General features: G+C 65.5%; 39 protein-coding genes, 1 tRNA gene and 2 pseudogenes. 23 read left to right on the top strand and 19 right to left on the bottom strand.

The window, feature by feature from the left end; genetic code table 11:
- Positions 1-156 (top strand): annotated as a pseudogene (locus tag DY467_RS26895) (IS110 family transposase); the annotation flags it as partial.
- 108 nt (positions 157-264) lie between these two features.
- Positions 265-2022 (top strand): alkaline phosphatase, encoded by a 1758-nt coding sequence (locus DY467_RS22380; RefSeq protein WP_164639049.1) that lies wholly within the window; start codon positions 265-267, stop codon positions 2020-2022.
- Positions 2023-2037: 15 nt separating this feature from the next.
- Here DY467_RS22380 and DY467_RS22385 read toward each other — a convergent pair whose 3' ends face one another.
- Positions 2038-4158, bottom strand: coding sequence for a putative bifunctional diguanylate cyclase/phosphodiesterase (locus DY467_RS22385; protein WP_246701614.1), 2121 nt, complete (start codon positions 4156-4158; stop codon positions 2038-2040).
- A 494-nt stretch (positions 4159-4652) separates the two neighbouring features.
- On the opposite strand from DY467_RS22385, the gene mepA reads away from it, so the two are divergent.
- Entirely contained in the window at positions 4653-5615 is a 963-nt protein-coding gene (gene mepA, locus DY467_RS22390) for a penicillin-insensitive murein endopeptidase (protein WP_164639053.1), read from the top strand.
- Positions 5616-5636: 21 nt separating this feature from the next.
- Here mepA and DY467_RS22395 read toward each other — a convergent pair whose 3' ends face one another.
- Positions 5637-7430 carry a potassium/proton antiporter gene (locus DY467_RS22395; RefSeq protein ID WP_164639054.1) on the bottom strand — a complete coding sequence of 598 codons (1794 nt, stop codon included), beginning with the start codon at positions 7428-7430 and terminating at the stop codon, positions 5637-5639.
- A 203-nt stretch (positions 7431-7633) separates the two neighbouring features.
- Here DY467_RS22395 and map point away from each other — a divergent pair, with 203 nt between their 5' ends.
- A complete protein-coding gene (gene map, locus DY467_RS22400; RefSeq protein WP_164639056.1) occupies positions 7634-8458 on the top strand; it encodes a type I methionyl aminopeptidase in 825 nt (274 codons plus the stop codon).
- A gap of 325 nt (positions 8459-8783) precedes the next feature.
- On the opposite strand, the gene ku is transcribed toward map, so the two are convergent.
- The gene (gene ku / locus DY467_RS22405; RefSeq protein ID WP_164639058.1) at positions 8784-9779 is read right to left on the bottom strand and encodes a non-homologous end joining protein Ku; all 996 of its coding nucleotides are present in this window, start codon (positions 9777-9779) and stop codon (positions 8784-8786) included.
- Between the two features lie 104 nt (positions 9780-9883).
- Between ku and DY467_RS22410 the strand changes: the two genes are divergently transcribed.
- Both DY467_RS22410 and radC read left to right on the top strand, forming a co-directional pair.
- Entirely contained in the window at positions 9884-10126 is a 243-nt protein-coding gene (locus tag DY467_RS22410; protein ID WP_107342612.1) for a hypothetical protein, read from the top strand.
- A 103-nt stretch (positions 10127-10229) separates the two neighbouring features.
- Entirely contained in the window at positions 10230-10949 is a 720-nt protein-coding gene (gene radC, locus DY467_RS22415) for a RadC family protein (protein WP_164639060.1), read from the top strand.
- A gap of 237 nt (positions 10950-11186) precedes the next feature.
- Here radC and DY467_RS22420 read toward each other — a convergent pair whose 3' ends face one another.
- From DY467_RS22420 to DY467_RS22445, 6 genes are all read right to left on the bottom strand, one after another.
- The gene (locus tag DY467_RS22420; protein ID WP_349627675.1) at positions 11187-11711 is read right to left on the bottom strand and encodes an Lcl C-terminal domain-containing protein; all 525 of its coding nucleotides are present in this window, start codon (positions 11709-11711) and stop codon (positions 11187-11189) included.
- 44 nt (positions 11712-11755) lie between these two features.
- On the bottom strand, positions 11756-12556 hold the full coding sequence (locus DY467_RS22425) for a crotonase/enoyl-CoA hydratase family protein (RefSeq protein ID WP_164639064.1): 801 nt from the start codon (positions 12554-12556) through the stop codon (positions 11756-11758).
- 141 nt (positions 12557-12697) lie between these two features.
- On the bottom strand, positions 12698-14149 hold the full coding sequence (glgA, locus tag DY467_RS22430; RefSeq protein ID WP_164639066.1) for a glycogen synthase GlgA: 1452 nt from the start codon (positions 14147-14149) through the stop codon (positions 12698-12700).
- Positions 14146-15408, bottom strand: a complete 1263-nt coding sequence (gene glgC, locus DY467_RS22435) for a glucose-1-phosphate adenylyltransferase (protein ID WP_107342608.1) — start codon at positions 15406-15408, stop codon at positions 14146-14148. The genes glgA and glgC overlap by 4 nt, the downstream gene beginning before the upstream one ends.
- Before the next feature lie 271 nt (positions 15409-15679).
- Entirely contained in the window at positions 15680-17995 is a 2316-nt protein-coding gene (locus DY467_RS22440) for an FdhF/YdeP family oxidoreductase (protein ID WP_164639068.1), read from the bottom strand.
- A gap of 105 nt (positions 17996-18100) precedes the next feature.
- The gene (locus DY467_RS22445; RefSeq protein WP_164639069.1) at positions 18101-19039 is read right to left on the bottom strand and encodes a 1-phosphofructokinase; all 939 of its coding nucleotides are present in this window, start codon (positions 19037-19039) and stop codon (positions 18101-18103) included.
- Positions 19040-19263: 224 nt separating this feature from the next.
- On the opposite strand from DY467_RS22445, the gene DY467_RS22450 reads away from it, so the two are divergent.
- Positions 19264-20544: an alpha-glucosidase/alpha-galactosidase gene (locus DY467_RS22450; protein ID WP_164639071.1), complete on the top strand. Its 1281-nt coding sequence runs from the start codon at positions 19264-19266 to the stop codon at positions 20542-20544.
- 205 nt (positions 20545-20749) lie between these two features.
- Here the strand turns inward: DY467_RS22450 and DY467_RS22455 are convergent, their stop codons facing one another.
- Positions 20750-21574, bottom strand: a complete 825-nt coding sequence (locus DY467_RS22455) for a universal stress protein (protein WP_164639073.1) — start codon at positions 21572-21574, stop codon at positions 20750-20752.
- Between the two features lie 162 nt (positions 21575-21736).
- Positions 21737-22459: a protein-L-isoaspartate(D-aspartate) O-methyltransferase gene (locus DY467_RS22460; protein ID WP_164639076.1), complete on the bottom strand. Its 723-nt coding sequence runs from the start codon at positions 22457-22459 to the stop codon at positions 21737-21739.
- Positions 22460-22691: 232 nt separating this feature from the next.
- On the opposite strand from DY467_RS22460, the gene DY467_RS22465 reads away from it, so the two are divergent.
- The 4 genes from DY467_RS22465 (at position 22692) to DY467_RS22480 (ending at position 25402) form a co-directional block, all read left to right on the top strand.
- Entirely contained in the window at positions 22692-22913 is a 222-nt protein-coding gene (locus DY467_RS22465) for a ChaB family protein (RefSeq protein ID WP_107342603.1), read from the top strand.
- 76 nt (positions 22914-22989) lie between these two features.
- Positions 22990-23973 (top strand): zinc-dependent alcohol dehydrogenase family protein, encoded by a 984-nt coding sequence (locus tag DY467_RS22470; RefSeq protein ID WP_164639078.1) that lies wholly within the window; start codon positions 22990-22992, stop codon positions 23971-23973.
- A gap of 134 nt (positions 23974-24107) precedes the next feature.
- Complete coding sequence (trxC, locus tag DY467_RS22475; RefSeq protein WP_164573494.1) at positions 24108-24545, top strand: thioredoxin TrxC; 438 nt, start codon at positions 24108-24110, stop codon at positions 24543-24545.
- Positions 24546-24652: 107 nt separating this feature from the next.
- Positions 24653-25402, top strand: a complete 750-nt coding sequence (locus DY467_RS22480) for a 50S ribosomal protein L11 methyltransferase (RefSeq protein ID WP_164639080.1) — start codon at positions 24653-24655, stop codon at positions 25400-25402.
- A 3-nt stretch (positions 25403-25405) separates the two neighbouring features.
- On the opposite strand, the gene DY467_RS22485 is transcribed toward DY467_RS22480, so the two are convergent.
- Entirely contained in the window at positions 25406-25900 is a 495-nt protein-coding gene (locus DY467_RS22485) for an Lrp/AsnC family transcriptional regulator (RefSeq protein WP_164639081.1), read from the bottom strand.
- Positions 25901-26010: 110 nt separating this feature from the next.
- Between DY467_RS22485 and megL the strand changes: the two genes are divergently transcribed.
- The 3 genes from megL (at position 26011) to DY467_RS22500 (ending at position 32036) form a co-directional block, all read left to right on the top strand.
- Entirely contained in the window at positions 26011-27195 is a 1185-nt protein-coding gene (megL, locus tag DY467_RS22490; RefSeq protein WP_164639083.1) for a methionine gamma-lyase, read from the top strand.
- A gap of 189 nt (positions 27196-27384) precedes the next feature.
- On the top strand, positions 27385-29928 hold the full coding sequence (locus tag DY467_RS22495; RefSeq protein ID WP_164639085.1) for a bifunctional diguanylate cyclase/phosphodiesterase: 2544 nt from the start codon (positions 27385-27387) through the stop codon (positions 29926-29928).
- Between the two features lie 182 nt (positions 29929-30110).
- Positions 30111-32036, top strand: coding sequence for a UvrD-helicase domain-containing protein (locus DY467_RS22500; protein ID WP_164639087.1), 1926 nt, complete (start codon positions 30111-30113; stop codon positions 32034-32036).
- A 16-nt stretch (positions 32037-32052) separates the two neighbouring features.
- On the opposite strand, the gene DY467_RS22505 is transcribed toward DY467_RS22500, so the two are convergent.
- Positions 32053-32127 (bottom strand) — tRNA-Glu (locus tag DY467_RS22505).
- 221 nt (positions 32128-32348) lie between these two features.
- Entirely contained in the window at positions 32349-32684 is a 336-nt protein-coding gene (locus DY467_RS22510) for a hypothetical protein (protein WP_012494099.1), read from the bottom strand.
- 72 nt (positions 32685-32756) lie between these two features.
- On the opposite strand from DY467_RS22510, the gene DY467_RS22515 reads away from it, so the two are divergent.
- From DY467_RS22515 to DY467_RS22525, 3 genes are all read left to right on the top strand, one after another.
- Positions 32757-33731 carry an RluA family pseudouridine synthase gene (locus DY467_RS22515; protein ID WP_164639089.1) on the top strand — a complete coding sequence of 325 codons (975 nt, stop codon included), beginning with the start codon at positions 32757-32759 and terminating at the stop codon, positions 33729-33731.
- A 221-nt stretch (positions 33732-33952) separates the two neighbouring features.
- On the top strand, positions 33953-34852 hold the full coding sequence (rpoH, locus tag DY467_RS22520) for an RNA polymerase sigma factor RpoH (protein WP_107342595.1): 900 nt from the start codon (positions 33953-33955) through the stop codon (positions 34850-34852).
- A 362-nt stretch (positions 34853-35214) separates the two neighbouring features.
- Positions 35215-35577: a hypothetical protein gene (locus DY467_RS22525; protein WP_107342593.1), complete on the top strand. Its 363-nt coding sequence runs from the start codon at positions 35215-35217 to the stop codon at positions 35575-35577.
- Positions 35578-35673: 96 nt separating this feature from the next.
- On the opposite strand, the gene bla is transcribed toward DY467_RS22525, so the two are convergent.
- Both bla and DY467_RS26275 read right to left on the bottom strand, forming a co-directional pair.
- A complete protein-coding gene (bla, locus tag DY467_RS22530; RefSeq protein WP_164639091.1) occupies positions 35674-36549 on the bottom strand; it encodes a class A beta-lactamase in 876 nt (291 codons plus the stop codon).
- A 10-nt stretch (positions 36550-36559) separates the two neighbouring features.
- Entirely contained in the window at positions 36560-36712 is a 153-nt protein-coding gene (locus DY467_RS26275) for a hypothetical protein (RefSeq protein ID WP_205502666.1), read from the bottom strand.
- 128 nt (positions 36713-36840) lie between these two features.
- On the opposite strand from DY467_RS26275, the gene DY467_RS22535 reads away from it, so the two are divergent.
- Entirely contained in the window at positions 36841-37716 is an 876-nt protein-coding gene (locus DY467_RS22535; protein WP_164572006.1) for a hypothetical protein, read from the top strand.
- Between the two features lie 86 nt (positions 37717-37802).
- On the opposite strand, the gene DY467_RS22540 is transcribed toward DY467_RS22535, so the two are convergent.
- Both DY467_RS22540 and DY467_RS22545 read right to left on the bottom strand, forming a co-directional pair.
- The gene (locus tag DY467_RS22540) at positions 37803-39416 is read right to left on the bottom strand and encodes a phosphoenolpyruvate carboxykinase (RefSeq protein WP_107342590.1); all 1614 of its coding nucleotides are present in this window, start codon (positions 39414-39416) and stop codon (positions 37803-37805) included.
- A 188-nt stretch (positions 39417-39604) separates the two neighbouring features.
- Positions 39605-40339, bottom strand: a complete 735-nt coding sequence (locus DY467_RS22545) for a HugZ family pyridoxamine 5'-phosphate oxidase (protein ID WP_164639093.1) — start codon at positions 40337-40339, stop codon at positions 39605-39607.
- Positions 40340-40573: 234 nt separating this feature from the next.
- Between DY467_RS22545 and DY467_RS22550 the strand changes: the two genes are divergently transcribed.
- The 5 genes from DY467_RS22550 (at position 40574) to DY467_RS22570 (ending at position 44565) form a co-directional block, all read left to right on the top strand.
- Positions 40574-41275, top strand: coding sequence for a response regulator transcription factor (locus DY467_RS22550; RefSeq protein WP_011155926.1), 702 nt, complete (start codon positions 40574-40576; stop codon positions 41273-41275).
- Between the two features lie 105 nt (positions 41276-41380).
- Positions 41381-43183 (top strand): sensor histidine kinase, encoded by a 1803-nt coding sequence (locus tag DY467_RS22555; RefSeq protein WP_164639094.1) that lies wholly within the window; start codon positions 41381-41383, stop codon positions 43181-43183.
- Positions 43180-43647, top strand: a complete 468-nt coding sequence (locus DY467_RS22560) for an HPr kinase/phosphorylase (protein WP_164639096.1) — start codon at positions 43180-43182, stop codon at positions 43645-43647. The genes DY467_RS22555 and DY467_RS22560 overlap by 4 nt, the downstream gene beginning before the upstream one ends.
- A gap of 187 nt (positions 43648-43834) precedes the next feature.
- Entirely contained in the window at positions 43835-44236 is a 402-nt protein-coding gene (locus tag DY467_RS22565; protein WP_011155923.1) for a PTS sugar transporter subunit IIA, read from the top strand.
- Positions 44233-44565, top strand: a complete 333-nt coding sequence (locus DY467_RS22570) for an HPr family phosphocarrier protein (protein ID WP_012494088.1) — start codon at positions 44233-44235, stop codon at positions 44563-44565. The genes DY467_RS22565 and DY467_RS22570 overlap by 4 nt, the downstream gene beginning before the upstream one ends.
- 51 nt (positions 44566-44616) lie before the next feature.
- On the opposite strand, the pseudogene DY467_RS22575 reads toward DY467_RS22570, so the two are convergent.
- A pseudogene (locus DY467_RS22575) lies at positions 44617-45576 on the bottom strand (glycosyltransferase family 39 protein); the annotation flags it as partial.

The following is a 45576-nucleotide window of genomic DNA, read 5'->3' on the forward strand; positions in this document are numbered from 1 at the left end:
CACCACCCCAAGCTCCGCGACGACTACAACGCCCTTCGCCTGCAAGGAAAACCCGGAAAGGTCGCGCTCATCGCAATCGCCCGAAAACTGCTCGTCACAGCCAACGCACTCGTCAAAGCCGACACGCCATATCAAGGTAACACCCTTGACACATGAGACAGTCGCCGGGTTCGCGCTGCGCGCGCCCCGGAATGACGGCGCGGCGCGGCGTCATCCAGCCGTCATTTGCCGCTCATACGGTCCTGCGCATCAATCAGAACCGTGATGATGACCAGGCATGTTGTGGCGACGGCGTTTGCGTCGCTGTTGTTCGTTTCGGCCGCTTCGGCTCAAACCATTTACCCAATCGACCGCGCCGAGATTCTGGCCGGCGCCAAGTTCGACCTCAAGGTCGAGTTCGGCGGCGAAGTCGCCGCGGACAAAGCCAGCCTCACCATCAATGGCGCCGACGCCGCGACCGTGTTCGGCAAAGCCCCGGAACTGATCGCGCAAGAGGCGGGACAACCCCGGTCCGCACTGCTGCTCCGCGACGTCACGCTGAACAAACCCGGCCGCTACAGCATCGAGGCCGGCGACGGCGCTACGCGCCGCAGCGTCAGCTGGACCGTGTACGACAGCGGGCCGCGGCGGGCCAAGAACGTGATCCTGTTTGTCGGCGACGGTCTGTCGCCGGCGCATCGGGTGGCGGCGCGACTGCTGTCGAAAGGCATTCAGGAAGGCCGCGCGGGCGGCAAGCTGGCGATCGACGACATGCCGCAGATGGCGCTGGTGTCGACCGCGGGAAGCGACTCGATCATCACCGACTCAGCCAATGCGGCCAGCGCCTATGCGACCGGCCACAAGGCCGCCGTCAACGCGATGGGGGTCTATGCGGACCGCACCCCCGACCCGCTCGACGATCCCAAGGTCGAAACGCTGGCCTCGCTTGCCAAGCGCAGGCTCGGACTGTCGATCGGCATCGTCACCAACACCGAAGTGGAAGACGCGACGCCCGCGGCGGTGATCGCTCACACCCGCCGCCGCGCGGCCTATGGCGACATTGTCGCGCAGTTCTACGCCGCGCAGCCCGACGTGCTGATGGGCGGCGGCGCCGCTTACTTCCTGCCGAAAGCCGCGAACGGCAAGCGTAAGGACGATATCGATTATCTGGCGAAATTCCGCGACGCCGGCTACGCGGTCGCCACCAACGCGACCGACCTCGACGCGGCGAGCAAGACGGGCCCGCGGAAACTGCTCGGCCTGTTCGCGCCCGGCAACATGGACGGCGTGCTCGACCGCCGCTTCCTCAAAGGTGGCGGGGGCGCCAAGAACCCGGACCAGCCCGATCTGACCCAGCAGGTCGCGGTCGCCCTCGACGTGCTGTCGAAGAACGACGCGGGCTTCTTCCTGATGGTCGAATCCGGCCTGATCGACAAATACGCCCATGCACTCGACATGGAGCGCGCCGTCTATGACACCATCATGCTCGACAACGCGGTGCGCCAGACCCGCGACTGGGCCAAGGCCCGCGGCGACGACACGCTGATCCTGGTAGTGGCCGATCACAACCATCCCAACGCGCTGGTCGGCACCGTGCGCGACGATCTGGCCGAGGGCGACGACGTGCCACTGCGCGAGCGGATCGGCGTGTACGAGCGCGCCGGCTTTCCGAACTATCCGGCGCCCGATCCGGACGGCTATCCGGAGCGCGTCGATGTCAGCCGTCGCATCGCAATCTTCTCCGCCAGCCTGCCGGATCACTACGAGACGCTGCGGCCGAAGCTCGACGGCCCCAACCAGCCGACCGAGGCGGGCGACAAGCCCGGCACCTTCAAGGCCAACGACAAGTACAAGGGCGTGCCCGGCGCGGTGCTGCGCATCGGCAATCTGCCGGCGATGATGAATGCCAGCGTTCACTCCGGCGAGGACGTGATCCTGACCGCCGCCGGCCCCGGCAGCGACCGCGTTCGCGGCTCGCTGGAAAACACCGATGTGTTCCGGGTGATGGCCGACGCGTTGGGCCTCGGCGCCGAGGCCAAGTAGCAGGCGGCGCGAGCTTTAAGCCACCCGCGCGTCCCCCATCGCAAACTCTGCACCGGCGGAAGCACCGCTCTGCTGCAGGTCGAGCAGCCCGGTGATTTCGGAGTTGGGACGGGCCTGGCTGAACAGGAAGCCCTGCGCTTCCTGGCAACCTTCGGCGCGCAGCCAGCTCAGCTCCGCCTCGCTTTCGACGCCCTCGGCCGTGATGGTGACGCCGAGGCCGTTGCCGAGGCTGATGATCGAACGCACGATCGCCTGGGATTCGCGATTGTCGCACAGCCCGCGAACGAACGACTGATCGATCTTGATCTTGTCGAACGGGAAGCTGCGCAAATAACTCAGCGACGAATAGCCGGTGCCGAAATCGTCCATCGAGATCCGCACTCCGAGTGCGCGCAGCGCATGCAGCGTTGCCAGCACCTGGCTGCTCTTTTCCAGCAGCAGCGTTTCGGTGATCTCGAGCTCCAGCCGGCGCGGCGGCAGGCCGGACTGCTTCAGCGCATCCATCACCACCGAGAGCAGATTGCCGACCCGGAATTGCAGCGGCGACAGGTTGACGGCGACGCGGACGTCGTCCGGCCAGCGCGCGGCGTCCATGCAGGCCGAGCGCAGGATCTGCGCGCCGATGGCGTTGATCAGTCCGGTGTCTTCGGCGACCGGAATGAACTCGGCCGGCGAGATCATGCCGCGCTCCGGATGCGGCCAGCGCACCAGCGCTTCGCTGCCAGTGATGCGACCGTCGGCGAGACGGACCAGCGGCTGATAGTAAGGGCGCAGCACTTCGTGCTGCAGCGCTGCGCGCAGATCGGTCTCGATCTTGCGCCTCGCCTGGGCACGCGCGTCCATCCCGACTTCGAAGAAGCTGAAGGTGCCGCGAGTGTCCTTCTTGGCGCGCGACAGCGCCATGTCGGCGTTCATCAGCAGTTTTTCGGAATCGTCGCCGTCGCCGGGCGCCACCGCGATGCCGATGCTGGCGCCGACCACCACTGAATGGCCCTGCAACAGATAGGGCTCGGCGATCGCGTGCAGCAACCGCTTGGCGAGCAGCACGATGTCCTCGGGCCGCTTGATGCCGGTCTGGATCACGGCGAATTCGTCGGAGTTGAGCCGCGCCAGCGGGTCTTCCTCGCGCAACGTCGAGCGCAGCCGGCGGGCGACGCCGCGCAGCAGCTTGTCGCCGACCGCGTGGCCGAGCGTGTCGTTGACAGCCTTGAAATTGTCGATGCCGACGAACAGCACCGCGATCTTCTCGCCGGTGCGTCGGGTCTGGATCAGCAGCTCGTCGAGCCGCTTGCGCAGCGAATTGCGGTTCGGCAGCCCGGTGAGCCCGTCATGATGCGCCATGAAGGCGAGCCGCATCTCGGCGCGCTTGCGCTCGGTGATGTCCATCAGCGCCAGCAGCACCGCGGGCTCGCCATTATAGGTGAGTTGGCGTGAGTAGATCGCCAGATCGATCAGCGAGCCGTCGGCTTTGACGTGCTTCCAGGTCCGCGCGGTGCGTTCTTCGTGAGTGTGATTGCCGGCCCAGGGCAGCTCGGTCTCGAATGCCTGCAGGCGGCGGATCGTCAGCGAGGCGAATTCGGACGGCGAGTACCCGTAGTGCTCGACCGCGGCATCGTTGACGGCGAGGATGCGCTCGTCATTGAGCTGGCAGACGATCATCGGCACCGGATTGCTTTCGAACATCAGCCGGAACGAAGCTTCGCGCTGCTTCAGCTCGGTGATGTCGACCCGCAGGCCGATGATGCCGCCGTCGGAGGTGGTCCGCTCTTCGATCTGGATACAGCGGCCGTCGGCCAGCACCTGCTCGTGGCTGGAGCCTGGATTGAACATCCGCTGCAGCCGCTCGGCGATCCATTCCTCCTCGCGGCCCTCGGCCTCCGGATAGTCGCCGCGCGCGATGCCGATGCGCATGGTGTCCTGGATCCGCGCGCCGGGCTCGAACTGATCGGCGCTGGCCTTGTAGATCTCGGCGTAGCGCTTGTTCCAAAGGATGTAGCGGCCATCGGGATCGAGAAACACGATGCCCTGGGGCAGGATGTCGATCGCCTCACGCAGCCGGGCGTGCGAGCGCCGCGCTTCCTCGAGCGCGGCTGCGACCGCGCGCTCGCCTTCGGCAACGTCCGCCGGCCGCGCCATCCGGCGCGGTTTCGACGACAGCTTGGGGGCGGGCAGCGTGCTGCGGCGCGGCTTAGCGCTGCCGGCAGACGGACGGATTCGAGCCGTCTTCTTTTTCTTCAGCCGGACTTGCGGACTCACCACGCATCACCACCACGCAAATGACGCCCTGATTGTGCAATAAGTGTCTGAAAAAATTGTATAACGGCAGGGATGTCGCAGGCTGGAAAGGTTAAGGCCGGGCCGGGGCATGCTCGCCGGGCAGGCAATTTGCTGGCTGCAAGAGGTGTCGAATAACCTCCAGCAGAGGGATTCGACCGTCTTTCTGCGGATTCCGGCCCGGCGTTGCCCACGTGGTGAGCGATTGCCCACTCAGCGCTGCAAATTGCGCCAGACTCCTGCAGGGTTAGCGCGGGCTTAAGGAAAGGCGAATTTAGCGCGAAATCATCTCCGCCAAGCCACAGCGCCGATCCCAACCCAGTCGAGATCAGGCGCGCGTGCGGTATAGTGAGCGTATGCGCCGCGCGATTCTTGCTGCTCCGGTCCGGCTCGCCAGTCTGCTGGCTGCGATGATGTCGCTCGTCCCGGCCGCGATGGCCCAGGACAAAGGCACCCTCGACCCCAAGCCGCTGCCGCCGCTGGCGCATCCCGACGATCCAAATCTCGCCGCGCGCGAACTATTCGCCCGCAAGCTCCGCCCAACCGCGCAACAGCCCCGCCCGATCGGCTTCTACGCCAAGGGCTGCATGGCCGGCGGCACTTCAATACCCATCAACGGTCCGACGTGGCAGGTGATGCGCCTGTCGCGCAACCGGGCGTGGGCGCTTCCCGCCACCGTGGGGCTGATCGAACGCGTTGCCAACAAGGCGCGCGAACAGGCCGGCTGGAACGGTATCCTGATCGGCGACATGTCGCAGCCGCGCGGCGGGCCGATGCTGACCGGCCACGCCAGCCACCAGGTCGGGCTCGATGCCGACATCTGGCTGACGCCGATGCCGAACCGGCTGCTGTCGCGCAACGAACGCGAAGAGATGTCGGCGGTGATGATGGTCCGCAGCGATCGGCTCGACATCGAGCCGTCGGCCTGGACGCCGACGCATTGGAAGGTGATCCGGGCCGCGGCGCTGGAGCCGGAGGTGGACCGCATCTTCGTCAACGCCGCGATCAAGAAGGCGCTGTGCCGCGAGGCCAAGGGCGACCGCAGCTGGCTGCACAAGGTGCGGCCGATGTACGGCCACGATTACCACTTCCACATCCGGCTGCGCTGCCCGGCCGGGATCGACGGCTGCGAGTCGCAGGCCGAACCGCCGCCGGGCGAAGGCTGTGGCGCCTCCGATTTCGCCTACTGGTTCAGCGACGCGGTGCTGCATCCGAAACCGCCACTGAAGCCGCCCCCGCCGCGGCACCAATTGACGTTGTCCGAGCTGCCGGCCGAATGCCGGGCGGTGCTGAACGCCCCCGACAAGAAGCCGGACTGATCAGCGCGGGGAGACCGCGAGCTACACGCCCGCGATCGCCGACCAGACGTCCGACAGTTTGGACTTCAGTTTGGTGAGACGGGTCGGCGGCGGCGCCTCGTCTTCTTCCTCGGGCAGCCGCAGACCGACCACGTTGACGCGGCCGCCGCCAAGGCTGCGCGCCACCAGCACGATCGAGTCCAGCGGCAGCGTCGCGCCGACCATCGGGGCCTGGTCGAGATAGATGTCGAAGTAATCCGCCAGCGTCAGCGCCTCCTGGCCGGCCGGCACGCTGACGCCGTAAGCGGCCGCAAGATCGCCGAGCGAGGTCTCGCCCGGCACGATGAAATCGCCGAGCAGATGCGGATCGGGCGCGGTCGACGGCGGCATGTCGACGAAGAAGCGGTCGAGCGCGGCGGCCTTTTCGGGCGGCGCCAGCAGGTAAACGTAGTCGCCGGGCGCGACCGGATCGGCTTCCTCCGGCGTCAGGATGCGCTCGTCGCGGATCACCAGCGTTGGCTTCGACCATGACGGGATCAGGCCGCGCTTCAGATACAGGCTTTTCGGCCGCACCGCATAACCGACGAGCTGTTGTTCGAGCTGGCCGGGCAGATCGAGTTCAATGCGCCGCGGCCCGCGATCGGTGCGCGGCAGCGCGACGTGCAGCTTGCGGGCCGCCGGCGCCAGCGTCCAGCCCTGCAGCATCAGCGAAATCAGCACCACCACGAAGGCGACGTCGAAATAGATGTACGCCTTCGACAGCCCGACCAGCATCGGGATCGACGCCAGGAAGATCGCGACCGCGCCGCGCAGGCCGACCCAGGCGATGAACAGCCGCTCCCGCCAGTTGAAGCGGAACGGCGCCAAACAGATGAACACCGCGAGCGGCCGCGCCACCAGCATCAGGGCCAGCGCAATCACCACCGCCGGGCCGATGCTGTCCATCAGCCGCTGCGGCGACACCAACAGGCCGAGCAGCACGAACATCACGATCTGCGCCAGCCAGGTCGCGGCGTCGAGAAACGCCACCACCGAATTATGCGCGCGGGTCGGCTGATTGCCGATGATCATGCCGGCGAGATAGACCGCGAGAAATCCCGAGGCGTGCGACATCTGCGCGGCGCCGAATACCACCAGCGCCGCGGTGGTCACGAACGGCGCGTGCAGGCCCTGCGGCAGCGCCACGCGATTGAGCGCCATCACCACGACGCGGCCGCCGACCACGCCGATCACCGCGCCGAGCGCCGCCTCGCGGACGAACTCGATCAGCACGTGCAGGATCGAGCTCTCGCCGCGGGTGATCAGCTCCACCAGCATCAGGGTGAGGAACACCGCGAACGGATCGTTGGTGCCGGATTCGACCTCCAGGGTCGCGCCGACGCGGGGGCGAAGCCGCAGCCCCTGGGCATGCACCAGCAGGAACACCGCCGCCGCGTCGGTCGAGGCGACCACCGCGCCGGCCAGCAGCGCTTCGACCCAGCTCAGATCGAGCGCGTAGCGGGCCACCGGCGCCGTCACCAGCGCGGTCAGCAGCACGCCGACCGTCGCCAGCCCCATCGACGGCGCCAGCACCGCCTTGATGCTGGAGAAACGTGTTTTCAGGCCGCCGTCGAACAGGATCAGCGCCAGCGCCACGGAGCCGACGAGGTAAGTGGTGCCGAGATCGTTGAAGCTGAGGCCGCCGGGGCCGGACTCGCCGGCCAGAATGCCGATGACCAGGAACACCAGCAGCAGCGGCGCGCCGAACCGCAGCGCCAGCAGGCTCGACAGGATCCCCGCCATCACCAGGACGGAGCCGAGCAGAATGGCGATGCTGACCGAGTCGAGGGACTCCATTGCCTCTCTGCGATTGGATGACGGAACGCTGCCGCATCCTTAACGTCGCCGGATTGCGTCGCCAAGAGAGCATTGCGGCCGATAGCCTTTTGCGGCGGCCATGTCCGGCCGGCGACCCAGACGGCCGGCGCGCGCGCTTGCTGCGGCGGGCCGCTATCACTAGATTGGGCTCAAATCACCGCATCTTCAAAAGACTGGTCCGCATGAGCTACGTCGACGCCACCGAAACCGCCCAGCGCAAGACCGGGCAGATCAAGCTGCACGGCCCGGCCGGCTTCGCCGGCATGCGCAAGGCCGGCCAATTGGTGGCGCGCTGCCTCGACGAGCTGGTCGACATCGTCAAGCCGGGCGTTCCGACCTCGAAGATCGACGACTTCGTTCGCGAATTCGCCTTCAGCCATGGCGCCTATCCGGCGACGCTGATGTACCGCGGCTACCGCTACTCGACCTGCACCTCGCTGAACCACGTGGTCTGCCACGGCATGCCGGGCGACCGGCCGCTGAAGGAAGGCGACATCGTCAATGTCGACGTCACCATGATCGTCGACGGCTGGTACGGCGATTCCAGCCGGATGTATCCGGTGGGTCCGATCGCCCGCAAAGCCGAGCGGCTGATCGACGTCACCTATGAGTCGCTGATGCGCGGCATCGCGGCGGTCAAGCCGGGCGCCACCACCGGCGACATCGGCCACGCCATCCAGAGCTTCGTCGAACCGCAGCAGATGAGCGTGGTGCGCGACTTCTGCGGCCATGGCCTCGGCCGGCTGTTCCACGACGAGCCGAACATCATCCACGTCGGCAGCCCCGGGCAGGGCGCGGTGCTGAAGCCCGGCATGTTCTTCACCATCGAGCCGATGATCAATCTCGGCAAGCCGTACGTGAAGATCCTGTCCGACGGCTGGACCGCGGTCACCCGCGACCGCTCGCTGTCGGCGCAGTTCGAACACTCGATCGGCGTCACCGAAGACGGCTGCGAGATCTTCACCGCTTCGCCCAAGGGCCTCGACAAGCCGCCGTTCCAGAGCTGAGCGCGCCCATCGCCCAGCTGCCGCAGCGTCGACAAAAGCTCCCTACGCCCGGCCCCCGCTCAAGAGTCAGCTCCGTGCTCGCGTCGCCCTCACCCCGACCCTCTCCCGCAAGCGGGAGAGGGAGCAGGCTGCCTGGGGGGTTAAGTAATACACTTCGAGCGGACGAAGAGTGGTCGTCCGCTGTCCTTTTCCAAGCCAAGTCCGCTCCACAATCTACGGCTCTCTCACCAAGCCACAGTCCGGGCCCCCGCGCACGGCGCGCTCCCTCTCCCGCTTGCGGGAGAGGGTTGGGGTGAGGGGACGCGAGCATTGAGGTCGTGTTGAACTAACCGGCCTTCCGGGCTTTAGGCCCCGCCGCGCTCCGCGCTGGCTTCTTTGCCTTTGCCGGTTCTTCCTTCGCCTTGCCGGTGCGGCTACCTGCGATCGGCAGCAGCATCTCCTTTTGCCCAGGCGCGGTCTTGCGCTTCTTGGCGCGGGCGGGCTTGGCGGGGGCAGACTTCTCCGCGGTTTCGGATGAGGCAGACTTCTTGGCCGCCGGAGCCGACTTCGCGTCGCCGAGGCTCCTGCGCAACGCGTCCATCAGGTCGACAACGTTGTCGCCGCGCGGGCGGGCCTGCGGCTTGATCGGCTGTCCGGCCATCTTGCTGTTGATCAGTTCGGTAAGGGCGCTCTCGTAGTGATCTTTGAACAGATCGGGCTGGAAGTGGCCGGACTTCTGCTCGACGATATGCTTGGCGAGATCGAGCATATCTTTGGTGATCTTCACGTCCTGGATGTCGTCGAAGTAATCGCCGGCCTCGCGCACCTCGTAGGGATAGCGCAGCAGCATTCCGACCAGGCCCTTGTCGCGCGCTTCCAATGCGATGACGTGCTCGCGATTGGTCAGCACCACGCGCGCCAGTGCCACCTTGTCCATGCTGCGGATGGTTTCGCGGATCACCGCATAGGCGTCGTGGCCGACCTTGCCGTCCGGCACCAGATAGTAGGGGCGCACCAGATACAGATCGTCGATTTCGGACCGCGGCACGAACTGATCGATTTCGATGGTGCGGGTCGACTCCAGCGCGATGTTGTCGAGCTCGTCCTTGGTGACCTCGATGTAGCTGTCAGTATCGACCTTGTAGCCCTTCATGATCTCGTCGGACGGCACCTCGTCGCCGGTCTCGGCATCGACCTTCAGGTATTTGATCCGATGCCCGGTGGCCCGGTTGATCTGGTTGAAGCTGATTTTTTCGGAATCCGATGTGGCCGGGTAGAGCGCTACCGGGCAGGTCACCAGAGACAACCTGAGAAAGCCCTTCCAGTTGGCGCGGGGGGCCATGACGCATACTCCACTGCTACTCGAACCGGACTCAAAGCCGGAAGGACTCGGATTCGTTCCCGCGACCGACTATCTTGCTGTCGAGGAGCAGCGGAGCCGCCGCCATGATCGATCGTCCCCGGGATTTGCCGCGCGATCTTGCGACGCGGATGGCGCGGCGCAGCAAGCCGGCCGACGGCTTTCTGCGCGAGACCTTCGTGCTGCCCCGCCCGGCCGCCCGGGCCAAGGCGAAGGCGTTTCTCGAGGCGTGGCCGAAGGCCGCCTATATGAGCAGCGTCGAGAGCTGGCGGGAATTGCCGGACGACACCATCGAATTCACGATGCGGCGGCTGCCCAGCGCCGACTAGCGCCAGGAACTCTGTCAGCGCCGAGAACCAGAGCGGAATTCGGGTTGCAAAAGCCGCGCGGCACGGCATGGTTGTGCGGAACCAGACCTGCGCGGCCGTGGACATGCCGACAGACAACGCCGAGCGATTGCAGCCAGCCGGATTTGACGAAGCGCCGCATTATCATGGCCATCGGGAGCGGCTGCGCGAGCGGTTTCGCGACGCCGGCGCCGACGCGCTGTCCGACTACGAGCTGCTCGAGCTGGTGCTGTTCCGGGCCCTGCCGCGCCGCGACGTCAAACCGATCGCGAAGGAGCTGATCGCGCGGTTTGGTTCGTTCGCCGAGGCGGTGCATGCGCCGGCCGAACGGCTGCGCGAAGTCAGCGGGGTCGGCGACGCCGCCATCATCGAGATCGGACTGATCGCGGCTGCGGCGGCGCGGGTGACCAAGGGGCAGGTGAAGCAGCGCACCGTGCTGTCGTCCTGGTCGGCGGTGATCGACTATTGCCGCACCACCATGGCGTTCGCCGACAAGGAGCAGTTCCGGATCCTGTTTCTCGACAAGCGCAACCAGCTGATCGCCGACGAACTGCAACAGGTCGGCACCGTCGACCACACGCCGGTGTACCCGCGCGAGATCGTCAAACGCGGACTCGAATTGTCGGCCACCGCGGTGATCATGGTGCACAATCACCCGTCGGGCGATCCGACGCCGTCACAGGCCGATATCCAGATGACCAAGTCGATCATGACGATCGCCGAGCCGCTCGGCATCGCGGTGCACGACCACATCATCGTCGGCAAGAACGGTCACGCCAGCCTCAAGGGGCTGAGGCTGATTTGAGGCTGACCGCGGGGCTTAGAGCTCTTCATCGATTGATTGAAGCGGATTTGGCCTTTGCCAAGCGTCCGAAGTCCTCATCCTGAGGAGCCCGGCAAAGCCGGGCGTCTCGAAGGATGAGGAGCCACATCGCCTGCGGCGCATGGTTCGAGACGGCGCTTCGCGCCTCCTCACCATGAGGCTCTACAAGCTGCGGCCGCTAGGAAGTTCGGTCCTGATTCTGTCAAAACCAGAGATGCTCTAGTCCGCGTTCGGCTTGGTGTCGGGACCGGCCGAGCGCACCAGCCGCACGGCGAGGCGGATGCCCCGGCTGTTGCTGTCCGGATGGCCGTCGACGAAGTCGAAATTCCAGTACAGGTCGAGCATGCCGTACGGCGTGACGGTCCAGTATTTGGCCAAGCCTTCCTCGGTCGGCACGATGTCGGGAAACACCGTGGTATCGACCACCGGGCTGCCGCAGTCGCTATCGACGAGACTCTCAAGCTCCGCGCCCGACGGCACGCGCCAGCCATCGCCAGCACTGCCCGCCGCCGCGATCGCCTGATCGAGGCCGAGATAGCTGACCACTCCTTTGCAGCCGGCGTTGCCGCTCCAGCTATTGCCCACCGAGCAGCGCTGCCAGATCAGCCCGGTGCGCTGGTCGATCGCCTCCGCGGCCGCCAGACGAAAACGCGTCTGATGGCCGCTGCGGTCGCGGTCGTAGCAATCGGCGCGGACGGAGGAGGCGGCGAACGACAGCGCAACGCAGATCAACGCGGCCGCCACACCGCGATGCGATCTGCCAGCCCCAGCCTGCTCGCCGCGCCTGATCATGGAGCCGGCTTGCCGAACGCTCCGTGGCGACCTTCGCCCTGCGCGAACCGGGTGGCGCCGGACAGGGTTTCGCCGGATTGGATCACTTTCAGCCCGCCGCGCATCTCGTTCATGATCGCGTCTTCTTCCGGCAGATCCCATTGCTGCAGGGCCGACAGCCGGTCGGCGCGCAGGCAGGTCTGCGGGAATTGCGAGATCTGTTTGGCGAGCTCGATCGCGCGCGGCAGCGCCTCGCCGCGCGGCACCAGACGGTTGGCAAGTCCGATGCGGTGCGCTTCGTCGGCCGCCACCGGACGGCCGGTGAGAATCAGATCCATCGCCTGGGAGTGACCGATCAGCCGCGGCAGCCGGATGGTGCCGAGGTCGATCAGCGGCACGCCGAAGCGGCGGCAGTACACCCCGAAGGTCGCGTCTTCGGCGACCACGCGCATATCGGCCCACAGCGCCAGCTCAAGGCCACCGGCAACCGCAAAGCCTTCGACCGCGGCGATCACCGGTTTGGACAGCCGCAGCCGGCTCGGGCCCATCGGCGCCAGTGTGTTGTGGCCGGCGATCTCGCGCTTCTTTTCGGCATCGCCCGCCGCCACCGCTTTCAGATCGGCCCCGGCGCAAAACGTGCCACCGGCACCGGTGAACACCGCGACCGACGCGGTCTCGTCGGCATCGAATGCCAGGAAGGCGTCGTACAGCTTTTTGGCGGTGGCGCCGTCGACGGCGTTGCGGCGTTCGGGGCGGTTGATCGTGACGATGGTCACCGGACCATCGCGTTCGATCCGGACGGTGTCCTGGCTGGGCATGGGTTTCTCCCTTTTGGTCGCCTTGCGTCCCTTGGCGGGATCGTCATGACAGCATCGCTGTCACGAGCCGTGACGGCGATCAAGACCATCGGCGACAAGGCCGGGATGCGGGTTCATCGTTGGAGCCCGCCGACGGCCGGCTCAGCGCTCGGCCACCAGATCGCGATACAGCTTCGCGTAGTGCTGCGCCGGGTTCTTCCACGACACGTCGGTGGTCATGCCGTTGATCTGCAGATTGCGCCAGGCAACGACGTCGGCGAACAGCGCGCGGGTTTTGCCGAACGCCTTGATCAGCGCGTCGGTGGTCACCGGCGCGAACTGGACGCCGGTCGCGACGCCGGTGGCGGTCGCCATCTCGTTGGCGTCGACCACCGTATCGGCCAGACCGCCGACCCGCGCCACCACCGGCACCGCGCCATAGCGCAAGGCGCAGAGCTGCGTCAGGCCGCAGGGTTCGAACCGCGACGGCACCAGCAGCGCGTCGGCGCCGGCCTGGATCTGATGCGCCAGCGCTTCGTCGTAGCCGATCACCGCGCCGACCTGGCCGGGATATTTGCGGGCCGCAGCCGCGTAGGCCTGTTCGAGTTCTGAATCGCCGGAGCCGAGCAGGGCGAGCTGTGCGCCGCCCGCGATCAACTGCGGCAGGGCTTCGAGCAACAGGTCGAGCCCCTTCTGCCACGACAGCCGGCTGATCACGCCGTACAGCAGCGCGCCCGGCTCGGGCTTGAGACCGAACCGTGCCTGCAGCACCTTCTTGTTACGGGTGCGGGCCGCGATGCTCTCGACGTCGTAGGTGGCCGAGATCAGCGCGTCGTTGGCCGGATTCCAGACGTCGGTGTCGATGCCGTTGAGGATGCCGGACAGCCGATCGGCGCGCAGCCGCAGCAGGCCGTCGAGGCCCATGCCGGCTTCCGACCCCTGGATCTCGGCTGCATAAGTCGGCGACACGGTGGTGATGCGGTCGGCAAGCTGCAGGCCGGCCTTGAGATAGCCGATGCCGCCGTAATACTCGATGCCATCGAGGCCGAAGGCGCGCTCCGGCAGGCCCAGCCTGGCGAGCAGCTCGTAGGGAAACCGCCCCTGGAACGCCAGATTGTGGATGGTGAAGACGGTCTTCGGTCCGGGCCGGCCGCTGTATTTCAGATAGGCCGGCAACAGACCGGTCTGCCAATCATGGGCATGCAGCACATCCGGCTTGTAGTGCGGCAGCAGGCCCTGGCCGATCGCGGCGCCGACCTGGGCCAGCGCCGCAAAGCGCAGGCCGTTGTCGGGCCAATCCTTGCCGTCCGCGCCGACATAGGGATTGCCGGGCCGGACATAGAGATGCGGCGCGTCGAGCACGAACAGATCGAGATCGCCGCAGCGCGCCGCCAGCAGCCGCGCGGTGCCGCCGAACAGCTCGTTGAAGCTATGGACCTGCTGCGGATCCTCGATACCGCCGAGCACCGCCGGATAGCCCGGCAGCAGCGAGGTGACGGCGATGTCGTTGGCCCGCAGGGCGGCCGGCAACGCGCCCGCCACATCGGCGAGCCCGCCGGTCTTGATCAGCGGAAACAGTTCCGACGCAACAGAGAGAACCGCCAGTGTGGTCATGCGTCGAGCTTCTCGATCATCGCGCGGGTAATCAGACAGATGCCGTTTTCGGTGCGCCTGAACCGCTTGGCATCGAGCTCCGGATCTTCACCGACCACCAGACCGGCCGGCAGCTTGACCTCGGCATCGATCACCACATTCTTCAGCCGGCACGAGCGGCCGATGTCGGCGTAAGGCAGCACCACGGTGTTCTCGACATGCGAGAACGAGTGCACGCGAACGCCGGTGAACAGCAGCGAATGCCGCAGCGATGCACCCGAGATGATGCAGCCGCCGGACACCAGCGACGACACCGCTTCGCCGCGGCGGCCTTCCTTGTCGTGGACGAATTTCGCCGGCGGCGTGATCTCGCCATAGGTCCAGATCGGCCATTCGCGGTCGTAGAGGTCGAGCTCCGGCACGATGTCGGTGAGATCGATGTTGGCGGCCCAATAAGCATCGACCGTGCCGACGTCGCGCCAGTAGCTGATCGCTTCGGAGCTCGACCGGCGGCACGATTTGTCGAAGTGATGCGCCACCGCTTTGCCGTGCTTGACGATGTAGGGGATGATGTCCTTGCCGAAATCGTGCGTCGAATTCGGATCGGCGGCGTCGCGGCGCAGTTCGTCGAGCAGAAATTTGGTCTCGAAGACGTAGATGCCCATGCTGACCAGCGACTTGTCGGCCTTGCCGGGCATCGCCGGCGGATCGGCCGGCTTTTCCAGGAACGACATGATGCGGTCGCTCTCGTCGATATGCATCACGCCGAATGCGGTGGCTTCAGCCCGCGGCACTTCGAGGCAGCCGACCGTGACGTCGGCACCCTGCTCGACGTGCTGCTGCAACATCTTCTCGTAGTCCATCTTGTAGACGTGGTCGCCCGCGAGCAGGACGATGAACTTCGGATCGTAGCTCTCGATGATGTCGATGTTCTGATAGACCGCGTCCGCCGTGCCCCGGTACCACATCTCTTCAGAGACGCGCTGACTCGCGGGCAGAATGTCGAAGCTCTCGTTGCGCTCCGGCCGGAAGAAGTTCCAGCCGCGCTGCAGATGCCGAATCAGGCTGTGGGCTTTGTACTGCGTCGCCACCGCGATGCGGCGGATGCCGGAGTTGAGCGCATTCGACAGTGCGAAATCGATGATGCGGGATTTGCCGCCGAAATACACCGCAGGTTTGGCGCGCCAGTCGGTCAGCTCCATCAGGCGGCTGCCGCGTCCTCCCGCCAGCACGTAAGCCATCGCATGACGGGCGAACGGAGCGGTGACACCTTGACTCATGCGGCCTCTCATTCCAGCGGCCGGAAGCCGGCCATTCCCACTGTGCGCGACGGTGTCTTGCGCATGACGACGGCGATGTCGCAGCGCCACATAGTGGCCGACGCGTGCATAGCTTGCAATGCCACCCCGCCGTGCGCAGACGCAACCCGATCATTCGATGGCAGCAATCCGCAAGCCGGCAGGATGACGCGCGTGCGACACGACGCATCCTGCCGCGGCTTAATCGACCGGCGTGAACAGGCGATGACGTGGATCAAGCAGACATGCCGCCTCAGGTCCGGATCCGCACCGGCACCGATTTGGCCGCCGGCGTCTTGGATGGCCCGTCATGGTGCCACACCGGCATCAGCGAATTCATCTCCGGGTAATAGGCCCCCAAGCAGCCGTCGGGCAGCTTGAACGGCGTGACAACAAGCGGCCCGGCCTCGCGATGCACGCCATCGCCGGCGTCGCCTTCGAGCCACACTTGCTGGCCTTCGGTGAGGCCCGCCTTGGCCATCTCGTCCGGATTGATCAGCAGCACGTCGCGGCGACCCTCGATGCCGCGCAGCCGGTCGCTCATGCCATAGACCGTGGTGTTGAACTGGTCGTTGGAGCGCATCGTGATCAGCCGGTAGCGGCCAGGCGCTTCATCGAAGCCGATCGAATTCAAGCGGCCCGGCGTCGTAAACTCCGCCTTGCCGCTCTCGGTCTTCCAGATCCGCTCACGCGCCGCGTTGCCCTTGTAGAAACCACCGGGCGTGAACATCCGCGCGTTGAAGTCGCCGAACATCTCCGGGTAGCTCTGCTCGATCAGGTCGCGGACCAGCCCATAGTCGCCGACCCAGTCGTCCCATCTCAGCTTCGGGTTGCCGCCCGGCAGCGTCGCCTTGGCGATGCCGGCGACGATTGCGAGCTCCGACTTCAGATGCTCGCTCGCCGGCTTGCGCAGCCCGATCGAGCCCTGGATGCAGCTGAAGGTATCTTCCATCGTCACCGCCTGCGGACCGCTGGCCTGGATGTCCTGTTCGGTGCGGCCGAGGCAGGGCAGCAAGTAGGCGGACTTGCCGTTGATGAGATGGCTGCGGTTCAGCTTGGTGGCGATCTGCACGGTGAGCTGCATCCGCGTCCAGGCGGCTTCCATCGCGTCGCGCTCCGGGATGGCGCGGACGAAATTGCCGCCGAGGCCGATGAAGGCGCCGACCTTGCCCGCCAGAATGCCGTGGCAGGCTTCCACCGTGTTTATGCCCTTGTCGCGCGGCGGGGTGAAACCGAACTGCTCGGCCATCTTGTCCAGCGGCACCAGCTCGGGCTTTTCGGAAATGCCGACGGTGCGCTGCCCCTGCACGTTGGAATGGCCGCGCACCGGCGAGATGCCGGTGCCGTCGCGGCCGATATTGCCCTTCAGCAGCAGTAGATTGACGAACATCGCAACGTTGAGGAAGCCGTGGGCGTGCTGGGTCAGCCCCATGCCGTAGATGCCGATCACCCGGTCGGCCTTCACATAGACGTCGCCCGCCGCCTTGATCGCGGCGCGGCTGAGACCGGACTCGCGCTCGATCTCGTCCCACGAGGTGGCGCGCACCTTGGCCTCGAACTCGTCGAGCCCATGGGTGTGCGCTTCGTTGAAATCGACGTCGAGCACGCGGCGGCCCTCGCGCTTGGCTTCATCGTCGCGCGCGAATACGTGCTTGCACAGGCCGATCAGCACTGCGACATCGCCGCCGGCTTTGACCTGGTGATACTGGCTGCTGATCTTGGTCTCCCGGCCGGTCAGCATCTCGGCCGGGTTCTGCGGATTGACGAAGCTTTCGAGACCCTTCTCGCGCACCGGATTGAAGGTGATGATCTCGACGCCGCGCTTGGCCGCCTCCTGCAGCGGATGGAGAAAACGCGGGCTGTTCGAGCCGGTGTTCTGGCCGAAGAAGAACATCGCGTCGCAGTTCGACAGATCGTCGAACACCACCGTGCCCACGCCGACGCCGAGCAGCTTCTTCAGCGCCACCGAAGTGGTCTCGTGGCACATGTTGGAGCTGTCGGGCAGGTTGTTGGTGCCGTACAGCCGCGCGAACAGCGCGTAGAGATACGACGTCTCCAGGCTGGCGCGGCCGGACGCATAGAACACCACCGACTTCGGATCGAGCGAGCCTAGATGCTCGCCGATCGCCTGAAACGCCTCGTCCCACGAACACGGCACGTAGTGATCGGTCGCGGCGTCGTATCGCATCGGGTGGGTGAGCCGGCCCTGCATTTCGAGGTCGTAGTCGGACCAGCCGCGCAGCTCGGTGACGCTGTGTTCGGCGAAGAACTCCGGCGTGCAACGCGCGCTGGTCAGCTCCCACAGCGTCGCCTTGGCGCCGTTCTCGCAGAATTCGAAGGTGTGATAGTCGGCGGGCTTGGCCCAGGAGCACGACACGCACATGAAGCCTTTCGGCTTGTTCTGGCGCATCAGCGTTTCGATCGCGGCGGGCGAACTCCACTCCTTGCCGAAGATCCGGCTGATCCCCTGCAGCGAGCCCCAGCCGCCGGCCGGGCCGTCATACGCCACCGTGCCGTCGGCGGGATCGGGGATGTCGGTGTCGTGAAGTCGGGACTCGTCTTGGGACATGCGAACTCCTGGCAACGCGCCGCCAGCCTTTGCGCACGTCAACCAAGGGTTCCGCGAACAGTTCCTGGGCCGCGCGGCAAAACCCGCGCGGGGCCTCCTATGTCGTCAGATCGGCTCGATGATCACCTGGGCGTAAAGCCGCTCGACCTCGTCCGGGCCGCACAATTGCGTACCATGCACCGTCAGGGTCGCCGAGCCCGCCGCGAGACCGAGCCGGAAAGCCTCCGCGATCGAGCCGCCTTGGGCCAGCCGATGCGCGATTGCGCCGAGGAAGCTGTCGCCGGCCCCGACCGTCGACACCGGGGTCACCGGCAGTGCCGGCGAACGCAGCGCCTGGTCCTTGGTGACCAGCAGGGCGCCGAGATGGCCGAGCGACAGCGCCACGATCTCGACCTGGCCGGCCGCAATATGCGCGCGCGCGGCGTCGACCCACTCCTTCTCGCAGCCGAGCGGGCGGCCGGCGAGCTCCTGCATCTCGCGCAGGTTCGGCTTGATCAGCGTGACGCCCTGCGCCAGCGCCGCGGTCAGCGGCTTGCCGGAGGTATCGAGGAAGAACTTGGCGCCGAGCTGCTTGGCTACTGCGGCAGCCTGCGCGTAGAAATCGACCGGCACGCCGGGCGGCAGGCTGCCGCTGCCGATCACGATCTTGGGCGCCGGCGAGGTCCCCGCCAAGGCATCGAGCATGCCGCGCCATTCATGCTCGGCGAGCGGCAGACCGGGCAGCACGAAGCGGTATTGTTCGCCGGTGGCATTCTCGCTGACCGAAAAGTCCTCGCGGGTCTCGGCAACCGCTTCGACGATCCGGCTCGGCACGTTCTCTTCGTCGAGCAGCAGCTTGAGCAGCTTGCCGGTGAAGCCGCCGGCCGGAAAGATCGCCTCGACGTCACCGCCGAACCGCTTCACCACCCGCGCCACGTTGATACCACCACCGCCGGGATCGCGCTTCTGCGCCGCGCAGCGCAGCTTGCGGCTCGGCACCAAACGCTCGACCGACGTCGACAGGTCGATCGCAGGATTGGGCGTAAGGGTGACGATGTCGACCATCGCGAGGCGCACTCCGGTTTGATGCTTTTGAGGAAATTTCGACAGGCGGGCGGGCAGTCAGTGTGGCGTGGCGATGTGCCGGTGCCGTTGATCGGCGTCAAGACCGCGCCCGCACGGCTGCGGTTCACTTCAGATCCGTTCGCAGCGGAGTAGCAGGCGAAAGCCGGTGCGCGGATCTGCCCGCTCCACGCGGCTAACCGGCCTGCCGGCGGAGGCGACTTGAGATGACCAACACCACCAAGATCGTGTTCCTCGGCGCTTCCAGTGCGTCGTTCGGTCTCAGCATGTTTCGTGACCTGTTCGCGTCGCCAGTGCTGGCCGGTTCGACGCTGACGCTGGTCGGACGCAATCCGGCAACGCTCGGCCGAATGACCGAGCTGGCGAAGCTGATGAACGCAAGGTCCGGTGCCGGACTGATCATCGAGCAGACCACCGACCGCCGCGCCGCACTGGATGGCGCCGGGTTCGTCATTAACGCCACCGCGATCGATCGCAACCGGCTCTGGAAGCAGGACTTCGAGGTGCCGAAGAAGCACGGCATCCGTCACACTCTCGGCGAGAACGGCGGCCCGGGTGGACTGTTCTTCACGCTGCGCACGCTGCCCTTGGTGTTCGACTTCATCCGCGACATCGAGGAGCTGTGTCCGAACGCGCTGTTCCTCAACTACTCCAATCCGGAGAGCCGGATCATTCTGGCGCTCGGCCGCTACACCAAGGTGCGCCACCTCGGGCTGTGTCACGGCATCTTCATGGGCCGCGACGCGGTCGCCTACATCATGCAGATGCCGCGCGACGAGATCGAAGTCTGGGGCGCCGGGCTCAATCACTTCCAGTGTCTGACAGAAATCCGCCACCGCGACACCGGTGAGGATCTGTATCCGCGATTTCGCGCCGCCGAGCAGAGCTTCGATCCGGATGCCTGGCGGTTCACGCGGCGGCTCTATCGCGCATTCGGCTACTGGCTGACCTGCAGCGACGATCATCTCGGCGAGTATCTGCCGTATGGCTGGGAAGCCGGCGAGAAGGGCTACGATTTCGACCAGGACGAACGCTGGCGCGGCGAATTCCTCACCCAGCTGAACGGCGTGCTCGGCGGCACGATGCCGATTCCGCAGTGGTGGACCGAGCCCTCGGGCGAGCGCGGCGCCGCGGTGATCGCCGCGATGCTGCACAACCAGAAGCGCTTCATCGAGTCCGGCATCGTGCTCAATCGCGGCGTGATCCCCAACCTGCCGGCGGAGCTCGCCATCGAAGTCCCGGTGACGGTGGATGCGGCCGGCGTGCATCCGGTGTCGCTCGGCCCGCTGCCCGACCCGATCGCCAAGCTGATGCTGATGCAGGCCAGCGTGCAGCAGCTCGCGGTCGAAGCCGCCGTCCACGCCACGAAAGAACTGGCCCTGCAGGCGCTGCTGATCGATCCGGTGGTCAATTCGGCGGTCGCGGCCGAGAAGATCCTCGACGAGCTATGGGAGATCAACCGGCCCTATATTCGGCCATGCGTGTAGGATTACTTCGCCACGCATAGTGCGTCATTGCGATTGGAGCGATGCAATCCAGCAGTCATTCCGGGGCGCTTGCGTCAGCAAGCGAACCCGGAATCCCGACGTCGTGGAAACCGCCTGATGCGCAACAATCTCGGGATTCCGGGTTCGCGCTACGCGCGCCCCGGAATGACGGTGAGGAGTTCGGAGTGAGCGCCGAACGACGGCGTCAATGCGACATCAGCACCGGTACGGTCATCGACGCCAGCATTTCGCGGGTGACGCCGCCGAGCACGAATTCGCGCAGGCGGGAGTGGCCGTAGCCACCCATCACCAACAGGTCGGCCGAGGTGTCGGCGACGTGCGACAGGATGGTGCCGGAGACGCCGATATCGGGCGCCGTGATGGTCTTGATGTCCACCTTGACGTCGTAGCGCGCCAAGTGATTGGCCATCTCGATGCCGCGCAGTTCGTTGGGATCGCGCACCTTGTGGTCGCGCACGATCACCAGTTCGACCTGGCCGGCGCGGCGCAGGAACGGCTTGGCGTCGTTGATGGCGCGGGTCGCGGCGCGGCTGCCGTCCCAGCAGCAGATCACGTGATCGAGCTTGACCGGCGTCTTCTGGATGTATGGCACGATCAGCAGCGGCCGGCCGGAGTCGAACAGCACCTGCTCGATCAGAATGTCGTTGTCGCCGTTCTCGGCGTCGGACTGCATGATCACCGACAGATCGAACCGGCGCGCCAGCTTGGGGAAACGTCCCGAAGTGCCATAGGCGGTCTCGAGCAGATGATGCTCGGCCGAGACACCCTCGCGTTTGCAAGCGGCTTCGAACTGGGCGACCGCAGCGCGCGCCGCTTCTTCGCTCGCCGCCAGCATCTTGCTCAGCACGTCGGACGGAAAGTCCGGCATCGTGAAGCTCGGCAGCGAATCATAGGCGAAGCAGCAGCCGGCCACATGAGCGCCGAACAGCTCGGCGACGCCGAGCGCGATGTCGGTGATCTGCTGGCGATCCGTGCTACGTTCGAGATTGACGATGAGATCCTTGATCATGTCGCGCTCCCCGGCTGCGTCTTGTTGGATTTGATTCGAAGTGGTCATGAGGGGAGGCCGTGACGGACGCCGACGGCCAATCCTCGAACTTTAGCACCGCCTTTGTTCCAGACCGATGAAGATCGGGCAATGCTGATCTTCCGCAAGGTTGATCATCCCTGATCATCCCTTGTCCCGTGCCGTCCTGCCGGCCGGCTCCGGCTGCTGCCAGCCTTCGGCGCCGAGCAGCGGCACGAAACGCACGTCGCCGAGATGCTCGCGCTTGAAATCGGCCTCGCCGAGCCGCGTCAGCCGCACCAGCTGCTGGGCGTGCTGATCGGCACCGACCGGCATCACCAGCCGCCCGCCGATCTTGAGCTGGGCCTTCAGCGACTCCGGCACCTGCGGCCCGCCGGCGGCAACCACGATCGCGTCGTAAGGTGCAGCCGCGGGCCAACCGCGGGTGCCATCGCCGCGATGCACGTCGACATCGCCGTAGCCGAGCGCGGCGAGCTTCGCAGCCGCAGCGTCCGCCAACGCGGCGATCCGCTCGACCGTGGTGACATGACCGGCGATCTCACCGAGCACGGCGGCGGCGTAGCCGGAGCCGGCGCCGATTTCGAGCACGTTGTCGCCGCCCTGCAGCAGCAGCGCCTGGGCCATCAGCGCCACGATGTAGGGCTGCGACATCGTCTGCTCGGCGGCGATCGGCACCGGCGCGTCTTCGTACGCCAGATCACGCATCGGTTCGGGCAGGAAGGCTTCGCGCGGCACCTTGCGCATCGCGGCAAGCACGCGCGGATCATGCACGCCGCGCGCTGCAATCTGGCGCTCGACCATCAACTCGCGCAGCACCGCGAACGACCGCCCGCTGAGTGGCGGCAAGTCCGAAGCCGGAGACGTCATCGCCATCTCCCCCGTGCTTGTTATTTTGTTGGCCGGGGCTCGATCGGCCGGGCTGGTGTCAGTCTAGGAGCCTGGGCCGGCCGGCCGATTGACCGGCGTCAACGCCCCCACCGCGACGCGAGCTTGCCGCAATCGGGTGCGAGCGTCGCCACAGGTAGCGCCGCACGACCCAGGAACGGGCGATCACCGTCGCCAGTTCCTCGGCGGAGCGGCGCGATAAGGGAGGGCCTGCGTGCCTTATGCTTCCACCGACGATCTACCGCCGGGGCTGCAAGTCCGGCTGCCGCTGCACGCGCAGGAGATCTACATCGCGGCCTTCAACAACGCCTTCGCCGAGTACCAGGATCGCGGCGCGGAGGAGCAGGAAGCGACCGCGCATCGCGTCGCCTGGGCAGCGGTGAAGAAACAGTACCGCAAGCTGGGCGAAAACTGGGTGGCGCGCGAGCGGAGCTGATCGGCTCGGCTTTGATCGATAAGCCTGCGCGCGTTATATTCATACTATCCGATCTTTCCGACCCTGGAGCCCCGCGATGGATGCGATGGTGCTGACGGCGCCGGGCACGCCGCTGCAATGGCAATCGCGCAACACGCCACAGCCGGGCGACGGCGAGGTGCTGGTCACGGTGAGTGCCTGCGGCGTCTGCCGCACCGACCTCCACGTCGTCGACGGCGAATTGCCGAACATCCGCTATCCGATCATTCCCGGCCATGAGATCGTCGGCCGCGTCGCGGCCGTCGGCGCCGGTGTCACCAGCCACCAGGTCGGCGACCGGGTCGGGATTCCTTGGCTCGGCCACACCTGCGGGGTGTGCCGCTACTGTCGAAGCGGCATGGAGAATCTGTGCGACGCGCCGCTGTTCACCGGCTACACCCGCGACGGCGGCTTTGCGTCTCACGCCATCGCCGACGCGCGCTACGCGTTTCCGCTCGGCGAGGCCGGCGATGACGTTGCCGTCGCGCCGCTGCTATGCGCCGGACTGATCGGCTGGCGTTCCCTGGTGATCGCCGGAGACGCCGAGCGGCTCGGCATCTACGGCTTCGGTGCCGCCGGGCACATCGTGGCGCAGGTCGCGCGCTGGCAGGGGCGGCAGGTCTATGCCTTCACCCGCGGCGGCGATGGCGCCGCTCAGGACTTCGCCCGCAGCCTCGGCGCCGTGTGGGCCGGCGCCTCTGAGGAGCTGCCGCCGCAGCCGCTCGACGCCGCGATCATCTATGCGCCGGTCGGCAGCCTGGTGCCGGCGGCGCTGAAGGCGGTGCGCAAAGGCGGCCGCGTGGTGTGCGCCGGCATCCACATGAGCGACATCCCGAGCTTTCCGTATGACCTGCTGTGGGAGGAACGCCAGCTCGTCTCGGTCGCCAACCTCACCCGGCAGGACGGTGTCGATTTCCTGAAGGTGGCGCAGCAGGCCGGCATCCGAACCGAGACCCACGCCTTCCCGCTGCGCGAGGCCGGCGCCGTGCTCGGCAAGCTCCGCGCCGGCGAACTGCTCGGCGCCGCCGTGCTGGTGCCGTAGCTCTTACCGTCATTGCGAGCGCAGCGAAGCAATCCACGGGCCTCGTGCACGGAGCCGCTGGATTGCTTCGTCGGCTTTCGCCTCCTCGTAATGACGAAGGGAACGCTTAGATAATCGATCGAGGAGATCCGACCATGTCCGACCATCTCGTGGTGTGCACGCATTGCGGCGGGGTCAATCGGTTGCCGGAGCAGCGGCCGGCGCTGGATGGCAAATGCGGCAAGTGCGGTCATAAGTTATTCGAGGGCCATCCGGCCGACGTCAGCGGTGAGCTGTTCGACAAGCAGGTGTCGCGTAGCAGCGTGCCGGTGCTGGTCGATGTCTGGGCGCCGTGGTGCGGGCCGTGCCGGGCGATGGCGCCGGCTTATGAGCAGGCGGCGCATGAGCTGGAGCCGAACGTCCGCCTGATCAAGCTGAACTCCGACAACGAGCAGCAGATCGCCGGCCGGCTCGGCATCCAGGGCATCCCGACCATGATCCTGTTCGAGAACGGCCGCGAGCGCGCCCGAACCTCGGGCGCGATGCCGGCGGGAGAGATCGTACGCTGGGTGAGGCAGCAGCTCGCGCACTAAGCGCCCGCTGCATCTCCCATCGCTTCGTCATCGTCTCCGGCGCACATAGGAACGGTAGCGCCGGACCGTCGTTGTCGCCCGACCAGGCTCGAAGCTGGGGGGAAACATTGACGGATTCAGCGCTGCGTGGCCCAGCCACGGCCGACCGCTACTCGCTGCCTCGCACCCTGTTCCGCAAATTCGTCCACTGGGCGTCTCACACCTTCATCCTCTCCAGCAAACGTACGCGGCGGACCCGCGTCGGCGACGTCGTGCTCGAGGTGCCGCCGTCGGTTTTTCATCCCGGCGTATTCGTCACCAGCGGCATGTTCGCGGCGCATCTGCGGCGGCTCGATCTGCGGGGCAAGCGCGCCGTCGAGATCGGCACCGGGTCCGGCATTCTGGCGCTGTCGGCCGCGCTCGCCGGCGCCGACAAGGTGGTGGCGCTCGACATCAATCCCAACGCGGTGCACGCCGCCCGGATCAACGCCGCGACGAACGGCGTCGCCGATCGCGTCGAGGCGCGGCTGTCGAACCTGTTCTCGGCCGTCACTCCGGATGAGAGATTCGACCTGATTATTTCCAGCCCGCCGTCGTTCGCAGGAGAGCCGGTCGATATCGCCGACCACGCCTGGGTCGCCGGCCCGGGTTACTGCCATCTCCGCGACCTGTTCGGCTCCGCGCGCCGGCACCTCGCGACAGGCGGCGAGATGCTGTTGCTACTGTCCTCCGACACCAACATCCCGCTGCTGAGAGCCTGGGCGCAGGAAGCAGGGTTCTCGTGGCAGCAGATCGAGGAGAAATCGATCCTGATCGAGAAATTCGTGATCTTCCGATTGCACGCCGGTGAGGCCGCCGCGGTCACCGCGCGACGCTGAGCCTCAACCGGCCGGCGCTGCCGGCAGCGGCAGCGGGCCGTCGACCTTGTAGCTGCGCATCGCGAACGAGGTGCGGATATCGCGCACCGTCGGCAACGCCAGCAGGCCGCGCAGCACGGTGGCCTCGTAGCTGGCGATATCGGGCACCACCACTTCGAGCAGGAAGTCGCTGTCGCCCGACACCAGATGGCAGGCGATCACCTCCGGCATGGTCTGCACTGCCGCAATGAAGCTGTCGGCATTGTCGCGGGAATGTCGCTCGACCCGGATGAACGCAAATGCCGTGACCGCCAGCCCGACCGAGGTGCGGTCGACCAGCGCCCGGTAGCTCGCCAGGACCCCGGCCTGCTCCAGCAGCTTGACCCGCCGCGAGCACGGCGACGGCGACAGCCCGACCTTCTCGGCCAGCACGATGTTGGGAATCCGGGCGTCGGCCTGCAGCTCGGCGAGGATTTTCAGATCGATCGCATCCAGAGCGATTTTGGCAGGATTGCTCATATGCTGCGCAGCGAAGTGACGAAGATTGCTAATTCGAAGGCTCAACATAGCACGATTGGCAAGTTCGGCGGCGAAAATCGAGCCATACTGGCCACGAAGGAGCCCCCGCCATGACCGAATCCGCCCGCTCGCCCGGCTTTGCCACAACCGCGATCCACCACGGATACGACCCGCTGGCGCATCACGGCGCGCTCAACCCGCCGCTGTTTTTGACCTCGACTTACGCCTTCGCCAGCGCCGCCGAGGGCGCGGCACGGTTCGCCGGCGAGGCGGAGGGCTTCGTGTATTCGAGGGTCGGCAATCCGACCGTGGCGGTGCTGGAGAGCCGGCTCGCCGCGCTGGAGGGCGGAGAGGCCGCGCTCGCCACGGCCTCGGGCGTCGGCGCCCTGACGGCGCTGATCTGGACACTGCTGAAAGCGGGCGACGGCATCGTCGCCGACCAGATGCTGTACGGCTGCACGTTCGGGCTATTCGAGCATCACCTGCCGCGGTTCGGCATCGAGGTGGTGTTCGCTGATCTCACCAATCCGGCGAATCTGCAGGCCGCGCTGCGCCCGAATACCAGGCTGGTGTTCACCGAGACCCCGACCAATCCGAACATGCGGCTGGTCGACATCGCCGCCTGCGCCGATATCTGCCGGCGCGCCAACGTCCGCCTGGTCGTCGACAACACCTACTGCACGCCGTATCTGCAACGCCCGCTCGACCTTGGCGCCGATCTCGTCACCCATTCGGCTACCAAATATCTCGGCGGCCATGGCGATCTGCTCGCCGGCGCGGTGGTGGGGCCGAAGGAGATCATCGATCAGCTCCGCTTCGTCGGCATCAAGGAGCTGAACGGCGCTTGTATCTCGGCGTTCGACGCGTTCCTGATTCTGCGCGGCCTGAAGACGCTGAACCTGCGGATGGACCGCCACAGCGCCACCGCTTTGAGGCTCGCGCACGACCTCGAAGCGCATCCGGCCGTCGCCGCCGTGTACTACCCCGGCCTCGACAGCCATCCGCAGCGCAAGCTCGCGCAGCAGCAGATGCGTCAGCCCGGCGGCATGATCGCGCTAGAACTCAAAGGTGGATTAGCAGCCGGCCGCAGCTTCATGGACAAGGTGAAACTCGCGACCCGCGCGGTGAGTCTCGGCGACGCCGAGACTCTGATCCAACACCCGGCCAGCATGACCCATGCGACCTACGATCCGGCCGAACGCGCGCGGCATGGCTTCACGGACGGACTGATCAGAATCTCGGTGGGATTGGAGGACTATGAGGATCTGAAGCTCGATTTGGTAGGAGCGTTGTGAACGACACGCTCCTCAATAAGCGGGAATAGACAGTTCCAGCTTCGGGCCGACCGGCCGGTTCCCAGTCAGGTTCACGCAAATTACACCACGATAGCGAACGCTCTGATCTCGTTGGAACTTTCGCTCTGACGCCGACCGGCACCATGTTACGACTGTACCCTGGTGAGGGTTCGTCTTGGGTGGTGAGAGATGGCCGTTCGTGGAGTGTCATTGCGGCAGCCATACCCACGAGAACCGCGGGGGTGGCATCAGGAATGGTCGCTGCGCCGCGCGATGCGGATGGCACGCGCCGCGTATTGGGAGTCGCACAGCGCCGCCGCCACCGACTTCTGGATGTCGGCCGAGTTCGCTTCCCTCTACGACGCCGAAACGCCCGACGATTGCGTCGCGATTACGCCGGCTCACGATCATGACCTCACCGACAGCCACGCGATCCTGCAGGCTCACTACGCCGCGTGCTGGACGGAGGGCCGGCCGTTTGCGGTGGAAACCAAACTCATCAAGCCCGATGGTCGCCTGCTCGATTGCGTCGTGCACGGCGAACCGGAGTTCGATGCGAACGGTCAGGTGCAGCGGGTGTTCGGCATCGTTCGGGATGCGACTCCCGAGACGTCTGCTCTCCGGCAGTTAGCCGAGAGCGAACAGCGCCTGGCAGATTTCGTCAGCACCGCGTCGGACTGGTGTTGGGAGTCCGGCCCCGACCATCGGCTGCTGCCCTATCCGAAATCACTCGACGGCAACGTGGCGCTGCGAACCGTCGCCTCCGGCGGGCGGGCCAGATGGGAGCTTGCCTACGCACCCGAAGAAGAAGCCTCCATGGCTCTGCACCGGGAAGACATGGAAGCCCATCGGCCGTTCCGCGACTTCGTTTACACCTCGATGGGCAATGACGGCTCGCGGATCATTATCTCCACCAGCGGCAAGCCGATCTTTGCCGATGATGGGACATTCCTCGGCTATCGCGGCACCGCCAGCGATATCACCCAGCTTGCCGCCGCCAGAACCTTGCTCGACCAGCGCACCGGAGCCTTGGAAGAGGCGCATCGGCTCGGCCGGATCGGGACCTGGACGCATCGGCTGGATACCGGCCGGACGGTGTGGTCGCCCGAACTCTATCAGCTGCTCGGCCTGGAGCCTGATGCGTTCGAACCGACCTATGAAGGCACGGAGCCTTACTTTCTGGGCGACGATGCCGCCCGCCTGCTGAAGATTCAGAAGCGCGTCCTTCGTACCAGCACGACGGAAGCCACCGACATCCGGATTCTGCACACCGACGGCGCGCCGCGCGATCTGGCCATCATCTGCAAGGCGGAGATTTCGAACGGGACGGTCATCGGCCTGATCGGCACCGCGCAAGACGTCACCGATCGCAAGGAAGCGGAGCGCCGGCTCGAGCAGCTCGCCTATACGGACCCGCTGACCGGCCTGGCTAATCGTGCACTGTACAAGCGCCAACTCGCCGACCTGTTCGAGACCCCGATCCCGGACCACGGACAGCACGCGCTGTACCTGATCGACCTCGACCGCTTCAAGGAGGTCAACGATTCGCTCGGCCATTCCACCGGCGACAGCCTGCTGATTCATGTCGCCAGAGTGTTGCGGCAGGAGCTGGGTCCGCAGGCCTTTATTGCCCGGATCGGCGGCGACGAATTTGCGGTGCTGATCAGCACTGCAGCCACCTCTGGCGAAGCACCGGCCGCGCTCGCGAACCGCTTGATCGCCAAACTATCAGTCCCGGTCGAACTCGCCGAAGGCGAAGCCTGCATCGGCGCCACCATCGGCATCGCGCTGTTACCAGAGCATGGCGCCACGGCCGAGAAGGCCTCGCGCAATGCCGACCTGGCGCTCTACATGGCGAAGGAAGCCGGCCGCGGCCGGGCGCAGCTGTTCGAGCCGATGTATGCCGAGGCGGTCGACCAGAAGCTCGACCTCGGCCGGCGCCTGCGCCACGCCGTCGACAGCGGCGGGCTCAATACGCACTACCAGCCGCAGATCGATCTCAAGACCGGGCGCGTGATCGGTTTCGAGGCGCTGCTGCGATGGAGTCATCCCGAGCGCGGACCGATTTCACCGGCGGAGTTCATTCCGATCGCGGAAACCACCGGCCTGATCGTCGATCTCGGCCATTGGGTGCTGCGCGATGCCTGCAAGCAGATGCGCGGCTGGCTCGACGCCGGTCTGCCGGCCAGGACCATCTCGGTGAACGTGTCTCCGGCGCAAATCTGGAACGGCGATTTCGAGAAGGTCGTCGCCACCGTGCTGGCCGAGACCGGCCTGCCGCCGGAGCTGCTGTGCCTGGAGCTGACCGAAAATCTGTTCGTCGATCACACCAAGCAGAAAGTCAGCACGACGCTCGCGGCGCTGTCGAAGCTCGGCATCCAGCTCGCACTTGATGATTTCGGCTCCGGCTATTCGTCGCTCGGCTATCTGACGCGCCTGCCGTTCAATCGCCTCAAGATCGACCGCACCTTCGTCGACGGCATCGCCACCGTGCCCGAGAAGTGCAAGCTGCTCGGCGGCATCATCGCGCTGGCGCACGGCCTCGGCATGAGCGTGGTGGCCGAAGGCGCCGAGCTGCCCGCCGAGGTCGACCTGCTCACCGCGTTCGACTGCGACTTCGTGCAAGGCTACGTGTTCTCACGGCCGGTCGCGGCGGATCAGGCGGTGGTGGTGGCGGCGGAGATTGAGCGGGAAGCGGGGCGAAATGGCAGGCTGCTGGTAAAGCGCGCCTAGATTCTTCGTTCGAAGTTTCAAACGAAATTGAAGCGACCCGCTTGCTCCGGATCCTAAATATCTCGCCGGGTCGACCATTGGAAACTCCGCGGTCTGAGGCGAACGAGACGCCTGACACCAGTGGTTCGCTCTGATATGCCCGCCAGGGTTGATGGTCGTTGATTCTACCCTGGAGATTAAACGTGCCTTGGTTTGATAATATTCCAATTCAAAGCCCTGCCTACCAGATTGCCGCGTCTACGAATCCTCGCATTCGAGTTGTCGCAGGACCGGGTACGGGCAAGTCATTTGCGATGAAACGTCGTGTCGCTCGCTTGCTGGAAGAGCAAGTCGACCCTACTGAAATTCTACCCGTTACCTTCACACGCGTTGCCGCCGAGGATTTGCATCGCGAATTAGTGGGAATGGGGGTCCCCGGGTGCAACGAACTCAACGGCGTCACGCTTCACAGCTTGGCTTTGAAGACGCTTATGCGAAACCATGTTCTGGAAGCTACGGGACGTACAGCGCGGCCGCTAAACGATTTCGAGGTCAAGGCGCTTGTTTGCGACTTAAAGGATGACCACGGAGGCAAACGTGCAGTGGCAAAACTGCAGCAGGCATACGAAGCTGCCTGGGCTCGCCTTCAACATCAGCAGCCGGGCTATGTTCAATCACGAGAGGACGCAGCGTTTGCTGCCGACCTGCTTGAATGGATGACCTTCCACGAAGCAATGCTAATCGGTGAAGTTATTCCTCAATTTCATGAATACCTTCGATCAAACCCCGGTGCACCTGAGCGTCAAGAGTACACGCAGATCCTTGTCGACGAATATCAAGACCTCAACCGTGCAGAGCAGGCGGTTATCGAGCTGCTGTCAGACCGAGCCGATGTCTGCATCGTCGGAGACGATGACCAGTCAATCTACAGCTTCAAGCATGCTCATCCAGAAGGAATTCGAGACTGGATCACAACTAACGGTGGCGCAGACGATTTGCAGCTTTCGGAATGCCGGCGGTGCCCCACAACGGTTGTAGAGATGGCAAATAGCCTAATCTCCCATAACCGACTACGTCTAGTGCCTCGAATGCTAGCTCCATTGCCTGCGAACGGACGGGGAGAGGTGCGCATTCTTCAATTTGAACAATTGGCGAATGAAGTAGCTGGTATTTCGGAAATCGTTCAAACAATGGTTGGAAACGGAACTCCGCCAGGAGACATTCTAATCTTAGCGCAGCGTGGCGCAATCGGGACGCCGATATACGAGAGTCTGCAGGGCCATAATGTTCCGGTCCGTTCTTATTATGCCGAATCCGAACTTGACTCGGTGGACGCTCAGCGACGGTTTGCGATACTAAAATTGCTTGTAAATCGTGAGGATCGCGTCGCTCTTCGATGGCTTATTGGATATTCCAATGCCGACTTCTTCTCATCTGGTTATCGTCGGATACGAGAACACTGCGAGCTGTCCGGACTTTCTCCTTGGCAGGCATTGGAGCAGTTGTCTTCTGGAGCGCTGAAGATCCCTCACACACGTCGAATTGTTTCAGAATTCGATAAGATCGTTGACGAGCTGAACGTTCTTGAGAATTTGCCTAGCCTTGAGGATGTAATTGAGTTCTTGCTTCCCGCAGGCGACGATTCGGTGCGAGATCTGCGAGACCTTGCAATGCAAGTGCTCGGCGAAGTCGGCGAAAACCGCGATGATTGGTTATTTCAACTCCTGCAAGCGATTTCGCGCCCGGAGGTGCCGTCGGAAATTCAAGATGTGCGGATCATGAGTCTGCACAAATCCAAGGGGCTCAGCGCCCCTGTAACGATTGTGGCCGGATGTGTTGAAGGCTTACTTCCTCAGCAGCCGTCACCGCAGACGCCGTTAGCAGAAGCAGCCGCTATGATAGAGGAGCAACGTCGACTCTTCTTCGTCGCGATCACTCGGGTCAAATCAGTGCCTGAAGCAGAAAAACCTGGCACGCTCATTCTCACCTACTCCAGGCAGATGCCTGTTGCTGATGCTATGCGAGCCAACATTGCATTTGCTGGGCGGTCTGGAACTCTCGCGCGCCTTAACGCCAGCCGGTTCATCAGAGAACTCGGACCTCACGCACCGCCTCCGGCAAGGCGGTAAAGCATCCATCAAAATCTGGCGCTCCCTAGGGGAATCGAACCCCTGTTTCAGCCTTGAGAGGGCCGCGTCCTAACCGCTAGACGAAGGGAGCGTGAGGGCCGAACCAATAGCCGCGAAACCGAGCCACCGCAAGATCGGGGGCGGCCTTTTCCGAAATCCGACATGCCCGGGCTCGACCCGGGCATCCATCGGCAAGAAATGTCTGTGCCTGTGGCGTGGATGGCCGGGTCAAGCCCGGCCATGACGGCTTTGATGGGGCAGCGGTCGGCTCACCAATCGAACGGTGCCCGAACGGCTTCTCCCCCCATCCGCCTACGGCTCGGTGGCGAAGGTCAGGCGGCCGGTGGGCTTGAGGGTTTTAGCCTCGAAAGTTCGCAGTTCGGTGGCGCCGCCGATGTCGAGGGTGACGACCACATAGTCGCCGGCGGAGGCGGTGGAGACCACGCGGGCGCCCTTCGGCAGGCGCAGGGTGTGCTCGGTGGCGGCCGGCGCGCTTCCCTCGGCGCGGAAAAGCTTATAGCCGATGGCGATCAACACCGCGGCCACCGCCAGCGTCGTGGTCAGGCCCGCGATCAGCATCATCCGCCGCACCCGCGCAAACAGCGCGGCCTGCTCGGGGGTGGGGTCGGGCGTGGCGGTGTCGGTCATGCGAATCTCTGTTTGAAGGCGGCTGTTTTGGAAGGTGCGGTTGTGGGCGAAACGCCGGAAAATCCCGTGAATGTGGTGGTGGCCGGCGACGAGGGCTCGCCGCGGCTCGACCGCGTGCTGGCGGCGCGCTGCCCCGAGCTGTCGCGGTCGCGGCTGAAAGCGCTGATCCTCGACGGCCGGGTGGCGATCGCCGGCAACCCCGTCCGCGACCCCGCTTATCACGCCTCCCCGGGCGAGACGATCACAATCGACGTGCCGCCGCCGGTCCCGGCCGAGCCGGCCGGCGAGGCGACCGCGCTCGACATCGTCTACGAGGACGCCGACATCATCGTGCTGAACAAGCCGCGCGGGCTGGTGGTCCATCCGGCGGCCGGGCACGAGACCGGCACCCTGGTCAACGCCCTGATCGCGCATTGCGGCGCGTCGCTGTCCGGGATCGGCGGGGTGAGGCGGCCGGGGATCGTGCACCGCCTGGATAAGGATACCACCGGCCTGATGGTGGCGGCCAAAAACGACAAGGCGCACCAGTCGCTGAGCGCCCAGTTCGCCGACCACGGCCGCACCGGGGAACTGCGCCGCGGCTACCTCGCCTTCGTCTGGGGGGTGCCGGGCCGCAAATACGGCACGATCGACGCGCCGATCGATCGCCACCCGCATGCGCGGGAAAAAATGGCGGTGCGCCAGGGCGGCCGCGAGGCGATCACCCATTGGGAGGTATTGGAGAACTTCGCCGGCAAGGACGGCAAGCCGGTCGCGGCGCTGATCGCCTGCCAGCTCGAGACCGGGCGGACCCACCAGATCAGGGTCCACCTCGCCCACCTCGGCCACCCCCTGCTGGGCGACGATGTCTATGGGCCGCACTTCAAGACCAAGGCGAACCAGCTCGCCCCGGCGGCGCGGAGCGCGCTATCGGAGCTCGGACGGCAGGCGCTGCACGCGTATTTGCTGACGCTGGAGCACCCGTCGACCGGCGAGGTACTGACCTGGGAATCGCCCCTGCCGGCCGATTTGGCTCAGCTTCAGGCCGCGCTGATCGCGACGGAATGACGCGGCGAAGTCAGAAAACGTAAATCATTTCACCGCGTTGTTGCGGCGTAACAACGACGTGACAAGACCGTAACTAAACTTGCGCGACTAACGTATTGTATATTGCAGGTGCGTTGGGATGGCCCAACGCGGAACATCGCAGGCCGGTCGGCTTTGACACAGCGATCTGTCTGCCTGGCCGCCCGCTATCGGGGGCCTGAAACCCAATTGGAGGGCGCTGAATGGCCCGTGCTGCTACGCTCCCGGTCCTTAACGGAGAATCCGGCCTCGCTCGTTACCTTGCGGAAATCCGCAAGTTTCCGATGCTCGAGCCCGGCCAAGAGTACATGCTCGCCAAGCGCTGGCGCGAACACGGTGATCGCGACGCGGCGCATCAACTCGTCACCAGCCACCTTCGCCTCGTCGCCAAGATCGCGATGGGCTACCGCGGCTATGGCCTGCCGATTTCCGAAGTCGTCTCCGAAGGCAACGTCGGCCTGATGCAGGCGGTGAAGCGGTTCGAGCCCGAGAAGGGCTTCCGCCTCGCCACCTACGCGATGTGGTGGATCAAGGCGTCGATTCAAGAGTACATCCTGCGTTCGTGGTCACTTGTGAAGATGGGGACCACCGCGAACCAGAAGAAGCTGTTCTTCAACCTGCGCAAGGCGAAGAGCAAGATCTCGGCGCTGGACGAGGGTGATCTGCATCCCGACCAGGTCAAGCTGATCGCGACCCGTCTCGGCGTCACCGAGCAGGACGTGGTCGACATGAACCGCCGCCTCGGCGGCGACGCCTCGCTCAACGCGCCGATCCGTGACGATGGCGAGCCGGGCGAATGGCAGGACTGGCTGGTCGATCAGTCGCCGAGCCAGGAAGCCGTGATGGCCGAGCATGAAGAGCTCGACCAGCGCCGCGCTGCGCTGAACGGCGCCATCCAGGTGCTCAACCCGCGCGAACGGCGGATCTTCGAGGCCCGCCGCCTCGCCGACGAGCCGATGACGCTGGAAGACCTCGCCGCCGAGTTCGGCGTGTCGCGCGAGCGCGTGCGCCAGATCGAGGTGCGGGCGTTCGAGAAGGTGCAGAGCGCCGTCAAGGGCACCATCGCCCGCCAGGAGCAGGCGGCGCTGGAAGCCGCGCACTGATCGCACGCCGCGATAGACCGATAGCTACGAACCCCGCCCTCACCGGCGGGGTTTTTGTTTGCGCGCTCGCATCGCGCGCGGGCCGCTGCCATATGGCGGCCTTCACGTTGCGAAGCCGATGAGCGCCCTGAAACACAGATGTAATCCATGCAATCCTCCTTGGTCCTGAAAGGAGGAAGCCTGATGCCCGGAACCGAGGGGACGCGACTGTCGGTCGTGGGCGGCGATTAAGACACGGCGATTGAGACAGGAGGTACATCGCTGGCGCAGGGGCTGTGGCCAACCGACGCGCCAATCCTTAACACACTGTTAACCCGCCGGGTGTGGAGTGCCTGGGCGAGATTCGTCATGGGAGCCGCGCGATGGCTGACATCATGAGCGTGCTGGCGTCGGGTTATACGTCCGCGGCGCTGCAGACGCCGTCGAAGACCAAATACGTCAATGTCGATCCGGCGCTCTACAACGGCACCTGGACCGGGACCTATTCGAACACCAAGAAGTTCTCGATCACCGTCTCCGACGTGCAGGGCTTCCGCGCGCAGGTGAAGTATCAAAGCGAAGGTACGGTGAAGTATCAGAGCGTGTTGATCAAGGACGGCTCGTTCCGGATTGGCGATACCAAGTTCGCGCTCGGCAAGAACGACACCGCCTCGATCCGCAACGTCGTCACCGATCCGGCCACCGGCCAGACCCAGCTCGTCACCGGCACGGCCAAGCGAAGCTGAGGCATCGCGCTCGCGGCTGCCCCTCGGCGGCTGTTTCGAGCGCGTCATTTTCATCAGTTGCCGTCATGGCCGGGCTCGTCCGCGCCCTCGCGCGGCTCAGCCGCGCATGGCGTCCGCCACCGCGGCGCCAATATCGGCAATGATCTTGTTCTGCTGGTCGCGCGCCACCGCCGCGCCGGTGAGATAAACCGTGACGATCAGCGGCGCACGCTGCGGCGGCCAGAGCACCGCGACGTCGTTGGCAGTGCCGTGGTCTCCGGTGCCGGTCTTGTCCGCCACGGCCCAGCCGGACGGCACGCCGGCGCGCAGGCGGGTGCCGCCGGTGGTGTTGGCCTTGAGCCAAGCAATCAGTTGCGCGCGCGACGTTGCCGACAGGGCATCGCCCAGCGTGAGCGCGCGCAGAGTCTGCGCCATCGCACGCGGCGAGGTGGTGTCGCGCGGATCGCCGGGCAGGGCTTGGTTGAGTTCCGTTTCGATGCGATCGAGCCGCGTGGTCTCGTCGCCGAGTGATCGCGCGAACGACGTGAGCCCGGCCGGCCCGCCGAAGCTCGCCAGCAACAGATTGCCGGCGGTGTTGTCGCTCAGCGTGATCGCGGCCTCGCACAGTTCGGCGATCGTCATGCCGCCCTCGACGTGTTTCTCGGTCGCCGGCGAATAGGTGACGAGGTCCGACTTGGTGTAGTTGACCCGACGGTCGAGGTTTTCCTGCTTGCGGTCGACCCGCGCCAGCACCACACCGGCGGCGAGCGCCTTGAACGTGCTGCACATCGGAAACCGCTCGTCGAGACGATGACCGATCATGCGGCCGCCGGCGGTGTCGAGCAGGCCGACGCCGAGCCGGCCGCCGCTGCCGGCTTCGAGCCGCGTGCACGTATCGGCGAGTGCGTCGGCTGCCAGCGCGGCGGAACTGCCGAACAGGCCTAAGCCGGCAAGCCCCGTCGCGGCCTTCATCAATTCACGCCGATCGATCATTCATCACCTGCTACGCAAAGATTTGCGCGATATGTATCAGGACGAAACGAGGCGGTGTTGCGGCCACTTTGTCATCGAACGCGACGATCGGGCGCGCGCCGTCGCGCCGATCTGCGACAGTGCGCCTCAGGCCGCGGCCGGGCGTCTGCAACAGCACTGTCATGCAGCATCGGTAATTCGCAGTCGATGTCTCGTCATCGACCGCCTGATGCGGATCGCACATCGCGCCCGATCGGGACCGCGCCTGCGCGATCGCATCGCCTCCGTTCAGTTCCCACGAAGGGCCAACTCATGCGCACCACCCTGCTGACTTCGATTACTTCCGCGCTCATCGCCGTGGCGGTCTCCGCCGGCGTCGCCGCTGCCGCCGATGGCACGATCGACAACAGCGCGCTGTCGAAATCCGAATTCCGCGATCACGCTCGCACCTTCGGTCTGGTCTACACGCTGCCGCAGAACGTCAACGACGTGCTCGACAGCACCATCCGCGGCCCGCTGAAAGAAAAGCTGCTGAACGCCAAGCTCGACACCGAAGCGCAGATGTTCAACATCCCGCACGTCACCGTGGTGCACGTCCACAGCGCCGATCCGGCGACGCCGGAGAAGATGCTGGCGGCGATGCCGAAGCTGCCGCCGGTGCTCACCGTCAAGCTGAAGACGTTCTACACCACAGAAGCCGCCAAAGGCGCCGGCCGTCCGTGGTGGTTCGACCTCGGTGTTGTCAAAGAAGGCAAGAGCTTCGACGACATGATGGCGTTCAACACCACCGCGACCGCGGCGCTGACTCCGCTGCGCGACGGCCCGCTGCCGCGCTGCACCGGCCCGGTCTATGCGGCGATGGGCGACGCCGCCAAGGATCTGGTCCGCACCGTCGGCGTCAGTGGCGTCAACGTCGTCAAGGACGGCAAGGAGCTGCGCTCGCACAATCCGCACACCACGCTGGTCTACAGCATGGCCAAATTCACGCCGGAGCTGCAGGCGCAGATGAACCAGGCCGCCAAGGAGTTCAACCAGATCCTGCCGGACGGCATCGACGCCACCTTCAAAACCGTGTCGATCGTCGAGCTCGGCTTTGCCGGCAACGTGCTGCGCGAGGTCTATCGGATCAGCCTCGAAGACGGCGCGGTGACGACCATCGCCACCGGCAAGACCGCGTCGCTGAAGTAATCGTCGTTGCCGGGTGTCCGGCACACGGCCAAGAAAAAGGGCGGCCTTGCGGGCCGCCCTTCGTATTCAATCGATCGCCGGCGCGCTTATTCAGCGGCCATCTTGACGTCCGGCGCGGCGGCGCGGACTTCAGCGTCGACCTGCGCTTCGAACTTGGCGAAGTTCTTCTGGAACATGCCGACCAGCTTGCGGGCGGTGGTATCAAACGCCGCCTTGTCGGCCCAGGTCTTCACCGGGTCGAGGATTTCGCTCGGCACGCCCGGCAGCGCGGTCGGGACCGCGAAGCCGAAGTAAGGATCGGTGCGGAATTCGACGTTGCGCAAGGAGCCGTCGAGCGCCGCGGTCAGCAGCGCGCGGGTGACCTTGATCGGCATGCGGTGGCCGGTGCCGTAGATGCCGCCGGTCCAGCCGGTGTTGACCAGCCAGCAGTCGACATTGTGCTTGGCGATCAGCTCGCGCAGCATGTTGCCGTACACCGACGGATCGCGCGGCAGGAACGGCGAGCCGAAGCAGGTCGAGAATTCCGGGGTCGGCTCGGTGACGCCGCGCTCGGTGCCGGCCACCTTGGCGGTGTAGCCCGACAGGAAGTGATACATCGCCTGCGCCGGGGTCAGCTTGGCGATCGGCGGCATCACACCGAACGCGTCGGCGGCGAGCATCACCACGTTCTTCGGCTGGCCGGCGCGGCCGGTCAGCGACGCATTCGGGATCGACTCGAGCGGATAGGCCGAGCGGGTGTTCTCGGTCTTGGAGCCGTCGTCGAAGTCCGGCTTGCGGTCGATGTCGCCGAGCACGACGTTCTCGAGCACGGCGCCGAAGCGGGTCGAGGCGGCGTAGATTTCCGGCTCGTTCTCTGCCGACAGCTTGATGCACTTGGCGTAGCAGCCGCCTTCGAAGTTGAAGACGCCGTCCTTGCCCCAGCCGTGCTCGTCGTCGCCGATCAGCGTGCGGTTCGGGTCGGCCGACAGCGTGGTCTTGCCGGTGCCGGACAGGCCGAAGAAGATCGCGGTGTCGCCGTTGGGGCCGACGTTGGCCGAGCAGTGCATCGGCAGCACGCCCTTCTCGGGCAGGTAGTAGTTCAGCGTGGTGAACACGCTCTTCTTCATTTCACCGGCGTACTGAGTGCCGCCGATCAGCACGATCTTACGGGCGAAGTCGATCGCGACGACGTTTTCGGAGCGGCAGCCATGGCGCTTCGGATCAGCGCGGAAACTCGGCAAATCGATCAGCGTCAGCTCGGGAACGAAGTTCTCCAGCTCGGCGCGCTCGGGACGGCGCAGCAGCGTGCGGATGAACAGCGAGTGCCAGGCGAGCTCGGTGTAAACGCGGGTCTTGATGCGGAAGGTCGGATCGGCGCCGCCGTACAGGTCCTGCGCGAACAGGGTCATGCCTTCGGCGTGCTTGAGGAAGTCCTGATACAGCGTCTCGAACTGCTCGGCAGTGATCGACTGATTACCACCCCACCACATGGTGTTTTCGGTGGTGGCGTCGCGCACCGTGAACTTGTCCTTCGGGCTGCGACCGGTGAATACGCCGGTGTCCGCGACAAGCGCGCCATCCGACGACAACACCGCTTCGCTGTTCTTCAGGGCGTGCTCATAGAGCTGAGGTGCACCGAAGTTCCAGTACACGCCTTTGAGATTTTTGAGGCCGAATTTGTCGGTGCCGTAAGCACCATTATGCACGCCCGTCTCTTGCACGAATAGATCCTCCTCGAATCCGCGTTGTCTCGATCGCGCGATTGCCGCCAACGCGCATCACTGGCCGCGGTAACGTCAATATATACCGCCCTGATCCAGTGGGGCGACTGAATAGTGGCGAACGAGGGGTTTGCCAACCCGGCCGGCATTATTTCGTTTACCGCCGAGCGACATTGCGCTGGCTCAAGTCATTCCGTTTTGCGGGCAATGTCAGCCATGCGTTTCAGCATGTCCCGCAATGCAACAGAGTTTTCCACGCGAGATGGAAAGTCGAGCCGCAGGGTCGCACGCTCACATTGCAGATCGAGACCTTCAGGGTCGATGCCGGTGCAGCGCCAGTCGGCTTCGCCAGCGCCGAGTAGCTGAGTTGCGTACAACTTCATTGTATCTGGATGATCGGCATTGATGTGCTCGACTGCCGAAGCCTCGACCTCGAGCAGCGCCTCTGCGCCGGCCAGATCGGTCAAGTAACGGTCGGGCGAAAGGTCGAGGATGCGGCCGAACCCGGCCACCAAATGCAGCCCCGAGCTCTCGATCTTGAACAGCGAGAAATCGGCAAAGTCGATGTAGCCCTCTGCCCCGGGATGCGCCGCGAGATACCGCCGCCGCCACAGCGGCAGCTCGTCGGGGCGCGCCGCAACGACCTTGCCGACCAACATGATCCGCGCGCCCTCGAGCGGGTCGCCGGCACTGCGCTCATCCAGCATCAGCGATACCCGCGGGTCGGCCAGGACGTTGCGGGTGTGGATCGCAAGGCGGGAGATCAGCAGCAGCGGCGAGCCGTCGGGATGGCTGGCAAGATTGACCAGTGAGCAATACGGCGCACCGTCCTTCTCCATCAGGGTCGCCAGCGCGCCCTCGCGGCGGCGGCGCAGCAGCGATTTGGCGAGCTTGGGGGCGCTGAAATCGGGGGTCGGCTGCATCGAACACCTGTCGATTGGAGTTCAGTTCCTGCCAAGGATTGGCAGGTTGGGCCCTTTGCAGCCCGAAAAACCGGCATATATCAGGGCCGGCTTTGGCCCGATCGCGCGAATTCGGAACCGGCCACATTTCAGCCCAGCTTGCATTGCTCGTTGACTGTGCTTTCTGGGCCACCTCACACCGCGGATCGCCGAATCGTTTCGCTGTCTCGCCACGCCGTTTCGGAAAGAAGCCTCATGCCTACAATCGCTTTGGTCGACGACGACCGCAACATTCTGACTTCGGTCTCGATCGCGCTGGAAGCCGAAGGCTACCGGATCATGACCTATACCGACGGCGCCTCGGCGCTCGACGGTTTCCGGACCACGCCGCCCGACCTTGCCATCCTCGACATCAAGATGCCGCGGATGGATGGCATGGAAACGCTGCGCCGGCTGCGGCAGAAGTCCGACCTGCCGGTGATCTTCCTCACCTCCAAGGACGAGGAGATCGACGAGCTGTTCGGCCTAAAGATGGGCGCCGACGATTTCATCCGGAAGCCGTTCTCGCAGCGGCTGCTGGTGGAGCGCGTCAAGGCGGTGCTGCGGCGCTCGGCGCCGAAGGACCCGGCGGCGGCTCCGAAGGAGAACGACGCCAAGGCGCTCGACCGCGGCCCGCTGCGGATGGACCCGGAGCGTCATACCTGCACCTGGAAGAACGAGCCGGTGACGCTGACGGTCACCGAATTCCTGATCCTGCAGGCGCTGGCGACCCGGCCCGGCGTGGTGAAGAGCCGCAATGCCTTGATGGACGCGGCCTATGACGACCAGGTCTATGTCGACGACCGAACCATCGACAGCCACATCAAGCGGCTGCGCAAGAAGTTCAAGGCGGTCGACGACGAGTTCGAGATGATCGAGACGCTGTACGGCGTCGGCTATCGTTTCAAGGAAATCTGATCGGGGCGGCATGTCGCCGGCGCTGCGGCTGACGATGTCGCTGCATTGCGCTACAATCCGCGACGCGCGCTTGGCGCGTGTCGGTAACCATCGGGCTGATGGCCATTGCTAGATCGCACCTCGCCTGATCCAGATGTCCGCGACACCGACGATGATTCCTCGGTGCGCGACGAGACTCCGGTGCACGGCCGCCGTTGGCCGCGGCCGCTCGACTGGGTGCGCCGTACCGGTCAGTTCTTCTTCACGCTGAGCTTCTCGAGCCTGACGCGGCGGATTCTGTCGCTGAACCTCGCCGGCCTGCTCGCGCTGTCGACCAGCATTCTGTACCTGTCGCAATTCCGCGCCGGACTGATCGACGCCCGCGCCCAGAGCCTGCTGGTGCAGGCCGAAATCATCGCCGGCGCGATCGCCGCTTCTGCGACGGTCGAAACCAACACCATCACCATCGATCCCGACCGGCTGCTCGACCTCAAGCCCGGTGAGAGCTACGGCCCGCCGGACGAATATGCGGTGCTGGATTTCCCGATCAATCCGGAGCGCGTCGCGCCGGTGCTGCGGCGGCTGATCTCGCCGACCAAGACCCGCGCCCGGATCTACGATCGCGACGGCGTGCTGATCCTCGACAGCCGCAGCCTGTATGGCCGCGGCGACGTGATGCGGTTCGAGCTGCCGCCGCCGACCGCCGAAAAGCCCGGGATCGTCGAGCGGGCGATGATCGCGATCCGCACCTGGTTCAATCGCGGCGACCTGCCGCTGTATCGCGAGCTCGGGCCGGAGAACGGCAACGGCTATCAGGAGGTCGCGCAGTCGCTCAAAGGCCAGAAGAGCAGCATGGTGCGCATCAACGACCGCGGCGAAGTGATCGTCTCGGTGTCGGTGCCGGTGCAGCGCTTCCGCGCGATCTACGGCTCGCTGATGCTGTCGACCCAGGGCGACGACATCGACCAGATGGTCACCGCCGAGCGGCTCGCGATCCTCAAAGTGTTCGGCGTCGCCGCCGTGGTGATGTTCGTGCTGTCGGTGCTGCTGGCCTCGACCATCGCCGGCCCGGTGCGCCGTCTGGCGGATGCCGCCGAGCGGGTCCGACGCCGCATCCGCGCCCGCGTCGAGATCCCGGATTTCACCAAGCGCCGCGACGAGATCGGGCATCTGTCCGGCGCGCTGCGCGACATGACGGACTCGCTCTACAACCGCATCGAGGCGATCGAGCGGTTCGCCGCCGATGTCAGCCACGAATTGAAGAACCCGCTGACGTCGCTGCGCTCGGCGGTGGAAACGCTGCCGCTGGCCAAGACCGACAACAGCCGCGCGCGGCTGCTCAGCGTGATCGAACACGACGTCAAACGGCTCGACCGGCTGATCTCGGACATTTCGGACGCCAGCCGGCTCGACGCCGAATTGCAACGCCAGGATGCCGCGCAGGTCGATCTGCGCCGGCTGCTGACGACGCTGACGCTGGTCGCCAACGAGACCCGGCTCGGCCACAACGCGCTGGTCGAGGTGAAATTCGACGGCCCGGCGGCCGATCAGTTCACGGTGCCCGGCCACGACTCCCGGCTGGGCCAGGTGATCTCCAATCTGCTGTCGAACGCGCAGTCGTTCTCGCGCGAAGGCGGCAAGGTCCGCATCCTGTGCCGCCGCCGCAAGACCGAGATCGAGATCATCGTCGAGGACGAGGGCCCCGGCATCCGCGACGAAGCATTCGAGAAGATTTTCGAGCGCTTCTACACCGACCGGCCGCATCAGGGCTTCGGCCAGAATTCAGGCCTCGGCCTGTCGATCTCCAAGCAGATCGTCGAAGCCCATGGCGGCAAGATCTGGGCTGAGAACCGGATCGGCCCGCGGGGCGAGGACGGCGAGCCGACCATCGCCGGCGCCCGCTTCATCGTCCGGCTGCCGGCGACATGACCGAAGCTGCGCCGCGCACCGTCCATGCCTCCGCCGTGAAGGTCGGGGATGTGGCGGTGGTGATTCGCGGCCCGTCCGGCTCCGGCAAGTCACGGCTGGCCTGGGCGCTGATCCTCGCCGGCCGTGCCGGCCAGCTCCCGTCGGTGGAACTTATTGGCGACGACCGTGTCTTCATGGAACCCGAACAGGGACGGGTGACGGTTCGGCAGGTGCCGGAGCTCGCCGGCATGATCGAAATCCGCGGTCTTGGCCTGCGGCGAACGGCTTCGGCCGCCTGCGCCGTCGCGGGCTTGGTGGTCGATCTGGACGCCGCGGATGCCTCGCGCATGCCGGAGGCGGCGGCATTACGGACCGAAATCGGCGGCGTCCAATTGCCGCGGGTTCCGGTCGGGGCCGGCTACGATCCGCTACCCCTGGTAGTGGCGGCGCTGACAACAACCGACGCCGCGGAGGAGGACGCTTGATTGGAGGTTTGTTCGCAGCGATTTGGTAACTATATCAGCCACACAATCGTCACTGAACGGCCCCGCCGCAGCTCCTCAGCGCCTTGCCTTCGACGGAGAATCGCGAAGACCCCCTTGCATAGGGGCTCTGGATGGTCAAAGTGACCGGTTCGCGCGGTGCACCACAAGCACCCGCGAGGAGTTTCCGATGATTGGTCTGGTACTTGTGACCCACGGGCGCCTTGCCGACGAGTTCAAGGCAGCGCTGGAACACGTGATGGGGCCACAGCAACAAATCGAAGCCGTCACGATTGGCGCCGAGGACGACGCCGATCTGTGCCGCAGCGACATCATCGAGGCGGTCAACCGCGTCGACAGCGGCGAGGGCGTCGCGATCCTGACCGACATGTTCGGGGGCACGCCGTCCAACCTGGCGATTTCCTGCATGAGCCGGCCGAAAGTCGAAGTGCTCGCCGGCATTAATTTGCCCATGCTGGTGAAGCTCGCCAAAGTCCGCGAGGAACGCTCGCTGCCGGAGGCGATTGCGCTGGCCCAGGAGGCCGGACGCAAATATGTCACCATCGCCAGTCGGGTATTGGCCGGTAAATGACGATCGACGCGCCTCAGCCCGGTTCCGGACCGGACCAAGCCTCCGGCGCTTCCGGCGATAAGATTTCCCGTGAAATCCCGGTCATCAACAAGCGCGGCCTGCATGCGCGGGCCTCGGCCAAGTTCGTGCAGATGGCCGAGCGCTTCAATGCCGAGGTCTGGGTCACCCGCAACGGCGAAACCGTCGGCGGTACCTCGATCATGGGCCTGATGATGCTGGCGGCGGGGATCGGCACCACCGTGACCGTCTCGGCCAGCGGCCCCGAAGCGCGCCAGGCGCTGGATGCGATCACCGAGCTGATGGGCTCGAAGTTCGGCGAAGAAGAATAGCGCCGCCGCCACGCCGGCCGGCCGGGCCGCCACACCGCCGGCAACTCACCGCTATTTCGCACTCGCCCCCGAAGGCAGCACCAGGAAGAACACGTCGCTGACCCGCCCGCCCGGCTGTCCGAACAGCGGCCGGCTCAGCCACACCTTGCCGCGCAGGATCTGCGGCTGGCCGGCGATGATCTGCTCGGCGGTCGCGATACAGCCCTTGTCCTCGGCCGGGCACACCAGCACGGCGCCGCGCGCCGCGGTCCGCTGCTTCAGCGCAGCGAGGTCGGCAGTTTCGAAGCCCAGCGTGTCGGTGCGCAGGTAGAACGCGGTATTCTCGGCCAGCACGGTTTCGCCGGCGACCAGCGGCACCGCCTCGTCGCTGTGCCGGCGCCATTCGCGGTCGACATGGTCGGCGAGCAGCGAAGCGTATTCGAACGGTCCCGGCGGATCGCTGAGGTGGATCACCAGCGCCACCACCGGCGACAGCGCCAGCGAGCCGAGCGACACCGCTGAGGCGACGATCAGCCCGCGCCGCACCGCCTCGCGCCCGACCGCGACCAGCGGCGAGGCCAGTAGCACGACCGGCAGCAGCGTGTAGGCCGGCATCGCCCAGAGCGGCACGATGCGGATGCCGGTGACGAGCGCCACCGGCATCGGCGCCACGATCAGCAGCAGCTGGATCAGCAGGATGGTGCGCCGCTCGGACCCAGCGGGCCATACGATGTCGGCCAGCGCCGCGCGGGACGGCCGCAGCACCACCGCGGCGGTGATCAGCGCGACCGCCGCATAGGCGATGGCGCCGGGCAGATAGGTCAGCGTATCCCGCAGGTTATCGGCCAAATCCGCCGACTCGTGCGCGGCCGCATAGGCGAAGGTCGGAAAGCCGTGAGCGGTCAGCCACCAGACGTGCGGCCCCAGCACCAGGCCGCCGCACAGGATCATCAGCCACGGCGCCGGTGAGGCGAACAACCGGCCGCGCCGCGGATCGATCAGCGCCGCCAGCCCCAGCGCGACGACCAGCAC

This window comes from Rhodopseudomonas sp. BR0G17 (genome assembly GCF_010907025.1).
Lineage (GTDB): Bacteria > Pseudomonadota > Alphaproteobacteria > Rhizobiales > Xanthobacteraceae > Rhodopseudomonas > Rhodopseudomonas palustris_H.

Coding starts and splice junctions, on each gene's coding strand:
- DY467_RS22380 (WP_164639049.1), top strand. CDS start 265: ATGATGACCAGGCATGTTGTGGCGACGGCGTTTGCGTCGCTGTTGTTC.
- DY467_RS22385 (WP_246701614.1), bottom strand. CDS start 4,158: ATGGCGCGGCCGGCGGACGTTGCCGAAGGCGAGCGCGCGGTCGCAGCC.
- mepA (WP_164639053.1), top strand. CDS start 4,653: ATGCGCCGCGCGATTCTTGCTGCTCCGGTCCGGCTCGCCAGTCTGCTG.
- DY467_RS22395 (WP_164639054.1), bottom strand. CDS start 7,430: ATGGAGTCCCTCGACTCGGTCAGCATCGCCATTCTGCTCGGCTCCGTC.
- map (WP_164639056.1), top strand. CDS start 7,634: ATGAGCTACGTCGACGCCACCGAAACCGCCCAGCGCAAGACCGGGCAG.
- ku (WP_164639058.1), bottom strand. CDS start 9,779: ATGGCCCCCCGCGCCAACTGGAAGGGCTTTCTCAGGTTGTCTCTGGTG.
- DY467_RS22410 (WP_107342612.1), top strand. CDS start 9,884: ATGATCGATCGTCCCCGGGATTTGCCGCGCGATCTTGCGACGCGGATG.
- radC (WP_164639060.1), top strand. CDS start 10,230: ATGCCGACAGACAACGCCGAGCGATTGCAGCCAGCCGGATTTGACGAA.
- DY467_RS22425 (WP_164639064.1), bottom strand. CDS start 12,556: ATGCCCAGCCAGGACACCGTCCGGATCGAACGCGATGGTCCGGTGACC.
- glgA (WP_164639066.1), bottom strand. CDS start 14,149: ATGACCACACTGGCGGTTCTCTCTGTTGCGTCGGAACTGTTTCCGCTG.
- glgC (WP_107342608.1), bottom strand. CDS start 15,408: ATGAGTCAAGGTGTCACCGCTCCGTTCGCCCGTCATGCGATGGCTTAC.
- DY467_RS22440 (WP_164639068.1), bottom strand. CDS start 17,995: ATGTCCCAAGACGAGTCCCGACTTCACGACACCGACATCCCCGATCCC.
- DY467_RS22445 (WP_164639069.1), bottom strand. CDS start 19,039: ATGGTCGACATCGTCACCCTTACGCCCAATCCTGCGATCGACCTGTCG.
- DY467_RS22450 (WP_164639071.1), top strand. CDS start 19,264: ATGACCAACACCACCAAGATCGTGTTCCTCGGCGCTTCCAGTGCGTCG.
- DY467_RS22455 (WP_164639073.1), bottom strand. CDS start 21,574: ATGATCAAGGATCTCATCGTCAATCTCGAACGTAGCACGGATCGCCAG.
- DY467_RS22460 (WP_164639076.1), bottom strand. CDS start 22,459: ATGACGTCTCCGGCTTCGGACTTGCCGCCACTCAGCGGGCGGTCGTTC.
- DY467_RS22470 (WP_164639078.1), top strand. CDS start 22,990: ATGGATGCGATGGTGCTGACGGCGCCGGGCACGCCGCTGCAATGGCAA.
- trxC (WP_164573494.1), top strand. CDS start 24,108: ATGTCCGACCATCTCGTGGTGTGCACGCATTGCGGCGGGGTCAATCGG.
- DY467_RS22485 (WP_164639081.1), bottom strand. CDS start 25,900: ATGAGCAATCCTGCCAAAATCGCTCTGGATGCGATCGATCTGAAAATC.
- megL (WP_164639083.1), top strand. CDS start 26,011: ATGACCGAATCCGCCCGCTCGCCCGGCTTTGCCACAACCGCGATCCAC.
- DY467_RS22495 (WP_164639085.1), top strand. CDS start 27,385: ATGGCCGTTCGTGGAGTGTCATTGCGGCAGCCATACCCACGAGAACCG.
- DY467_RS22510 (WP_012494099.1), bottom strand. CDS start 32,684: ATGACCGACACCGCCACGCCCGACCCCACCCCCGAGCAGGCCGCGCTG.
- rpoH (WP_107342595.1), top strand. CDS start 33,953: ATGGCCCGTGCTGCTACGCTCCCGGTCCTTAACGGAGAATCCGGCCTC.
- DY467_RS22525 (WP_107342593.1), top strand. CDS start 35,215: ATGGCTGACATCATGAGCGTGCTGGCGTCGGGTTATACGTCCGCGGCG.
- bla (WP_164639091.1), bottom strand. CDS start 36,549: ATGATCGATCGGCGTGAATTGATGAAGGCCGCGACGGGGCTTGCCGGC.
- DY467_RS26275 (WP_205502666.1), bottom strand. CDS start 36,712: ATGACAGTGCTGTTGCAGACGCCCGGCCGCGGCCTGAGGCGCACTGTC.
- DY467_RS22535 (WP_164572006.1), top strand. CDS start 36,841: ATGCGCACCACCCTGCTGACTTCGATTACTTCCGCGCTCATCGCCGTG.
- DY467_RS22545 (WP_164639093.1), bottom strand. CDS start 40,339: ATGCAGCCGACCCCCGATTTCAGCGCCCCCAAGCTCGCCAAATCGCTG.
- DY467_RS22550 (WP_011155926.1), top strand. CDS start 40,574: ATGCCTACAATCGCTTTGGTCGACGACGACCGCAACATTCTGACTTCG.
- DY467_RS22560 (WP_164639096.1), top strand. CDS start 43,180: ATGACCGAAGCTGCGCCGCGCACCGTCCATGCCTCCGCCGTGAAGGTC.
- DY467_RS22565 (WP_011155923.1), top strand. CDS start 43,835: ATGATTGGTCTGGTACTTGTGACCCACGGGCGCCTTGCCGACGAGTTC.
- DY467_RS22570 (WP_012494088.1), top strand. CDS start 44,233: ATGACGATCGACGCGCCTCAGCCCGGTTCCGGACCGGACCAAGCCTCC.